General features: G+C 62.2%; 38 protein-coding genes. 25 read left to right on the top strand and 13 right to left on the bottom strand.

All coding sequences use genetic code 11. From position 1 onward, the window contains the following. Positions 1-456 precede the first annotated feature (456 nt). The 3 genes from RG836_RS00955 to RG836_RS00945 are packed head-to-tail and all read right to left on the bottom strand — an operon-like array spanning position 457 to position 5,005. Positions 457-1,851, bottom strand: coding sequence for an efflux transporter outer membrane subunit (locus tag RG836_RS00955; RefSeq protein ID WP_310842521.1), 1,395 nt, complete (start codon positions 1,849-1,851; stop codon positions 457-459). Between the two features lie 7 nt (positions 1,852-1,858). Then, on the bottom strand, positions 1,859-3,832 hold the full coding sequence (locus RG836_RS00950; RefSeq protein ID WP_310842520.1) for a MacB family efflux pump subunit: 1,974 nt from the start codon (positions 3,830-3,832) through the stop codon (positions 1,859-1,861). Further along, positions 3,833-5,005 carry an efflux RND transporter periplasmic adaptor subunit gene (locus RG836_RS00945; protein ID WP_310842519.1) on the bottom strand — a complete coding sequence of 391 codons (1,173 nt, stop codon included), beginning with the start codon at positions 5,003-5,005 and terminating at the stop codon, positions 3,833-3,835. A gap of 320 nt (positions 5,006-5,325) precedes the next feature. Here RG836_RS00945 and RG836_RS00940 point away from each other — a divergent pair, with 320 nt between their 5' ends. The 5 genes from RG836_RS00940 (at position 5,326) to RG836_RS00920 (ending at position 12,081) form a co-directional block, all read left to right on the top strand. Further along, positions 5,326-5,811, top strand: coding sequence for a sigma-70 family RNA polymerase sigma factor (locus tag RG836_RS00940; protein WP_310842518.1), 486 nt, complete (start codon positions 5,326-5,328; stop codon positions 5,809-5,811). Between the two features lie 117 nt (positions 5,812-5,928). Beyond that, positions 5,929-7,266, top strand: coding sequence for a lysine N(6)-hydroxylase/L-ornithine N(5)-oxygenase family protein (locus RG836_RS00935; protein WP_310842516.1), 1,338 nt, complete (start codon positions 5,929-5,931; stop codon positions 7,264-7,266). Between the two features lie 374 nt (positions 7,267-7,640). Then, a complete protein-coding gene (locus tag RG836_RS00930; protein ID WP_310842514.1) occupies positions 7,641-8,054 on the top strand; it encodes a response regulator in 414 nt (137 codons plus the stop codon). A gap of 158 nt (positions 8,055-8,212) precedes the next feature. Further along, complete coding sequence (locus tag RG836_RS00925; protein ID WP_310842512.1) at positions 8,213-8,839, top strand: response regulator transcription factor; 627 nt, start codon at positions 8,213-8,215, stop codon at positions 8,837-8,839. An 11-nt stretch (positions 8,840-8,850) separates the two neighbouring features. Continuing rightward, positions 8,851-12,081 carry a transporter substrate-binding domain-containing protein gene (locus RG836_RS00920; protein WP_310842510.1) on the top strand — a complete coding sequence of 1,077 codons (3,231 nt, stop codon included), beginning with the start codon at positions 8,851-8,853 and terminating at the stop codon, positions 12,079-12,081. Positions 12,082-12,102: 21 nt separating this feature from the next. Here the strand turns inward: RG836_RS00920 and RG836_RS00915 are convergent, their stop codons facing one another. Further along, positions 12,103-12,639, bottom strand: a complete 537-nt coding sequence (locus tag RG836_RS00915) for a PaaI family thioesterase (protein ID WP_310842508.1) — start codon at positions 12,637-12,639, stop codon at positions 12,103-12,105. Between the two features lie 191 nt (positions 12,640-12,830). On the opposite strand from RG836_RS00915, the gene RG836_RS00910 reads away from it, so the two are divergent. Together RG836_RS00910 and RG836_RS00905 are read left to right on the top strand one after the other, a co-directional pair. Continuing rightward, positions 12,831-13,697: a pirin family protein gene (locus tag RG836_RS00910; protein WP_310842506.1), complete on the top strand. Its 867-nt coding sequence runs from the start codon at positions 12,831-12,833 to the stop codon at positions 13,695-13,697. A 204-nt stretch (positions 13,698-13,901) separates the two neighbouring features. Further along, on the top strand, positions 13,902-15,344 hold the full coding sequence (locus RG836_RS00905) for a mechanosensitive ion channel family protein (protein WP_310842504.1): 1,443 nt from the start codon (positions 13,902-13,904) through the stop codon (positions 15,342-15,344). 17 nt (positions 15,345-15,361) lie between these two features. Here RG836_RS00905 and RG836_RS00900 read toward each other — a convergent pair whose 3' ends face one another. Both RG836_RS00900 and RG836_RS00895 read right to left on the bottom strand, forming a co-directional pair. Then, on the bottom strand, positions 15,362-16,321 hold the full coding sequence (locus tag RG836_RS00900) for a FecR family protein (protein ID WP_310842502.1): 960 nt from the start codon (positions 16,319-16,321) through the stop codon (positions 15,362-15,364). Beyond that, positions 16,321-16,827: a sigma-70 family RNA polymerase sigma factor gene (locus RG836_RS00895; protein WP_310842501.1), complete on the bottom strand. Its 507-nt coding sequence runs from the start codon at positions 16,825-16,827 to the stop codon at positions 16,321-16,323. The genes RG836_RS00900 and RG836_RS00895 overlap by 1 nt, the downstream gene beginning before the upstream one ends. 235 nt (positions 16,828-17,062) lie before the next feature. Between RG836_RS00895 and RG836_RS00890 the strand changes: the two genes are divergently transcribed. Then, positions 17,063-17,503, top strand: coding sequence for a carboxymuconolactone decarboxylase family protein (locus RG836_RS00890; protein WP_310842499.1), 441 nt, complete (start codon positions 17,063-17,065; stop codon positions 17,501-17,503). On the opposite strand, the gene RG836_RS00885 is transcribed toward RG836_RS00890, so the two are convergent. Both RG836_RS00885 and RG836_RS00880 read right to left on the bottom strand, forming a co-directional pair. Beyond that, positions 17,504-19,096, bottom strand: coding sequence for a DHA2 family efflux MFS transporter permease subunit (locus tag RG836_RS00885; protein ID WP_310842496.1), 1,593 nt, complete (start codon positions 19,094-19,096; stop codon positions 17,504-17,506). Next, entirely contained in the window at positions 19,096-20,220 is a 1,125-nt protein-coding gene (locus RG836_RS00880) for an HlyD family secretion protein (protein ID WP_310842495.1), read from the bottom strand. Before RG836_RS00880 ends, RG836_RS00885 begins: the two co-directional genes overlap by 1 nt. Before the next feature lie 352 nt (positions 20,221-20,572). Here RG836_RS00880 and RG836_RS00875 point away from each other — a divergent pair, with 352 nt between their 5' ends. The 11 genes from RG836_RS00875 (at position 20,573) to RG836_RS00825 (ending at position 31,815) form a co-directional block, all read left to right on the top strand. Continuing rightward, positions 20,573-20,923 carry a hypothetical protein gene (locus RG836_RS00875; protein WP_310842494.1) on the top strand — a complete coding sequence of 117 codons (351 nt, stop codon included), beginning with the start codon at positions 20,573-20,575 and terminating at the stop codon, positions 20,921-20,923. A gap of 152 nt (positions 20,924-21,075) precedes the next feature. Beyond that, positions 21,076-21,666 carry a TetR/AcrR family transcriptional regulator gene (locus tag RG836_RS00870; RefSeq protein WP_310842493.1) on the top strand — a complete coding sequence of 197 codons (591 nt, stop codon included), beginning with the start codon at positions 21,076-21,078 and terminating at the stop codon, positions 21,664-21,666. A gap of 90 nt (positions 21,667-21,756) precedes the next feature. Beyond that, complete coding sequence (locus RG836_RS00865; protein WP_310842491.1) at positions 21,757-22,476, top strand: cysteine hydrolase family protein; 720 nt, start codon at positions 21,757-21,759, stop codon at positions 22,474-22,476. A 64-nt stretch (positions 22,477-22,540) separates the two neighbouring features. Continuing rightward, a complete protein-coding gene (locus RG836_RS00860) occupies positions 22,541-22,768 on the top strand; it encodes a DUF2798 domain-containing protein (RefSeq protein ID WP_310842489.1) in 228 nt (75 codons plus the stop codon). A 195-nt stretch (positions 22,769-22,963) separates the two neighbouring features. Beyond that, positions 22,964-23,383 carry a PAS domain-containing protein gene (locus RG836_RS00855; protein ID WP_310842488.1) on the top strand — a complete coding sequence of 140 codons (420 nt, stop codon included), beginning with the start codon at positions 22,964-22,966 and terminating at the stop codon, positions 23,381-23,383. Positions 23,384-23,389: 6 nt separating this feature from the next. After that, a complete protein-coding gene (locus tag RG836_RS00850) occupies positions 23,390-24,940 on the top strand; it encodes a diflavin oxidoreductase (RefSeq protein WP_310842487.1) in 1,551 nt (516 codons plus the stop codon). Positions 24,941-25,111: 171 nt separating this feature from the next. Then, positions 25,112-25,474 carry a hypothetical protein gene (locus tag RG836_RS00845; RefSeq protein WP_310842485.1) on the top strand — a complete coding sequence of 121 codons (363 nt, stop codon included), beginning with the start codon at positions 25,112-25,114 and terminating at the stop codon, positions 25,472-25,474. A gap of 137 nt (positions 25,475-25,611) precedes the next feature. After that, the gene (treS, locus tag RG836_RS00840; RefSeq protein WP_310842483.1) at positions 25,612-27,672 is read left to right on the top strand and encodes a maltose alpha-D-glucosyltransferase; all 2,061 of its coding nucleotides are present in this window, start codon (positions 25,612-25,614) and stop codon (positions 27,670-27,672) included. 102 nt (positions 27,673-27,774) lie between these two features. After that, complete coding sequence (locus RG836_RS00835) at positions 27,775-28,275, top strand: sigma-70 family RNA polymerase sigma factor (protein WP_310842481.1); 501 nt, start codon at positions 27,775-27,777, stop codon at positions 28,273-28,275. Between the two features lie 44 nt (positions 28,276-28,319). Further along, the gene (locus RG836_RS00830; protein WP_310842479.1) at positions 28,320-29,285 is read left to right on the top strand and encodes a FecR family protein; all 966 of its coding nucleotides are present in this window, start codon (positions 28,320-28,322) and stop codon (positions 29,283-29,285) included. Positions 29,286-29,382: 97 nt separating this feature from the next. Further along, positions 29,383-31,815, top strand: coding sequence for a TonB-dependent siderophore receptor (locus RG836_RS00825; RefSeq protein WP_310842477.1), 2,433 nt, complete (start codon positions 29,383-29,385; stop codon positions 31,813-31,815). A 137-nt stretch (positions 31,816-31,952) separates the two neighbouring features. Here the strand turns inward: RG836_RS00825 and RG836_RS00820 are convergent, their stop codons facing one another. After that, on the bottom strand, positions 31,953-33,104 hold the full coding sequence (locus tag RG836_RS00820) for an MFS transporter (protein WP_310842475.1): 1,152 nt from the start codon (positions 33,102-33,104) through the stop codon (positions 31,953-31,955). A 190-nt stretch (positions 33,105-33,294) separates the two neighbouring features. Between RG836_RS00820 and RG836_RS00815 the strand changes: the two genes are divergently transcribed. Next, entirely contained in the window at positions 33,295-34,284 is a 990-nt protein-coding gene (locus RG836_RS00815) for a diaminopimelate epimerase (protein WP_310842473.1), read from the top strand. A gap of 263 nt (positions 34,285-34,547) precedes the next feature. On the opposite strand, the gene codA is transcribed toward RG836_RS00815, so the two are convergent. The 4 genes from codA to RG836_RS00795 all read right to left on the bottom strand — a co-directional run bounded on the left by codA (position 34,548) and on the right by RG836_RS00795 (position 38,941). After that, positions 34,548-35,792 carry a cytosine deaminase gene (gene codA / locus RG836_RS00810; RefSeq protein WP_310842471.1) on the bottom strand — a complete coding sequence of 415 codons (1,245 nt, stop codon included), beginning with the start codon at positions 35,790-35,792 and terminating at the stop codon, positions 34,548-34,550. 13 nt (positions 35,793-35,805) lie between these two features. Further along, positions 35,806-37,077: a cytosine permease gene (gene codB / locus RG836_RS00805; protein WP_310842469.1), complete on the bottom strand. Its 1,272-nt coding sequence runs from the start codon at positions 37,075-37,077 to the stop codon at positions 35,806-35,808. A 341-nt stretch (positions 37,078-37,418) separates the two neighbouring features. Continuing rightward, positions 37,419-37,775: a 6-carboxytetrahydropterin synthase QueD gene (gene queD, locus RG836_RS00800; RefSeq protein ID WP_310842467.1), complete on the bottom strand. Its 357-nt coding sequence runs from the start codon at positions 37,773-37,775 to the stop codon at positions 37,419-37,421. Between the two features lie 86 nt (positions 37,776-37,861). Further along, positions 37,862-38,941 (bottom strand): patatin-like phospholipase family protein, encoded by a 1,080-nt coding sequence (locus RG836_RS00795; RefSeq protein ID WP_310842465.1) that lies wholly within the window; start codon positions 38,939-38,941, stop codon positions 37,862-37,864. 117 nt (positions 38,942-39,058) lie between these two features. Between RG836_RS00795 and RG836_RS00790 the strand changes: the two genes are divergently transcribed. The 5 genes from RG836_RS00790 to RG836_RS00770 all read left to right on the top strand — a co-directional run bounded on the left by RG836_RS00790 (position 39,059) and on the right by RG836_RS00770 (position 43,163). After that, the gene (locus RG836_RS00790; RefSeq protein ID WP_310842463.1) at positions 39,059-39,367 is read left to right on the top strand and encodes a PepSY domain-containing protein; all 309 of its coding nucleotides are present in this window, start codon (positions 39,059-39,061) and stop codon (positions 39,365-39,367) included. Then, positions 39,367-39,678, top strand: a complete 312-nt coding sequence (locus tag RG836_RS00785) for a PepSY domain-containing protein (RefSeq protein ID WP_310842461.1) — start codon at positions 39,367-39,369, stop codon at positions 39,676-39,678. Before RG836_RS00790 ends, RG836_RS00785 begins: the two co-directional genes overlap by 1 nt. Positions 39,679-39,681: 3 nt before the next feature. Continuing rightward, positions 39,682-40,350 carry a response regulator transcription factor gene (locus tag RG836_RS00780; protein ID WP_310842459.1) on the top strand — a complete coding sequence of 223 codons (669 nt, stop codon included), beginning with the start codon at positions 39,682-39,684 and terminating at the stop codon, positions 40,348-40,350. Further along, positions 40,347-41,660, top strand: a complete 1,314-nt coding sequence (locus RG836_RS00775; protein WP_310842457.1) for a sensor histidine kinase — start codon at positions 40,347-40,349, stop codon at positions 41,658-41,660. The genes RG836_RS00780 and RG836_RS00775 overlap by 4 nt, the downstream gene beginning before the upstream one ends. A gap of 183 nt (positions 41,661-41,843) precedes the next feature. After that, positions 41,844-43,163 (top strand): Na+/H+ antiporter family protein, encoded by a 1,320-nt coding sequence (locus RG836_RS00770; protein WP_310842523.1) that lies wholly within the window; start codon positions 41,844-41,846, stop codon positions 43,161-43,163. Positions 43,164-43,366: the final 203 nt, after the last annotated feature.

Below are 43,366 nucleotides of genomic sequence, written 5' to 3'. Positions count from 1 at the left end.
CGGCCCCTCGCCGTGGCTCGGGGTACCTTCGCTCCGGCATTCATCCGGGGGCATCGCCCTCCGGTTGGCTTCGCTGCACCTACATGCGATGAGTTCGACTGCGTCGAACGGCGCTGCGCGCCAATCCCCGGATGCATGCCTCCACTCAGCCTCCCGACGGGGCGGGTGGATCAAAATCAAAAGCGCGGCGAGCTGACACACGGCCTGGTGGTGTACGCAGTTTCTGTGTACCTACCCAAACCCTGTGGGAGCTGGCTTGCCAGCGATAGCGTCGGCACATCCAGCCTATGTGTGTCAGACACACCGCCATCGCGGGCAAGTCGAATCGTCGCACCGCAGCTCCCACAGGTTTTTTGTGATGCCCAGATTCAGTGGCCAGCGCAGGTTCACTGTGGGAGCGAGCCTGCTCGCGATAGCGTCGGCACAGCCAACCGGTGCAGGTCAGACAGTCGGCTTTCACAACGCCTGCCACCCACCCCCCAACGCTTTGTACAGCGCCACGCTGGCTTGCACCCGCGCGAGCCGCAGTTGCACGTTGAGGTCTTGGGCGGCGTACAGGGTGCGTTGGGTTTCCAGTACGGTGAGCAGGTCTTCGGCGCCGGCCTGGTAGCGGCTTTGGGCGATGTTGAAGGCGGTTTGCGCGTGGCTCAGTTCTTCGCTTTGCCACTGTCGCTGTGCGTCGAGGCCGCGGATGCTGTTGAGGGCTTTTTCGACGTCGGCGAAGCCGTTGATGATTGCCCCGCGATAAGCCTCCAGCAGTTCTTCCTGGCGGGCTGTGGCTTTGTCTCGTTCGGCGCTTAAGCGACCGTTGTTGAACACCGGCGCGAGCAGGCCGGCGGTGAGGTTGTAGAAAGGGCTGCGCAGCAGGTCGGCGGCGCGGTCGGCGCCGGAGCCGAGTTCCGCGCTGAGAGTCACCTTCGGCAGCATCGCCGCCCGCGCCACGGTTACGTCCGCTTGTGCGGCGGCCAGTTGCGCTTCGGCGCGGGCGATGTCCGGTCGGCGGCTGAGCAACTCGCTCGGCAGGCCGACGTTGATCAGCGGCCATTGCAAGTGATCGAAAGCTTCCTGCCCCAGATTCAACTGCTGCACCGGTCGGCCGAGTAACGCCGCCAGGCTGATCTGTGCGTCCTCGGCCTGTTGCTGAACCAAGGGCAATTGCCGCTGCTGCGCCGCTACCAGGCTTTTCTGCTGGGCCAGTTCCAGCGCCGTGGCCGAGCCGGAATCAAACCGCGTCTGTACCAGCCGCAACACCCGTTGTGCGTTGGCCAGGTTCAGCTCGGCGATGCGCCGTTGCTCGCGCAACGACAAGGCCTGGGCGTAGGTGCTGGCGACGCTGCTGAGCAAGGTCAGTTCGACCGTGGCGCGGTCCGATTCGCTGGCCTGCAAGGCAAACTGCGCGCTGTCCCGAGACGCGCGCTGGCCGCCCCAGAAATCGATTTCATACGTGGCGCTAAGGTTGGCGTCAAAGTAGTCCAGAGCTTTGTTGCTGCTGTCGGTGTCGAGCTGGCTGTAGCCATTGCCGCGCAGCAGTTTCTCGCGGTTGGCGTTCAGCCCAGCGGTAACTTGCGGCAGGCGCGAGCCGCCGGCGATCACTGTGCTGGCCTGGGCCTGGCGCACGCGAGCGACGGCGGCGGCCAGGTCGTAACTGCCGAGCCGGGCCTGTTCAACCAACTGATCGAGTTGCGGGCTGCCGAAGTGTGTCCACCACTGGCGATTGCTCACGGCCTCCCGGTCGCTCGACGCCGATTGCCATGCGGCAGGCGCAATGATGCCGGCGTCCGGGCGTAACGGCGGGCTGGCGCAGGCGCCCAGCGCCAGGCAGAGGGTCAACACACTCAGTTGCGCTTTCATCGGGGAATCATTCACTGGTAAGGGCCGTGACCGGGTCGAGCCGGGCAGCTTTGCGGGCGGGCATGAAGCCGAAGACAACGCCGGTCACCAAGGCACAGCCAAAGGCACCGAGCACCGCCAGCATGGAAAACGCCACCGCCACTTCGCTGAGGATCAGCACCCCGCCGACCAGCAGTGCCAGGGCAATCCCCGCGAGGCCGCCGACCACCGAGAGCATCACCGCTTCGGTCAGGAACTGGCGCAGGATGTCGCGCTGGCGAGCGCCGGTGGCCATGCGGATGCCGATCTCGCGGGTGCGTTCGCGCACGGTCATCAGCATGATGTTCATCACCCCGATGCCACCCACCAGCAGCGAGATCGCGGCGATCGAACCGAGCATCAGCGACAGGGTGTTTTGCGTGTGCGCTTCGGCCTGAATCATTGCGGCGTTGTTGGTCAGTTCGAAATCTTTCTTGCCGTTGTGCAGGCGCAGCATCAGTTGCTCAATGGCCTGCTCCGTCTCCTTGACCTTGCGCGCGTCAGCGGCGGCGATGGCGACGTATTCCGGGTTGTGCGTGCCAAACAACCGCACGCTGGCGGCGGAGTAGGGGATGGCGATGCGGTCGTCGCTGTCGGAATCGCCGGAGCTGGCGCCTTTTTCCGCGAGCACGCCGACCACCTGGAACGGCACGTTTTCGATCAGGATGTACTGGCCGATCGGGTTGGCGACGTCCTTGAGCAACTTGGTCCGCACCTTGTGGCCGATCACCGCGACGGCCGCCGCGTTGCGCTCATCGGCCAGGGTGAAATAGCTGCCTTGCACCACCGGCCAGTTGAAGATCGCCGGGAAGTTGGTGTCGTTGCCGCCGACGTAGCTCAAGTGGTCGAGGTTGCCGAAACGCACCCCGGCTTCCTGGCCGTTGACCGGCATGATCCGCGTGACTTGCGGCAGGCTGCCGACCGCCGCCACGTCATCGAGGCTAATGATGCCCAGTGGCGTGCGCGGGTTCGGCGCCCAGCCGCTGAGGTAAATGATGTTGGAGCCGAACGCGCCCATCTGCGCCATGACCTGGCGCTTGCTGCCTTCACCGACCGCCAGCATCACCACCACCGACGCTACGCCAATGATGATGCCGAGCAAGGTCAGCGCGGTGCGGAAACGGTTGATCCACATCACTCGCCACGCCGCTTGCACAGCGTCCACCAGTTCGCCTTTCCAGGCGCCGGTGGCTTCGGCGCCTTCGCTCAGGCGCTTGCGCAGGTCCACCGCTTGCAGGGCGCCGGGGTTGGCGGTGGTCTGGGCATCGGGGTTGTCCAGGGCGCTGTCGCTGATGATCGCGCCGTCGCGGATTTCGATGATGCGTTTGGCCCGCGCGGCGACTTCGCGGTCGTGGGTGATGAGAATCACCACATGGCCCTGGCTCGCCAGTTCGTCGAGCAGGGTCATGACCTCGGCGCCGCTGTGGCTGTCGAGGGCGCCGGTGGGTTCGTCGGCGAGGATGATGTGGCCGCCGTTCATCAACGCTCGGGCGATCGACACCCGTTGCTGCTGGCCGCCGGAGAGCTGGTGCGGGCGGTTGCCGGTGCGCGTGGCAAGGCCGAGGCGTTCGAGCAGGGCGGCGGCGCGGGTGTGGCGTTCGCTGGCCGGGGTGCCGGCGTAGATCGCTGGCATCTCGACGTTTTCCTGGGCCGAGCCGGACGGAATCAAGTGATAACCCTGGAACACAAAGCCAAAGGCTTCGCGGCGCAACCAGGCCAGTTCATCGCTGTCGAGGCCGGCGACGTTTTCCCCGGCGAAACAGTACTCGCCGGAGGTGGGCCGGTCGAGGCAACCGAGGATGTTCATCAGCGTCGATTTGCCGGAGCCAGACGCGCCGACAATCGCCACGAATTCACCGGCATGGATCGCCAGGTTGATGCCGCGCAATACGTGCACTTGCGGGGCATCGCCGCCGCCGTAGACTTTGCGGATGTCCCGCAGGTCAATCAAAGGCGTCTGCATTCAGCCGCCACTCCCGTCGGCCGGGCCGATCAGCAGGTGATCGCCTTCCTGCAAGCCGTCGAGGATTTGTACGCGCAGGCGATCGCTGATGCCGGTGCGCACGTTGCGCTGTTCAATGCGACCGTTTGGCGCCACCACTTGGGCGGTCTGGTCGTTCAGGCGCGCGCCGGGTTGCAGCGCGGCGAGCGGTGCGGTGAGCACGTTCTTCGCGTGTTCGGCGACGAAAAATACCTGGGTAGTCATCTCCGCCATCAGCGCGTTATCGGCGTTGTCGACGTCGAGCAACACGGTGTACAGCACCACCCGCGCACTGCCGCTTTTGCTCGAACTGGCCGGGCTGCCGCCGCCCTGGCTGGTCTGGTCGAGGGGCTTGGGCGGTACCGGCAAAATCTGCCGCACGGTGCTGCTCCAGCGGCGGTTGCCGCCGGCAAGGGTGGTGAAGTAAGCGGTCATGCCCGGTTTGACGTGGCCGATATCGGCTTCCGAGACTTCCGCCCACACGGTCATCGGCGACAGCTTGGCGATGCGCAGAATCAGCGGCGTTTGCTGTTGCGCGTTGAGGGTCTGGCCTTCCCGGGCGTCGAGTGCGACCACGGTGCCCGCCATCGGCGCGTAGATGCGGGTGTAGCCGAGTTCGGCCTGATCGCTGCGCAAACTGGCTTCGGCCTGGCGGATCTGCGCCTGGAACATTTCGATCCGCGCCTGGGTCGCCCGTTGTTCGGCCTGGGCGGTTTGCACGTCTTCTTCGCGGGTCGCACCGCCAGCGGCGAGGTGTTGCTGGCGCTGATATTTCTGCCGTGCCAGGTCGTGCTGAGCCTTTTGTTCTTGCAATTGCGCCTTGAGGTTTTCGATGGAAAACCGCCCGGCGTCGAGTTTCGCCTGCTGCGTGGACGGATCGATTTCCACCAGCAGCTGACCTTCCTTGACCACATCGCCGACTTCCGCGTGAATCTTCTGGATCTGCCCCGAGGCCTGGGCGCCGACGTCGACGTAGCGCCGTGGCTGCAAGGTGCCGAGGGCGGTGACGCTGTTTTCGATGTCGCCACGGGTCACGGCCACGGTGGCGAACTGGTTGCGGCCGGGCGGAATGATTTGCCAAGTGGCCACGGCGATCACCGGGATCAGGCACAGCGCGACGAGCAGGGCGCGGCGGGTGGTGCGGGGACGTTTCATGCGGGGTTCCGGCCTGTGGAAGTCGGCCCGTTGTCCAATCGCCGGGCAAAACGCGCCGACGGTCGAAGCCTGTCAGCAAGGCGACAGACACGGGGAGCTGCTCTGTATACGTGCAAACCCCCGGGGAATTTACCCGTCGACACATAGGGTTACAGCTGCAGCCGGCGACTATTTGTCGGGCAATGACAAGCAACGCTTTAAATCTATATGAGAATTACTATAAATTACGCGCCTGAAACGCCACTATCGTGCCACTGCCAGTTGAGTGCGCCATGAGGTTGGCTCAAGGATAGAAATCGCACCTCGTGCGGCCGGGAGTCATGTTGGAAAACTACTATCGCGAGCTGGTGTGTTTCCTCAACGCCAAGCTGGGCAACCGCCAGGTGGCCGAAGATGTGGTACATGACGCGTATCTGCGGGTGCTGGAGCGTTCCAGCGACACGCCGATCGAGCAACCCCGTGCCTTTCTCTACCGCACCGCGCTGAATTTGGTGATCGATGATCACCGACGCAACAATCTGCGCCAGCTCGAATCCCTCGACGTGCTCGATAACGAAGAGCGCTACTTCTCCCCTTCGCCACACCAATCCCTCGATCACAGCCAGCGGCTGGAACTGGTGCAGCGGGCCTTGGCGGAACTGCCACGGTTGTGCCGCGACAGTTTTCTGCTGCGCAAGATCGACGGTTTGTCCCACGTTCAAATCGCCGGGCAACTGGGGATTTCCCGCGCCCTGGTGGAAAAACACATCGTCAACGCAATGAAGCATTGCCGCTTGCGCATGCGCCAGTGGGACGCTCGTTGTTAAATTTTGTTTCACTGTCCTCGTTCCTACTCAACAGACGATCTGCTGCCCCGCACTCGGGCGGTCGGGTTACCCAGGCTATTCGTGCCCTGTTGAGGGCTTATCCAGAGGACACTGGAAATGACACAGGCAATTGCATCGCCCATCGTTCACGACCTGATCGGCATCGGGTTCGGCCCTTCGAATCTGGCGCTGGCCATCGCTTTGCAAGAGCGTGGACAGCAGCAGGGCGAGCTGGATGTGCTGTTTCTCGACAAGCAGGCCGACTACCGCTGGCACGGCAACACCCTGGTTGCCCAGAGCGAGTTGCAGATTTCCTTCCTCAAGGATCTGGTGACCCTGCGTAACCCCACCAGCCCATACTCGTTCGTCAACTACCTCAAGCAGCACGGGCGCTTGGTCGATTTCATCAACCTCGGCACCTTTTACCCGTGCCGGATGGAATACAACGACTACCTGCGCTGGGTCGCCGCGCAGTTCACCGAGCAGAGCCGTTATGGCGAAGAAGTGCTGACCATTGAGCCGGTGCTGCACAACCAACAGGTGGAGGCGCTGCGGGTGATTTCCCGCGACGCTCAAGGCCAGCAACACGTGCGGGTGTCCCGTTCAGTGGTGGTCAGCGCTGGCGGCACGCCGCGCATTCCTGAAGCGTTCAAGGCGCTGAAGGACGACAGCCGGGTGTTCCACCATTCGCAGTACCTGGCGCGCATGGCGCAGCAGCCGTGCGTCAATAACCAGCCCATGAGTATTGCCATCATCGGCGGCGGGCAGAGTGCGGCTGAAGCCTTCATCGACCTGAACGACAGCTTCCCGTCCGTGCAAGTGGACATGATCCTGCGCGGCTCGGCGCTGAAACCGGCGGATGACAGCCCGTTCGTCAACGAAGTGTTTTCCCCGGAATTCACCGACCTGGTGTTCCAGCAGGACAGCGGTGAGCGTGAGCGCCTGGTCAACGAGTACCACAACACCAACTATTCGGTGGTCGATATCGACCTGATCGAGCGCATCTACGGGATCTTCTACCGGCAGAAAGTATCGGGCATCGCCCGCCACGCGTTCCGCACCCTGACCACCATCGAAAAGGCGACCGCCACTGAGCGCGGCATCGAACTGACAGTGCGTGACAACGCCAGTGGTGAAGTGACCAGCCGCCACTACGACGCGGTGGTGTTGGCCACCGGTTACGAGCGGCAGATGCACCGCACCTTGCTCGAACCGCTGGCGCAGTACCTGGGGGACTTCGAGGTCGACCGCAACTACAAATTGATCACCGACGAACGCTGCAAGGCCGGCCTTTACATGCAGGGCTTCTGTCAGGCCAGCCACGGTTTGAGCGACACGCTGTTGTCGATCCTGCCGATCCGCGCCGATGAAATCGCTGGCTCCTTGTACGAGCATGGCAAACACCGCGGGCACAGCCGATCGATGCTGGATTTGTTGTTGGCGGCGGCCAGCTGATTGTTTGGTGATTGAGCCGTTGTCTTCGCGAGCAGGCTCGCTCCCACAGGGTTGTGCCGTGTACGCGGCTCGTTGTGAGAGCGAGCCTGCTCGCGAAGAAGCCAACCAAGACAACGCAGCTGTCAAACCTGAGCCTGCCATCCGATTATTCCCACGCTCCACGTAGGAAAGTCTCGCCGGACGCCTCACCCGAGCGTCGCGCACTCCATCTCCGGCAAACCCCCGCCCATCCGCTGCACCTGTGTAGGCTCCGTTTAACCTTTTGTTTTCGGATTAGTCCTACAGAAAAATCCAGGCGCCTCCCTTAGGCTCGCCCCCTCTTTGCGTCGAGCGGGTGCCACACCTGCCGACTTCTCTTAGTCCGGGTGCCTACTGTGTCGAACAAAGCGCTGCGAATCTTGATCGCTGACGAGCAACACTTTCACCGCATGTACATTGAGCGGCTGTTCAATCAGCTCGATTATTTCCGCGTCGCCCCCGTGACCACGCTTGCGGAGATGCTGACTCTGATCGAGTACGCCAGCGAATCCTTCGACCTGGTGGTGATCAACGCGGCGATGGCCGGCGATGCCTTTGACCTGCAAGGTTTTTTCCGCGCCCATGGGCACGTGCGCCATGCCTTGGTGTATGGCGCCGCGCAGGCGGGTTTGAGCGCGGCGCAACCGGGGCTGGGCAGTTTGCAGAGCAGTTCGCTGAGCCTGCCGGACCTGAGCCTGATACGCCCGTTGATGGCGCGCATCGACCCGCTGCTCAAGGCGCCAACGCTGCATCAACGCTGCGTAGGTTGACCGCCGCTCCACCTACCGTTCGTCGCTACTGTCAGATCTGACAGGTAGATGCCCGCCACCGTTCATGCAAGAGTCTCAGCGCAGCCTGTGTGTCGATGCGGTGCGGTCGGCCTGCCGGAGTGCGGGCTCTGTCGGCGATTTTTTCACTGGGAGTTGTCATGAAGAAAGTGCTGATTGTTGACGATCATCCGGTCATCCGCGCCGCCGTCAAAATCATCCTCAAACAGGAGAACGTCAACGTCATTTATGAGGCCTCCAACGGCGTCGACGCGGTGCAGATTGTGCGTGAACACCTGCCGGACCTGGTGATCCTCGACCTGGTGATGCCGGGTCTTGATGGCCTGGATGTGCTGGCGCGAATCAAGGCTGCGCATGTCAACGTCCGCACGTTGGTGTTCACCTCGCAGGACCCGAGTTTCTACCTCAACCGCTGCATGCGCGCCGGGGCGCTGGCGTATGTGGCCAAGGTCAACCATTTGCAGGAACTGCAAAAAGCCATTCACGCGGTGATGTCCGGCTACACCTATTACCCGCGGCTGCCTGCCAGCTCGGTCAGCCTCGATTCGCTGCAACGCAATGAACGGCAGATGATCGACAAACTGTCCGACCGCGAACTGACGATTTTCCTGTGCCTGGCCCAGGGCATGAGCAACAAGGAAATCGCCGCGACCATGATGCTCAGCCACAAAACCGTGAGCACTTACAAAACCCGTTTGATCGAAAAACTCAACGTGCCGTCGGCGGTGTGCTTGAGGGAACTCGCCAAACGCAATCACCTGATCTGAGTGCCACGGCCATGCGCGCGTTGTGTGTGGCGATGCTGGTCGTGTGCTTACTGACGTCGTTGCCGGTGTTGGGCGAGGGCGCGCCACGGGTGCTGAACCTGTTGGGCCGTTCGAGCGTCGAGGGTTATCGGGTCGAGTTGAGCGTGGCGGATGAGCGGTGGCTGCGGGACAAAGGCACCTTGCGCCTGGGGGCTTCGGCGCCGGATTATCCGCCGTTCGAACTGACCCTCAATGACTTCGATTTTGAAGGCATCACCGCCGACTACGCCGACTTGCTCGGGCAGTTGCTCAAGGTCAAGGTCGAGGTGCTGCGCTATGGGTCGCGGGATGCGGTGATTGGCGCGTTGAAGGCCGGGCAGATCGACCTGCTGGGTACCGCCAATGGCTATGAAGTCGCCGACCGCCAATTGCGCGTTTCCCGCGGTTATGCCGACGACACCCCGGCGCTGGTGACGCGCATCGGCGAAACCGGCAAACCGCCGGCCGACCTCGCGGGCCTCAACGTGGCGACGCTCAATCACTATCTGGTGCCGGCGGATATCGAGGCGTTTTACCCAAAGGCCCGTTTGCAGCTGTACCCCTCGACCCTGAGCGCCATCGGCGCGGTGGCGTTCGGCCGCGCCGATGTGTATATCGGCGATGCCATCAGCGCCAGCTACCTGATTAATCATAACCACCTGAACAACGTGCAACTGGTGGATTTCGCTCGTCTGGAAGCCACGCCGTTCGGCTTTGCGACTCGTGCCGACAACACTCGATTGCAACGTATCGTCGATGCCGCACTCAGCGCGGTGCCGGTCGAGGAACGGTCGGCGATCAGCCGGCGCTGGAGTGCCGGCAGTTCCTTCGGTGCTACCACGACCCTGCAACTCAGCCCGCGGGAACAGCGTTGGGTGCAGGCGCATCCGCGGGTCAAGGTCGGGGTGATCGGCAGCTTTGCGCCGCTGTCGTTTTATGACGGCAGCGGCCAGTTCAGCGGACTGAGTGCGCAAGTGCTCAACCGCATCAGCCTGCGTACCGGCCTGCAGTTCGAGATGCTGCGCGAGGATTCCCTGAGCCGACAGATCGAGCAGATCAACCGTGCCGAGATCGACCTGCTGACGGTGATCACCCCTAGCAGCGAGCGCCAGGCCGACCTGCGTTTCACCCGGCCGTACCTGATCAATCCGTTCGTGATGATCAGTCGCGCCAAGCCTGGCAGCCCGCAGGTGTTGAGTGAAATGGCGGGCAAGCGCTTCGCGTTGATTCGCGGCAATGTCCAGGCGGCCTTCATCCGTGCCCAGGCGCCAGGGGTGAGCTTCGTCGCCGTCGATAACCCGGCCCAGGCGCTGGCCGCTGTGGCCAATGGACAAGCGGACGCGGCGCTGAGCACGCTGATCGTTGCCCGCTACCTGATCGCACGCCAGTACTCGCAGCAGTTGAGCATCACCAGCACCATCGGCCCGGAACCGGCGCAGATCGGCTTCGCCACCCAGCGTGATGCACTGGAGCTGCACTCGATTCTCAACAAGGCATTGCTCAGTTTCAGCCCAGAAGAACTGGACGCCTTGAGCAGCACCTGGCGCAGTGAAGCCCCGGTGGACAACAGCTATTGGCATCGCTACCGCACCACGATTTTCCAGGGGTTTGCCGGTGCCGCGCTGCTGCTGTTGCTGGCGCTGGGCTGGATCGCCTACCAGCGCAAGTTGATCCGCCGGCGCCAGCAATTGCTCGATCAGGTGCGCCAGGCCAAAGCAGCGGCGGAGCAGGCCAATCGCGCCAAAAGCACCTTCCTGGCAACCATGAGCCACGAGATTCGCACGCCGATGAATGCCTTTATCGGCATGCTGGAGCTGGCAATGAAACGCGCCGACAGCGGCGTCACGGATCGCTTCTCCATCGAAGTCGCGGCCCATGCCGCGCAGCAGTTGCTGGCGCTCATCGGCGACATTCTCGACATCGCGCGGATCGAGTCCGGGCACTTGGCGCTGGCGCCGGAACGGGCCAATGTGCGCACGCTGGTGCTCTCGGTGTGCAAGGTGTTCGAGGGCCTGGCACGGCAGAAACACTTGCAGTGGCACGTCGAGCTGGACCCGCGCAGTGATTGCGACGTGCTGATCGACCCGACGCGGTTCAAGCAAGTGCTGTCGAACCTGCTGAGCAATGCCATCAAATTCACCCCCCACGGCCGCGTCAGCCTGACCCTGCGCATCGAGCCACAAAGTGCTGTTGGCCGGTTCACGATGAACCTGGTGATTGCCGACACCGGCATCGGCATCAGCCAGGCTGATCAGCAGCGCCTGTTCAGCCCGTTCATTCAGGCTGGACAGCCGTCCCATGGTGGTTCGGGGCTGGGCCTGGTGATCAGCCGCAGCCTGTGCGAAATGATGGGCGGTTATTTGACGCTGCACAGTGAGCCGGGGCAGGGCACGCGGATCGAGGTGCGCCTGGACTTGCCATTGCTGATGCCGCTGGAGGCCGACGCCGAGCCGCCGGCGAAGGCACCGGGGCCGTCGCTGCCGCTGAACATTCTGGTGGTCGACGATTATCCGGCCAATCGGCTGCTGCTGTCACAGCAACTCAACTACCTCGGCCACCATGTACTGGAAGCCGAGGACGGCGAGCACGGCCTGGCGCTGTGGCGCGAGCATGAGTTCGATGTGGTGGTGACCGACTGCAACATGCCGGGCATGAGCGGCTATGAACTGACCATGGCGATCCGTGAAGAAGAGACCCGCCAAGGCCTGCCGCGGATGCTGATCCTCGGCTTCACCGCCAACGCTCAGCCGCAGGAACGCGAGCATTGTTTGAGCGTGGGAATGGACGATTGCCTGTTCAAACCCATCGGCCTGCACGACTTGAGCCAGCGCCTGGCCGGGCAATTGCCGGATCACGGAGCGGCGGTGGACGAGGTGGCAGAGAGCGCCAGCACGGCCATCGACCTCAGCAATTTGCGGCAATTGGCAGGGAGCGATGTAGCCCTGATCGAGCATTTGCTGGCAGACCTGGCGAGCAGTAATCAGGAGGACCTGGAGCGCTTGCACGTGTTGCAGGCCAGAGGAGATCGCGCTGGGTTGCGGGCGCTGGCGCATCGCATCAAGGGCGGCGCGCGCATCGTGCGGGCGCAACGGCTGGTGCAGGCCTGCGAGCAGGTAGAACAGGCCTGTCACGCTGACGACCCTGATTGCCTGCATCCGGCGGTGGCGGATCTGCGCGCGGCGATGCTCGATCTGAGTCGGGAACTCGCTGGCCGGCCTGACTGAGGCACGCGGTTTTATAACATCCTAGCGCGGCTCGAAAATCATGCAGGTTGTCGAACCGGTGGCGTACAGGCGACCGTCGACATCGTAGATTCGCCCTTCGGCCAGCGCCGTGGAGCGCCCCAGGTGCACGATTTTGCCCTCGGCGCGCACCGGGCCGCTGGCACTGTTGAGGGCGCGGACGTAGCTGATGCGCAGATCCAGCGTGGTGTAGCCCTGGCCTTTTTTCAGTTGCGTGTGGATCGCGCAACCCATGCACGAGTCCAGCAACGTCGCCGCGTAGCCACCGTGCACGCTGCCCAGCGGGTTGTAGTGACGGGCGTCCGGCGTGCCCTGGAACAGGAACAGACCGGGCGACCATTCCAGCGGGATAAAGTCCATCAAGGTGCCAATGGGCGGCGAGGGCAGTTCGCCCCTGCCAATGCCATCGAAGAACTCCTGCGGCGTGAGGTCGCGGACTTGCGCCATCGACAGGCTGCCAGGGCCGGCGAGGCGGGCGCGCATCGCTTGCTCCTCGGCGATCCAGCGGGCCAGCGTTATTTCGCGGTCAGGGTTTGGCATACAGGCACCTCGCAGTGGAGAGAAAATTATCAGCGTAATCCTGATCGATATTATGTCCGAAATAAAAACTCCGCCAGCCGATGATTCATCGTTCTAACAGTAGAACGATCAGGCTGATTTTTGCGGGCTAGCGTTCGATTGGTTTCAGTTTTAAGCTCTATCCATGGCTTAACCACTATTGGAGCGTCCGCATGAAAAACATCATCGGTATTTACCCGAGCCCGCGCGGCCATTGGGTCGGCGACGGCTTCCCGGTTCGCACACTGTTTTCCTACGATGAACTTGGCCAGCACATCAGCCCGTTCCTGTTGCTGGACCATGCCGGCCCGGCGCAATTCACCCCGACCACCGAGCGTCGTGGCGTCGGCCAGCACCCGCACCGTGGGTTTGAAACCGTGACCATCGTCTACGACGGTGAGGTGGAACACCGCGATTCCAGCGGCGGTGGCGGCGTCATCGGCCCGGGCGATGTGCAATGGATGACGGCGGCGGCGGGGATCATTCACGAAGAGTTTCACTCCGAAGCGTTCGCGCAACGGGGCGGTGCCATGGAGATGGTGCAGTTGTGGGTCAATCTGCCGGCCAAGGACAAAATGGCCCCGGCCGCTTACCAGAACATTCTCGACGGCGACATTCCTAGCATTGCCCTGCCGGGCGACGCCGGTCGGTTGCGCCTGATTGCCGGCTCGTTCAACGGCCAGCAAGGTCCGGCCCGGACCTTCACACCGATCGATCTGTGGGACTTGCGCCTGCGCGCCGGCCAACCGGTCACGCTCGACTTGCACGAGGGGCGCAACACGGCGCTGGTGGTGTTGCGCGGTTCGGTGCGGATCAACGGCGATGCCACCGCTGGCGTTGGTCAATTGGTGCTGCTGGAGCGTGAAGGCGATCAACTGACGCTGCAAGCCGAAGACGACGCTATGGTGCTGTTGCTCAGCGGCGAGCCGATCGACGAGCCCATCGTCGGCCACGGCCCGTTCGTGATGAATAGCGAGCAGGAAATTCACCAGGCGTTTGCCGATTTTCAGTCGGGGCGGTTTGGGCGGATGAACCAGTAACGGCTCTGGTGGGAGCGGGTTTGTTTGCGAAAGCGCGGTGTCAGTCATAGTAATGGTTGCTGACCGTTCGCTATCGCTGGCAAGCCAGCTCCCACAGGCTTTCCGAGTGTTTTCAAGATTGTGCGCATTCCCTTAAATCAAACCCTCCTACACTGAGCCAATCTGTGCGATCTTCGCGCCATTGGCCTTTGCTGGAGTTGCTTGATGCTGCCTGTGCTGACCGACCATCCGCTGCTAAGCGCCATGGTGCTGATCCTGATCGACATGGTGCTGTGGCGTTTGCTCAGTGCCAGCGGCAACCGTTGGAAACTGGCGGCGCGGGTGGGGATTTTCGGCTTGTACAGCGTGTTGCTGTTCAACGAAGGCCTTAACCCGATGCAGGCCGCGCCGTTCCCCGACAACGTGCCGTTGCACCTGGCAGCCACGGCGTTGCAGATCGGTTGGTGGCTGTTCGCCGCGCGGACCCTGACGGTGCTGATCGGCACGGTGATGATGCAGCGGGTCGGGCACACCGGGCGCTTGCTTCAGGACTTGCTCGGTGCGGTGATTTTCCTGATCGCCATTATTGCTGCCATGGCCTACGTCCTCGACCTGCCGGTCAAGGGCGTGCTCGCCACTTCTGGCGCGGTGGCAATCATCGTCGGCCTGGCGCTGCAAAGCACCCTCAGCGATGTGTTCTCGGGCATCGTTCTCAACACCACCAAGCCGTACCAGATCGATGACTGGATCGCCATCGACGGCACCGAAGGCCGGGTGATCGACATCGACTGGCGCGCCACGCGCATGCAAACCTCACAAGGCGCCATGGCGGTGATCCCCAACTCGCTGGCGGCCAAGGCCAAGATCATCAACTTCAGCCGCCCGAGCGACATGTTCGGCGTGTCCATCAGTCTGCAAGTCAGCCCTCACGCCCGGCCCAATGTGGTCATCGAAGCGCTGGAACGGGCGATGCAGGGCTGCCGTTTTCTGTTGAGCAAGCCGGGGCCGTCGGTGGCGGTGAAAAGCGCCAGCAGTGCAGGCGTGGAATACGAAATCAAAGGGTTCGTAGCGTCGATGGACCAGAAGCGTGCGGTGTGCAACTCACTGTACGACCTGGCTTACCGGCATTTGCAGGCGTCCGGCATCCGCTTACTGTCGAACGTCGAAACTGAACCGCCAGCCGCTGTGTCACGACCTCGGGCCTTGCTGGAAAGCTCGACGATTTTCTCCACGCTGCGCCAGGAAGAAAAGGAAACCTTCAGCCAGAACATGACCCTGCAAACCTTCCGAGCGGGCGAGATGATCCTGCCGGGCGGCGAGGTCAGCGACCATCTGTTCATCATCGAATCCGGCGTGGTCTCGGTGGCCCTCAGCCGCAGCGGGACCAAGTTCGAGGCTGGACGCATGGGGCCGGGCGAGGTGATCGGCGAGGCGGGGATTCTGTCGGACAGTTCGGTGCCGGCGGACTTCAGCGCCAAGACTTTCTGCACCCTGTACCGCATCGAGAAGTCCTACCTTAAACCGTGCCTGGATGCCCGGCACGACATCAACGATGCGATGAAGGCGCTGCTGGATTTCCGCATGCACTCGGCCGAAGCCTTCACGCGGGAAACCCCGAAGGTCGCGCAGAAACGGGGCTTTTTGGACTGGTTACGGCACCGGGCCTGAGGCCACGGCCATTGCGATCAGGCGCGGGGTTCCACCGACAGCCAGTAGCGCGTCAGGCTGCTGATGTTCAGCGGCAGGGTATCGCTGAGCAGGCGCAGGCTGGCGTCGGTGTCGCGCAGGGAAAATGAGCCCGAAACGCGGATCGCCGCGACGTCGGCATGGCAGCGCAAGACCCCCGGCCGGTAACGCCCCAACTCACCGAGCAATTCGTCCAGGCGCATGTTGTTGGCCAGCAGCATGCCCTTGTCCCAGGCCAGCGCAGCGGTGTCGAAACGTTCCAGTGCTTCGAAGCGATTGAGCTTGAAGCTCTGGCGCTCGCCGGCCGAAAGCATGGCGCTGTGCTGCAACAGTTGCGGGGTGATTTGCACCCGCCCTTCGAGCACCGAGACCTGGCTGCGCGAACCGTTGATGCGCACGCAAAACCGTGTGCCCAATGCGCGCGCGGTGCCTTGCGGGGTTTCGACGATAAAGGGGCGGGCGGCGGGATCCTGGGCGGTGCTGATCAGCACCTCGCCATTGAGCAACGTGACCCGCCGTTCGCTGGGGCTGAAAGCGATGTCCACCGCGCTGTCGGTGTTGAGCAGCAGTTGGCTGCCGTCGGGCAATGGCAGGTGTTTCTGCTCGCCGACGGCGGTGCGCTGGTCGGCGGTCCATTGCTGCCACGGCACATGCTGCGAGGCGATGCCTAACGGCCCGGCCATCAACAGCAAGCCAAGGCGAGTGAGGGTCTGGCGGCGGCTCAGGCCATCCTTGCGTGACGCACGCTTGAGGGTTTGCACGGCAAGGTTCGCGGGCACGTTGCGGAAGTCGCCGAGGATCGCTTCGGCGCGTTGCCAGGCCTGGGCGTGCTCGGCGCTGCGGGTGCGCCATTGCGCAATCGCCTGATGATCGGCCGGCGTCGCGCTGCCGGAATGCAGTTGCACCAGCCAGTCAGCGGCTTCGCCGAGAATCTGTGGGTTGATCATCGATGGGTTCATCAGGCGACACTCAGGCAAGCGATGAACGCAGCGCGCATGTGCCGTTTCACAGTGATCAGCGAGACGTTCAGGCGCGTGGCGATCTGCGCGTAGGTCAAGCCTTCGATCTGCGACAGCAGGAAGGTGTCGCGGGTCGCGGCGGGCAGCTCGCGCAACAACGCTTCGATGCGCCACAGGGTTTCGAGAATCAGCAGGCGGGTTTCCGGCGACGGCACTTCCGCCGCCGGCAGGTGCGCGATGGTTTCCAGGTAGGCGCGCTCAAGGTCCTGGCGCCGCCAGCGGTCGATCACCAGGCCTTTGGCGATGTGCGTCAGCAGTGCGCGGGGTTCGCTGCCCAGCGGCCGCACCACCTGGCGGGTGAGCAGGCGCAGGAAGGTGTCGTGGGCCAGGTCCGCCGCATCGCAGCGGTTGCCGAGCTTGCGATGCAGCCAACCCTGCAGCCAACCGTGGTGTTCGCTGTACAGGGCGTGGATTTGCTGATTCAGAGGCTGATCGAGTGACGACATGGGAGACAGATACTCGTGTCCGGCATCCTGGCCTGAGTGCAATTAAGAATTGATCGCATTCTAGTGGCCAGTACCGAGCGCTGGCAATTCTCATTTGCACTTTATTTCGCCCGCCACGCGTGTTGGGCGCTGTCGGCGATGGAAGGTGGTCTCCTCGACTTCGGGATTATTGGCTATTTGTGCAAAACCCCGGCCGGACTAACGTAGCGGCATCCCCACTTGCCCTGGAGCAACCATGCAACCTCGTATCGATTTCTACACCGCATCGCCGGATGCCTTCAAAGCCATGCTGGCCCTGGAAAACGCGGTCACTAAGCTGCCGCTGGAAAGGTCCCTGATTGAATTGGTCAAGCTGCGCTCTTCGGTGATCAACGGCTGCGCGTTCTGCATCGACATGCACACTGCCGACGCGATGAAGGACGGCGAAACCCCGCGCCGTTTGTTCGCTGTGAGTGCCTGGCGTGAAGCGCCGTTCTTCAGCGACCGCGAGCGCGCCGCCCTGGCCTGGACCGACGCCATGACCCTGATCAGCGAAACCCACGCGCCGGACGACGTCTTTGAAGAAGTCAGCACACAATTCAGCGCCAAGGAATTGGTGGACCTGACCGTGGCGATCAACGCCATCAACGGCTGGAATCGCCTGGCGATTGGCTTTCGCAAAATGCCTGAGGCGTGATCAGTGCGCATCGGCTGACGGCGCGGCCGGCGGTTGCACCTTGCGCATCAAGGGCACCATCGCCGTGGCAACGATGAAACAGACCATGATCATCAGGAACGCATCGCCGTAAGTTTGCGTCTGCGCTTCGCGGTAGGTCAGCGACCACAGCTGATGCAGGCTGGCGGTGACCCCGGCGTCACCGCTCTGGCCAAGGCTGGCGAAGTTGTTGCCGACCTGGGACAACCATTGATTGAGCGCCTCGTTGCTGCTGTTGAGGTGCTCGGCCAAGCGGGTGAAGTGCAGGTTGGTGCGGTCGTTGAGGATGGTCGCGCAGGCGGCGATGCCAATCGCGCCGCCCAGGTTGCGCATCAGGTTGAACAACCCCGACGCATGCTTGAGCCGCGCTGGCGCCAGGCCGCCAAGGGTCAGGGTCACCGTCGGTGGCACTGCCAATTGCTGGGCAATCCCGCGCAGGGCTTGCGGCAGCATCAATTCCTTGCCGCCCCAGTCATGGGTGATCGGGCTGAAATCCCACATCGACAACGCGAACAACCCCAGGCCGGTCATCATGATCCAGCGCAAATCCATGCGGTTGGCCATAAAGGCATACAGCGGAATCGCCATCAATTGGAACACCCCGGTGGAGAACACCGCCAGGCCAATGTCCAGCGCGCCGTAGCCGCGCACCCGGCCGAGGAACAGCGGCGTCAGGTAAATGGTGGCGAACAGGCCGATCCCGGTGATGAACGAAAAGAAGCAGCCGAGGGCGAAGTTGCGGTCCTTCAAGGCGCGCAGATCAACGATCGGATTGGCCGAATACAACGTCCGGCCGATGAATGCCAGGCCGGCCAGCCCGGAAATCCATGCCGTGGTGAGGATGGTGCTGTCGCTGAACCAGTTCCAGCGCGGGCCCTCTTCGAGGGTGTATTCCAGGCAGCCGAGAAACAGCGCCATGAACACCATGCTCAGATAGTCCGCGCCTTTGAGCAGCGACAGCTCCGGTTGGTCGATTTTTACCAGCATCGGCACCGCCACCGCGACAAAAATACCGGGCACCAAGTTGATGTAGAACAACCAGTGCCAGGACGAAATGTCTGTAATCCAGCCGCCGATCACCGGGCCCAACGTCGGCGCCAGCGACGCCACGGCGCCGATGGTCGCGGCGGCGATCACCCGTTGCTTGCCGCTGAAAAACACGAACGCGGTGGTGAACACCAGGGGGATCATCGAACCGCCGAGAAAACCTTGCAGCGCGCGGAAAGTAATCATGCTCTGGATGTTCCAGGCCATGCCACACAGCAGGCTGGTCAAGGTAAAACCCACGGCCGACGCGCAAAACAGCCAACGTGTCGAGAACACCCGCGACAGCCAGCCGGACAACGGGATCACGATGATTTCGGCGATCAGGTAACTGGTCTGCACCCATGCGGTTTCGTCGGTGCCGGCGGACAGTCCGCCGCCGATATCGCGCAGCGAAGCGGAGACGATCTGGATGTCCAGCAGGGCGATGAACATGCCGATGCACATTGAGGCGAAGGCGAAGACCTTGGCGCCGGTGGTCATGCTCGCCGCGCTGAATGGCTGGGCGCTGGCGGTGAGGGTGGCGCTCATTACCGCTGGGCCTGGGTGACGGCGACGTCACTCGATTCGGCGGCGGTCAGGGTGTCCACTTCAGCGGTCACCGACAGTCCGGGGCGCAGGTGCCCGAGTACGCCATCGGCCGGGTCGAGGCGAATGCGCACCGGCACCCGCTGCACGATCTTTGTGAAGTTGCCAGTGGCGTTCTCCGGCGGCAGCACGCTGAACTGTGAACCGGTGGCCGGCGCGAGGCTGTCGACCCGGCCGTGGAACACCTGACCGGACAACACGTCGGCCTTAACGATCACTCGTTGCCCGGCGGTCATCCGCGCCAGTTGGTCTTCCTTGAAGTTGGCGTCGACCCACAGGCCGCTGGCCGGCACCACCGACAGCAATTGCGAACCGGCCTGGGCATAGGCGCCGACTCGCGCGCGGCGGTTGCCGATCATGCCGTCCACCGGGGCGCGCAATTCGGTGTAGCCGAGGTTCAGTTGCGCCAGATCACGTTCGGCCCGGGCCTGCATCAGCGCGGCGCGGGCCTGTTGTTTCTGGGTGTCGATCACATTCAGTTGGCGTTGTGCGGCAAGCAGTTCCGCCTGCGCCCGCGCGCCTTGGGCTTGCGCGGTTTTGAAAGTGGCGTCGGCGCGCTGGGCGCTTTCCACTGACACCGCGTTGCTGCTGACCAGGCGTTTGTAGCGGGCATTGTCGTCCCGCGAACGGGCGGTTTCCGCGCCGGTGGCGTCAATGCCGGCGCGGGCCTGGCCGATCACCGCGTGCTGCAGTTGTTCGGTGGCATCCAAGTTAGCCAGCAGCGCCTCCTCAGCGGCCACCGCGCCCTCGGCCTTGGCCAGATTGGCGCGGTAGTCGCGAGCATCGAGGCGAATCAACACGTCACCGGCCTTGACCCGCTGGTTGTCGGTGACCAGCACTTCTTCTATGTAACCGGCCACTTTCGGCCCGATCACCGTCACGTCGCCACCGATGTAGGCGTCGTCGGTTTCCTCAATAAAACGCCCGATGCTCCACCAGTGCGCTGCGTACATCCCCAAGCCAATCAGCACGACGAGCGTCACTCCGCCCAGCAGCAGACGCTTGAGCAGCGGCGGGCGAGCGGGGCGCACGGCGAGGTCGGATTCAACGGCGGGCATGCTGGTCATGGCGGTTACCTGAGGGAAGCGGTAGTTATTACGGGCGTAATATGACGTATGTCATATTTTGTCGCAATTGCTTTTTCAGGTCAGTGGTCAGTTGTTTATTTGAGCGAGGCGGCGGGCGTGGTGCCGGTCATTTTCTTGAAGGATGCCCTTGATCGACGAAGGGGGTGGCGATAAGTCGGCGCAGAATACTACTAGGTCATATTGACTTTATTAGTGTCCTTAAGACCTTTTCAGATATGGGTCTTTATGACTCTGTGAGCTTTTAAGTTTTTGAATTTCATATATTTATTTATTGGCACGGTTTGTGGAGTGTAACGATGAACGTCACGCTAAATCGCCAAAGGATCGTGTCATGTATCGTTCAATCGTTCTCAGCTTCACCTTATGTGCGTTGCTGTCTCCGCTGTGTCAGGCCGACCAAGTAATACGCGAAGTCCCCGACACCACTGCCGGCAAAGGCTACGGCGCGTTGACCGGGATGATGGTCGGCGCAGCGGGCGGGCCAATTGGCGCGCTGATCGGTGCGGGTGCCGGGTTCTTCGCCGGTAGTTCGGTGCAGGAGGCCAGCGGCAAGACTGACACCGCTTATGAAGTGCGAGACGCGCACGGCGACATCAGCACTGTGCGTTCGCCCAATGCGCGTTTTGAAGTCGGTCAGCAGGTCAGCCGCAAGGGCGCGCGTCTGGTGGCCTCGGAGGAATAAACCGCCACAACCATTTCATGTGATCACCCCGACTCCTTACTTTGGGCCCGCTTGCGGGTCCTTTTTTTGCGCACGTTTTCAAATGAACAGTTGACCAATAATAGATGACCGGTTAGTTTGTTAAAACTTTCTCACTGATGGATGCTCCCCACATGGCTCGCCCGGTCAACCTCGAAGTCAGATCCCGTTTACTGTCGATCGGTCGTCAGGTCGTCCATGACCGTGGCTTCAACGGCTGTGGCGTGCAGGACATTACCGCTGCGGCGGAGATTCCCAAGGGCTCGTTCTACAACTACTTCGCCAGCAAGGAAGATTTCGCCGCCGAGATCCTCGAGGAGTACTGGACCTCGATCGAAAGCCGTCACGGGCCGATTTTCTACGACGCGCGGGTCAAGCCACTGGAGCGTATCAGCCAGTTCTTTCAGGCCCTGGTGCAAGAGCACGGCGAGCATGAATACAGCCTGGGCTGCCTGATTGGCAATCTGTCGCTGGAAATGTCCAACGGCAGCGAGCAGACCCGCAAACGTCTGGCCGACGTGCTGGCGCGCTGGGAAGGCTTGCTCGCCAGCTGCCTGCGCGAAGCGCAACAACGCCGAGAGCTGGCTGAGGAACGCGACGCCGAAGAACTGGCTTGCGTGATCGTCGAAGGCTGGGAAGGCGCGGTGATGCGCGGCAAGGTCTTGCAGGACGGCGCACCGTTGCAGCGTTTCGTTTCCATCGTTTTGCCACGGTTATTGGAGTGAGTTTTTTTTGTTCCTTTAATAAGCCGACTGGTCATTTATATTGTTAACCAACCTCCGTTTCCCCACGCAAAACCTCACAGGTAAATCGCCATGAGCAACCTCTACGCAGACCCCGCTGAACCCGCACTGCCGGCCACTGGTTTTCAACTCGACCTGGCAAAAGCCGCGTTGGTGGTCATCGATCCACAGAACGATTTCCTCAGCCCTACCGGCGCCAGTTGGGCGGTGTTCGGCGAGAGCATCGTCGAGAACAACACGGTCGAGAATCTGGAAAAACTGTTCAAAGCCGCCAAGGATCTGGAGCTCCCAGTCGCCGTGTCGCCGCACTATTACTACCCGCACGACCACGACTGGCATTTCGGCGGGCCGCTGGAAAAAGTCATGCACAGCATCTGCATGTTCGATCGCAAAGGACCGAACACCCTGGAAGATTTCGAAGGCTCCGGCGCCGATTTCCTGGAGATCTACAAGCCTTACATTCTCGACGGCAAAACCATCATCGCCTCGCCGCACAAGGTCTACGGTCCGGAAACCAACGACCTGGCCCTGCAACTGCGCAAGAAGGGCGTGTCGCAGATCATCCTGGCCGGCATGGCCGCCAACCTGTGCGTCGAATCGCACTTGCGCGAATTGCTCGAGCAGGGCTTTGAAATCGTTGTGGTGCGTGACGCCACCGCCGGCCCGCGTCTGCCGGATGGCGACGGCTACCTCGCAGCGATCATCAACTACCGCTTCCTTGCCCACGGTTTGTGGACCACGGAAGAAACCGTCGCTCGGCTGCAACAGGCGCGCGCTGCGCTGAAGGCTTGATCCGATAAGAGCGGCCGGGCATCGCGCCTGGCCGCTCGACGAGCGCTTTCCTGAGAGGCTCACCATGAAAATCCCGGCACGTTATGAGCACTTTGTCTTTGGTGTCGTGCAGTCCGGCTTGACCTGCTCGGTCGCGGCCGCCATCGCTACCCATCCCCATACTTTCGACAGCGCATTTGCGAGCCGCTGGCTCAGCGCGTGGGCGCTGTCCTGGACGCTGATGTTGCCGGTGGTGATTCTCGCGGCGCCAGTGATTCGGCGGCTGGTTAAGCGTCTGCTGACAGAGTCCTAATGACTACAATAAAAGTCCTTATGACTATTTATAGATTGTGTCTATATGACTCTTAAAGTTATTAACTTACTGATAAATAAGAATAAAAAATAAGGCATGGAAGTTGAATTGTTCATTGCAGATAACAGGCATTCACCGCGGTGAATCAGCCCCAACGCTTTTTAGACATTTCCACAACCTTAAAGAGGCAAATCCATGCAAGCCATCAACGCCAAAGTTTTGAGTGCCCTGGACAACGTCATGGTGATTTCCACCACTGACCTCCAAGGCAACATCACCTACGTCAACGACCTGTTTTGCAAACTCACCGGTTACAGCCGTGAAGAATTGCTCGGCCAGCCCCATAGCCTGGTGCGGCACGCCTCGGTGCCGAAAGCGGTTTACAAAAACCTGTGGGACACCATCAAAAAGGGCGAGATCTGGAGCGGCGTGATTCCCAACGTCGGCAAGGGCGGTGGCCTGTACGTGGTCGATACCACCGTGCAGCCGCTGTTCGATGAGCAGGGCAACATAGTCGAGTACATCAGCATCCGCCGGGTGATCAATGACCTGATGAGCGACTTCGAAGCCTTGGAATTCTGCAAAGAGCAATTCGACGAACACTACGACAGGTAAGCCGCCATGGCAGAGTTAATCGAACGCATCGTGATCGGTTATGGCTCTGAGTCCGGCAATGCAAAAGGGCTGACGCAGCGTCTGTTGCGTCTGCCACTGTTGCAGTCGTATGAAGTGGCCGTGCAGGACCTGAACAACCTCGACCTCACCACGCTGACCGCCCGTGATCGCCTGCTGATCCTTAGCAGTTCCTTCGGCGACGGCGAGCCACCGGCCAACGCCGAACGCTTTCTCGACCATCTCAACCAGCAAGTGGACCTAAGCCACGTGCGCTACGCCATCTTCGGTCTCGGCGATACGGCTTACCCGACCTTTTGTGGTTTCACCAAAGCGCTGGACGCCGCGTTACTGGCGCGCCGGGCGCAACCGGTGATCAATCGGGTGGACGCCGACACGGATTTCGAGGGCTTCTTCGACACCTGGAGCGCGACCCTCGGCGCGGTGCTCAACGGCGACCATCGCGCCGGCCAGACGTTGCATCTGCAAGTCACTGCCTACGGCGAAAACGCCGCGTGGCCGGCGCGGGTGATTTCTCGCACGCGGCTTAATGGTGGCGCGCCGTTCGCCCACCAGATCAGGCTCGACATCGAGGGCAGCGGCATCAAATACCGCGCCGGCGATAACCTGTATGTGCTGGCGGACAACGATCCACAGCTGCTGGCGCAGATCGGCGAGTGGTTCAACCGCGACGACGCTCAGGCGCTGTTGGCCACCAAGGAACTGCGGCAGCTCGGCAAATCGCTGCTGCGCGATTTGGCCAAGACCAGCCAGCATGAAACCCTTAAGGGCTTGCTGAAAATCAGCAGCCGCAAAGAGCTTGAAGCCTACCTCTACGGCAAGGATGTGCTGGATGTGCTCAAGGATTTCTGCGCACCAAGTCAATTGAGTCTGGAGGAGCTGGCCGAATGGCTGCCGACATGCCTGCCGCGCGCCTATTCGATTGCTTCCCACGACAACCCGAACTACGTCGACCTGTGCATTCGTGAAGTGGCCTACACCCTCGACGAGCGTCCACGCCTGGGCACCGCCACCGGTTATCTGGCCGGCAGCCAGCCGCAAGTGCGCGTGTTTGCGCGGAGCAATCCGCGTTTCCACCTGCCGCGCCAGGTCGATCATCCGCTGCTGTTGATCGGCACCGGCACCGGTATCGCACCGCTGATCGCCTTGCTCGAGCAAGTGCAGCAACAGGGCCGCACCGCGCCGACCTGCCTGGTGTTCGGCGACCGCCGTCGCGCCTCGGACTTTCTCTATCAAGCGCGGCTGGAGGCCTGGCAGCAGCAAGGCGTGCTCGACCAGGTGCTGACCGCGTTCTCCCGCGACAGCGACCGTCGTTACTACGTGCAGGACGCCATGCTCGAACACGGCGCTTACCTCTGGCAGATGCTTAGCCAAGGCGCGCACCTGTACCTGTGCGGTAACAAAAACAACCTGGAACGAGCGATCGAACAGGCGCTGGTGAGCATCGCCATGACCTTCGGCCAGCTTAGTGAAACAGCGGCCATGGAATATGTCGCCGACCTGAGCGTCTCAGATCGCTTGCATAAAGAACTGTATTGACCGTGTTGCGTTTGGACGGGGCGTGAGCCGCATCTCACGCGCCCGTTTTTTTCTTCATTGCCGCGCATTGCTGGTGTCGATAGTCACCATCACGCCAATGAAGTTCTCAAAAAAACCTCGCGGCCTAACACTAGCGTCATTCCCGCTTAGAACCCTTTGGAGTACACAGACATGAAACGCCAAATCATCCTCAGCATCGCTTTCTCGCTCTTCGCCGTTAATGCGTTTGCCGCCACTTCCCGCACCATGATCGCTGAAGGCGGTTCGGATCGCCTGATCGAAAGCCGCGTTGCCGCTGACGGTTCCGACCACCTGAAAGCCAACAGCATCGCCGCCGATGGCTCGGATCGCCTGAAAGGCAACCAAGTCGCCGCCGATGGTTCGGATCGTCTGAAAGGCAACCAAGTCGCCGAAGGTGGTTCTGATCGTCTGCAACAGAACCGCGTTTCGCTGAACCCGGCCAATGCCGCCATCAACGGTGTGCTGGTCGCTGACAACCGCGCTGAATTCGGTTCGAAATACCAGCGTTACTGATCCACGCAGTTACCGCTCCACCCCAAAAGCCCGGCGCATCCGGGCTTTTTGCTGTGTGAAGATCGTTCGGCCTGGGAACGATCGGTCATCCGTCGACCTCAGATGCACACAGCCCCTCGCCTCAGGTAACCCCGTTTATGACCACGCCGGACCCGCAATACGTGCAATGGCTGGAGCAGCAATCGATGCTCGCCGCCGCCCGCGAACGCGCCAGGCTCTACTCGGGCCAGGGCCGCCTCTGGCAGAAACCCTTCGCCCACACCCGTCCGCGCGATGCTTCAGCGCTGGCGTCGGTGTGGTTTACCGCGTACCCGGCGTCGATCGTCACCACCGAAGGTGGCACGGTGTTGCAGGCCCTGGGTGATGAAACTCTGTGGCATGCCATGTCGGAAATCGGCATCCAGGGCATTCACAACGGGCCGCTGAAAACTTCCGGCGGACTGCAGGGACGCACCCACACGCCGACTATCGACGGCAATTTCGACCGCATCAGTTTCGGCATCGACCCGGAATTGGGCACCGAGGCCGAACTGCAAAGCCTCAGCCGCATCGCCGCCGCGCACAATGCGGTGATCGTCGACGACGTGATCCCGTCGCACACCGGCAAAGGCGCGGACTGGCGCCTGGCGGAAATGGCCTACGGCGATTACCCCGGCCTTTACCACATGGTGGAAATCCGCGAAGAAGACTGGCCGCTGCTGCCGGAGATCCCGCCGGGCCGCGACGCGCACAACCTCAGCCCGATGCAGGTTGATGCCCTGCGCGACAAGCACTACATCGTCGGCCAGTTGCAACGGGTGATTTTCTTCGAGCCCGGCATCAAGGAAACCGACTGGAGCGCCACCCCGGTGGTGGTCGGCGTCGACGGCAAGGCGCGCCGCTGGGTGTATTTGCATTACTTCAAGGAAGGCCAGCCGTCGCTGAACTGGCTGGACCCGAGTTTCGCCGCGCAACAGATGATCATCGGCGACGCGCTGCATGCCATCGATGTGATGGGCGCGAAGATCCTGCGCCTCGACGCCAACGGCTTCCTCGGCGTGGAGCGCAAGCTCGACGGCACCGCGTGGTCGGAAAGCCATCCGCTGTCGATCACCGGCAACCAGTTGCTCGCCGGGGCGATCCGCAAGGCTGGCGGTTTTAGTTTCCAGGAACTGAACCTGACCATCGACGACATCGCCTCCATGTCCCACGGCGGCGCCGACCTGTCCTACGACTTCATCACGCGCCCGGCCTACCAGCATGCGTTGCTGATGGGCGATGCCGAGTTCCTGCGGCTGATGCTGCGCCAGGTCCACGCCTATGGCATTGACCCGGCGTCGTTGATCCACGCGTTGCAGAATCACGATGAGCTGACTCTGGAACTGGTGCACTTCTGGACGCTGCACGCCCACGACACCTTTCTGTATCAGGGCCAGACCTTCCCCGGCAACATCCTGCGCGAGCACATCCGCGAGCAAATGTATGAACGCCTGTCTGGCGAGCACGCGCCGTACAACCTCAAGTTCGTGACCAACGGCGTGTCGTGCACCACCGCGAGCATCATTACCGCCGCGCTGGGTATCCGCGACCTGGACGCGATCACCGACGCTGACATCAAGCAAATCCGCCAGGTGCATTTGCTGCTGGCGATGTACAACGCCATGCAGCCGGGGGTGTTTGCCTTGTCGGGCTGGGATTTGGTCGGTGCCTTGCCGCTGCCAGCGGAGCAAGTGGCACACCTGATGCTCGACGGCGACACCCGCTGGATCCATCGCGGCGCTTACGATCTGGTCGACCTCAACCCTGACGCCGAACTGTCTGCCGGGCTGATGCCGCGTTCGAAATCTCTGTACGGCAGCCTGCCAACGCAGTTAGCCGACCCGGAATCCTTCGCTTCGCAACTGAAGAAACTCCTCGCCGTGCGCCGCGCCTACGACATCGCCGCGAGCAAGCAGATTCTGATTCCCGACGTTGAGCATCCGGGCTTGTTGATCATGGTTCACGAGTTGCCGGCCGGTAAAGGCACGCAAATCACCGCGCTGAACTTCAGCGCCGAACCGATCACCGAAACCTTGCACCTGCCCGACATCGCACCGGGGCCGGTGGTGGACATCATCAACGAACGGGTGGAGGGCGACCTGACGGCTGAAGGCGAATTCACTATCAACCTCGATGCTTACGAGGGTCTGGCATTACGGGTGGTGAGTAATCCGATCTAGATTGGCCGTGTACAAACGCGGCTGGTCGGCCCGACTAGGAATGAATTGCCGGGCTTAATAGGAAGCATTACTATTCACGCCCCGTTTCCACAGCGCACTGCCATGACGCCCAAGCTGCCCCGCAGACATGGTTTTTTCGAGCATTACGAAGAGTTGGTCGGCACCTGGACCCGACGCCTGCGCAACCGTTCGCAGGCCGAGGATCTGGCCCACGACACCTTCGTGCGGGTGCTCGAATCCGATTCGGCGGCGGTGCAGCAGCCGCGGGCGTATTTACACCAGACAGCGCGCAACATCGCGGTCGACGGCTATCGGCGCGAGGATCGGCGGGGCGCCATGGAGATGGAGGCGATCAATCCAGGTGAGTCATCGTCCGGCGACCCGGAGCATTACATGCACGCGATCCAGTTGGCTGACTCCATCGAACGGGCGCTCAAGGAACTGCCGGTCAACTGCCGCAAGGTGTTTGTCTGGCAGAAGATCGAAGGCCTGACCCAGGCGGAAATCGCCGAACGCCTGGGACTGTCCAAGAACATGGTGGAAAAGTATATGATCCGCACCTTGCGGCATCTGCGCGACCGCCTCGACGGATTGCACCCGTGAGCGGTCTCTCTACTTCATTCCCCAGCCCAACAGGACTTTCCATGATGGATCACGGGCAAGCATCGGTTCGCGATGAAGCGGCGCGCTGGTTCGTGCGCCTGCAGGAACCGGCGGTGGACGTCGAAGAACAGCGCCGCTTTGAAGCCTGGTTGTGCGCGGACCCGCAACACCGTGAAGAATTCGAAGTGCTGCAGGGGCTGTGGAGCGCCACCGATCTGTTGCCCGAGGCGCGCCTGTATGCGCTGTGCGAAACCCCGCCGACCCGCGCCAAACGCCGCTCGCTATTACGTTACGCGGTGGCCGCCAGTGTGCTGGCCGTGGCGCTTGGTGTGGGCTTATTCAGCGGTTTGAATCACACATCGAATTACAGCGCTCAGTTCGCCACCGCCCTCGGCGAGCGTCGGCACGTGGCGTTGCCCGACGGCTCGGTGATCGACCTCAACAGCCGCACCCGCCTGCAAGTGAACTACGAAAAAGGCCAGCGCAGCATCGAGCTTAGCGAAGGCGAGGCGATGTTCAGCGTCGAACACGACAGCGCGCGACCCTTTGTGGTCACCACCGATGTCGGCAAGGTCACGGTCACTGGCACGCGCTTCGACGTGCGCCGCGACGCCACGCAAACCCGCGTCGCGGTGGAGCAGGGCACGGTCAAGGTCCAGGGGCGTGAAGCGCCGGGTGATCAATTCGTCAGCCTGACCGCTGGCCAGGGCACTCGGGTCGATGCCCAGGGCAACGTCGCGGCGGCGTACCCGATCAATGCCGACGAATTGACCGCCTGGCGTAGCGGCAAACTGGTGTTCAACAACGCCAGCCTCACGGACGTTGCCGAAGAAGTGTCACGTTATCGCGCTAAACCGCTGCGGGTCGACACCGCTGCTGTGGGTCATCTGCGTTTGACCAGCGTGTTCAAGTCCGACGACACCGACGCTCTACTGCGGGCCTTGCCGAGCATTCTGCCGGTGGCTGTGCGCACCCTCGATGACGGCAGTCAGGAAATAATTTCACGGTAGATTCAGGTTTTTTTCGAGTTCTTCGTCTTCTTGTGCAACTGCAACTGGTTTGCATTAACAGCCGCACATACTTGCGATCAACAGGACACCGTTCGACGTGAAGAACTCCTCTGCCAAAAACAACAAAACCACCACCGGACGCTGGCTGCCGCTGGCCCTCGCTATTGCGGTCAGCGCAGCGCTACCCCAGGCGTTTGCTGCCGAAGCTATTCACATCCAGGCCCAGCCCTTGGGCGCGGCGCTCAGCCAACTCGGCCAGCAAACCTCGTTGCAGGTGTTTTTCAGCCCGGAGCTGGTGGCCGGCATGCAGGCGCCTGCCGTCGATGGCAACCTGTCCCCTGAAGACGCTTTGCGTCAATTGCTGCAGGGCAGCGGCTTGCAGTACCAGATCGATCAAGGCTCGGTGACTTTGCTGCCGGCACCAAGCGCGGCGGCGGACGGCCCGCTGGAGTTGGGCGTAACCGACATCAAGGTGGTCGGCAACTGGCTCGGCGATGCCGACGAAGAAAAAGTCCAGAACCATCCTGGCGCACGGACCGTGATCCGCCGCGAGGCCATGGTCGAGCAGGGCGCCATGAACGTCGGCGATGTGCTGCGTCGCGTCCCCGGCGTGCAAGTACAGGAAGCCAACGGCACTGGCGGCAGCGATATCTCGCTGAACGTCGGCGTGCGGGGCCTGACCTCGCGTCTGTCGCCACGCTCAACGGTGTTGATCGACGGCATCCCGGCGGCGTTTGCCCCATATGGCCAGCCACAGCTGTCGATGGCGCCGATTTCTTCCGGCAACCTCGACAGCATTGACGTGGTGCGCGGCGCCGGTTCGGTGCGGTACGGACCGCAGAACGTCGGCGGGGTGATTAACTTCGTGACCCGTGCGATCCCGGAAAAAGCCACCGGCGAAATCGGCAGCACTCTGGAAACCTCGCAACACGGTGGCTGGAAACACATCGACACCGCGTTCCTCGGCGGCACGGCGGACAACGGCATCGGCATGGCGCTGCTGTATTCCGGGGTCAACGGCAACGGTTACCGCGAGCGCAACAACGGCAACGACATCGACGACGTGATCCTCAAGACCCACTGGGCGCCGACTGATGTCGACGATTTCAGCCTGAACTTCCATTACTACGACGCCAGCGCCGACATGCCCGGCGGTCTGACCCAGGCGCAGTACGACGCCGATCCGTTTCAGTCCGACCGCAACAACGACAACTTCACCGGCCGCCGCAAGGACGTGTCGTTCAAGTGGGCGCGGCAGATCGACGACCGCACCCAGGCCGAAGTCCTGACCTACTACACCGACAGTTTTCGCGGCAGCAACATTGCTGCCCGCGACCAGAAAACCCTTGGTTCTTTCCCGCGCAGCTACTACACCATCGGCATCGAGCCGCGGGTATCGCGGGTGTTCGATGTCGGCCCGTCGACCCAGGAAGTCAGCGTCGGCTACCGCTACCTGCGCGAAGCCATGCACGAACAGGCCAGCCGCCTGGCGCTGGTCAATAACGTCCCGACCGTGACCCCGACCTCCGACGGCCACGTATACCAGGACCGCACCGGCGGCACCGAAGCTAACTCGGTGTACATCGACAACAAAATCGACATTGGCAAGTGGACCATCACCCCGGGCATTCGCTTCGAGCACATCAGCACCGACTGGCATGAACGGGCGGTCCTCGACACCGCCGGCCGCCGCGTCACTGCCAAGGACCGCAGCATCGAAAGCAACGAGCCGCTGCCGGCGCTGAGCGTGATGTATCACCTGTCGGATGCGTGGAAAGTCTTCGCCAACTTCGAGACCTCGTTCGGCAGCCTGCAATACTTCCAGCTAGGCCAGGGCGGCGCGGGCAACGATACGGCCAATGGTCTTGAGCCGGAAAAAGCCAAGACCTACGAGATCGGCACGCGTTACAACGATGGCGCCTGGGGCGGTGAGTTGACCGCGTTCTACATCGACTTCGACGATGAACTGCAATACATCAGCAACGATGTAGGCTGGACCAACCTCGGCGCCACCAAGCACCAGGGTATCGAAGCGTCGGTGCACTACGACCTGGCGGCGCTCGACCCGCGCCTCGACGGCTTGACCGCCAACGCCGGTTACACCTACACCCGCGCCACCTACGAAGGGGAAATCCCCGGCTTCAAGGGCCGCGACCTGCCGTTCTACTCACGCCAGGTGGCCACCGTCGGCTTGCGCTATGACATCAACCGCTGGACCTACAACATCGACGGTTTCGCCCAATCCAAGCAGCGCTCGCCAGGCACCGGAGTGAACGCCGATGGCAGCTTCAACGGCAACTACATCACCGAGGGCAGCGCCGATGGTCAGTACGGCAACATTCCGGGCTACGTCACCTGGAACGTGCGTGGCGGCTACGACTTCGGCTCGCAGTTCTCCAACCTGAAAGTCGGCGCCGGGGTGAAAAACATCTTCGACAAGCAGTACTTCACTCGCTCCAGCGACAACAACGCCGGCATGTATGTCGGCACGCCGCGCACCTTCTTCGTGCAGGCCAGCGTCGGGTTCTGATGAAAAAAGGGGCAGGTCCGAGTCTGCGGACCTGCCCCTCTGTGGCAGCGAGCCTGCTCGCGAAGGCAGTGTGTCATGTGGCATTGATGTTGGCTGACACTCTCTCTTCGCGAGCAGGCTCGCTCACACAAGGCATTTCAGACCTTCAGCACTTTCCCGGTAATCGCCACCGCCAACAGTAAAAGCGCAATCAGCACGAAGGCGAAGCTCAAACTGCTGCCATGGGCGATAAAGCCGATCACCGCCGGCCCGGCGAGAATGCCGGCGTAGCCCAGGGTGGTGATGGCTGGCACGGCGATGCTTTCCGGCATCACCCTTTGTTTGCCGACTGCGGTGTACAACACCGGCACAATATTCGAGCAACCCGCACCCAGCAGCGCATAACCCAGCAGCGCCGCTTCCCAGGCTGGCACCAGCACGGTCAGGAGCAGTCCGGCCGCTGCCAGGGTCCCGCCGAACACAATCACCCGCGTAGCACCGAGTCGCCGGACGATGCCATCGCCGGTCAACCGGCCCACGGTCATGGTCAGGGCGAACGCCGCGTAGCCAAGACCGGCGTAGGCGGTTTCCAGGCCACGTTCGGACACCAGGAATACCGCGCTCCAATCCAGCGCCGCGCCCTCGGCGAGGAACACCACGAAACACAGGCTACCGATCAGCAGCACCACGCCATGGGGCACCGCGAACGCTGGTCCGGAGCGTTCACTGCCATACGCCAACAGGTGCGGCGCGGCTTTGGCCAGGGCGGCGAGCAATATCACGATCACCACCAGCATCGCGCCCAGTGGCGACAGACCCAGGCCCAGCAGCGCGCTGACCCCGGCCGCGCCGACGATCCCGCCGAGGCTGAACAACCCGTGGAAACCCGACATCATGGTTTTGCCGCTGGCGCGCTCGACGATCACCGCTTGCAGGTTGACGGTCGAATCCACCGTGCCCAGGCCGGCGCCGAACAGGAACAGCGTTGCCATCAACAGCGGCACCGACGACACCGTCGCCAGCAACGGCAGGGCCAGGCAGATCAGCACGGTGCCGCCGCTCAGTACTCGCCGGCAGCCAAAACGCGACGCCAGTACGCCGGCCATTGGCATCGCCAGAATCGAACCGACCCCCAGGCACAACAGCAGCAGGCCGAGGGTCGCTTCATCGAGGCCGGCGCGGTCCTTGGCGTAGGGCACCAAGGGCGCCCAGGCCGCGATGCCGAAACCGGCAATGAAAAACGCGATACGGGTGGACATCTGTTCCAGGCGGCCGGGCACAAAGGTCGCGGAGGTGTTCAGGGCAGTCATGAAAAATCCTTGGTAAAAATTGTCGCGTCCTCCACTGACCGTTCCCGACTATCGAGGTTCGGCACTGGCGCACAGCATGCAGGCCGACATCGTTGCACACGAGTGGCCGATGCGCACCTTCGGGCAGTATTTCATCAGCGCTCGATGACGTTTAAGGTAGCGGTTTTCCGCCGATTTCTGGAGCGCTGGCATGACGCCGTTTTACGATGCCCGAGGCAACATCTATGGGGTGATGACGCCAGACGCCTTGCGTGCGCAGGGGCTGGAATTGCCTGCGACCGCCGCAGCGGCAGTGCAGGCGCGGGACGGTTGGGCGCTCGCGGCGATCGAAGCCTGTTGTGCCTGGGCGCCGGGTGCGCGGCTGCCGGGCAGCAAGGCTCATCGTTGCGATGGCTTGCTGGTGGGGCCGTTCCAGTCCGCGCCGCCGTATGACCTGTTGATCGTCAATACCGATGGCACCCTGGCCGAGCGCAGTGGCAATGGCCTGACGATTTTTTCCCGGTACCTGAGTGATCAGCAATTGATGCCGGACGCAGGGTGTGAGCTGCGGGTGCATCACGACAAAACCGATACCCCTTCGCCGGGGCACACCACGGTGGCACCGGCGGTGGTCGAGGGCGTGCAGGGTTTTTGGCTGGATCTCGGGCAGCCGGGTTTCGGGCCGGCGGCGGTCAGTGCCCTAGGGGTCGAAAAGCGCGTGTTGAACCAGTGTGAGGTGAGTCACGTGCAGCCCTTGGCGCGGCTTAATCCAGCGTGGCAACGCAGTCAGTTCGTGCGGGTGGGCAATCCGCATTGCGTGACCCTGGTTGACGGTGTGGACGCATTGCCGAGCAATCCGCAAATGGCCGAGTCGCCCCTGGCTGAAGGCTTGACCGCAATTGCTTTCGCCATGCCCACCGGCACCGGCCAACCGTGCCCAGCGGGGATCAACTTGCAATGGGCCTGTCGCGCGGCGGACGGCAGCATCACCGCCCGGGTGTTCGAGCGCGGCGAGGGGCCGACTGCATCGTCAGGCACCAGCGCCAGCGCCGTGGCCTGCGCGGCGTGGCGGGTCGGTTGGGCAACAAGCGGCACGGTGCAAGTGGTCATGCCCGGCGGCACCGCCCCGGTTTTGCTGGAAGAGCAGGGCGGGGAACTCAGTCGCGTCAGTTTGTTTGGCAGGGCTCAGTTGATGTCGTGAAAAACGCCAGGCCGCTATCGCTGGCAAGCCAGCTCCCACAGGGAATGTCGCTGGACTCACATTCCGTGAACGCCACCAAATCCTGTGGGAGCGAGCCTGCTCGCGAAGTGGCCGGCCCATTCAATATTGAGCTGGCTGACACGACGCTTTTGCGAGCAGGCTCACTCCCACACTGGATCTTCGGTGGGCAGGATTATGTGAACACCACGCAACCCTGTGGGAGCTGGCTTGCCAGCGATGGCGGCCTCCCAGTTACCGAAGATTCAAAGCTGATTCGGCCACTCCACCACGGGCATCTGCCGCTTCATCAACACTTCGCCACCGCGCACGGAGTACAGCGGCAAGCCTTGGCTGCGGATGACTTCGTAATCGCTGTCGGCCGAGAGGATCAGCAGGTTGGCCGGGCGACCCGGCTCCAGGCCGTAGCGCTCGCCCAAGGCCATGGCTTTGGCGCTGTTGTCGGTGACCAGGTCGAGGGCGCTCTGCAGGTTGCGGTAACCGAGCATGTGGCAGATGTGCAGCCCGGCCTCGAGCACCCGCAGGATGTTGCCGTTGCCCAGGGGATACCACGGATCGACGATCGAATCCTGGCCGAAGCACACGTTCATCCCGGCTTCCAGCAACTCATTCACCCGAGTCACGCCCCGACGTTTCGGGAAGTTATCGAAACGTCCCTGCAAGTGAATGCTCTCGGTCGGGCACGAGACGAAACTGATGCCCGAATGCCCGAGCAAGCGGAACAGTTTGGCGCAGTAGGCGTTGTCGTAGGAACCCATGGCCGTGGTGTGACTGGCCGTCACGCGTGAACCCATGTCACGGCTGCGCGCCTCTTCGGCCAGCACTTCAAGAAAGCGCGAATGCGGGTCATCGGTTTCGTCGCAGTGCACGTCCACCAGGCAACCGGTGCGCTCGGCCAGGTCCATCAGGAACTTCACCGAACTCACGCCCTGGTCGCGGGTGTACTCGAAATGCGGAATGCCGCCGACCACATCGGCGCCCATGCGAATCGCTTCTTCAATCAATTCGCGGCCATTGCGGTAGGACTCGATGCCTTCCTGGGGGAAAGCGACGATCTGCAAGTCGATCAAGTGGCGACTTTCCTCCCGCACTTCGAGCATGGCTTTCAGCGCAGTGAGGTCAGGGTCGGTGACGTCGACGTGAGTGCGCACGTGCTGAATGCCATGAGCGGCGAGGGTCTGGATAGTTTTCTTGGCGCGGGTCTTGGTGTCTTCCTGAGTGATGGTCGCCTTACGCTCGCCCCAGCACTCGATGCCTTCGAACAGCGTGCCGCTCATGTTCCAGCGCGGCTCGCCGGCTGTGAGGGTGGCGTCGAGGTGAATGTGCGGCTCGACGAAGGGCGGCACCACCAGGTTGCCGCCGGCGTCCAGGTCATTCGGGCCCAGGGTCGGCGCCTCGGTCTGGCGGGCGATGCTGCCGATCAGACCATTTTCCAGGTGCAATTCATGCAGGCCATCACGGTTGCGCAGGCGGGCGTTGATGATGTGCATCAGGCGAATCCTTTTATAAATCTTGGAGTGGCGCGGCGGCGGTGCGGGCCCCCGACAGGCCAGTCAGGAGCACATACGTTAGCGCGGCAGCGGCGATGCCGACCAGTGGCGCGACCCACGGCGAGCTGAACGCGGCGACGGTGCCCACCGCGTAAGCGCCCAGGCCTGGCCAGTTGAAGGCCGGCAGGCGGGCGTCGGCCAGTCGAGGATATTGACCGCGATAGCGGAAAAAAAAGTCCGCCATGATCACGCCACCGATCGGCGGGATCACCGTGCCCAGCAAAATGAGGTAAGGCACTAGCATGTCGTACATGCCCAGCAGCGCCAGGGCGGTGCCGATCACCGCGCCGGCCAGGGTCACGGTTTTGCGGCGCCCGGTGCGCAACAGGTTGCAGCCAGCGACGGCGAAGTTGTAGATGGTGTTGTCCTGGGTGCTCCAGATATTGAGCAGCAACATCGCCATCGCCGCCATGGCGAAGCCTTGCAACAGCAGCACTTCCACCACGTCCGGCTGCTGGTAGACGATCGCCCCGTAGGCACCGATCAGCACCATCAGGCCGTTGCCGATAAAAAAGCCGATCAGGCTCGCCAACACCGCGACCTTGGCCGAACGCGAGAAGCGCGTCCAATTGGTCGCTTGCGTTGCGCCACTGACGAAGGTGCCAAACACCAGGGTAATGGCGGTCGACCAGTCGAGGCTGCCCGTCGGCACCACCGCCAACAGGCCATCGAGGCCGCCGGCCTTAGTGGTGGTGACCCACATCGACAGGATCAGCAGCAACATCATCGCCGGCACCGCGATGTACGAGAGGATTTCCAGCCCGCGATAACCGACATACGCCGTGGCGCAGAACACCAGGCCAAACAGCACCATCAACCCCAGCACCGTGCCTTCGCTGAAATTGAAATACTTGCCCAGCACCACCGCCGCCGTGGCGGTGCCCCAGGCGTACCAGCCGATCTGGGTGAAGCCGAGGATCAAGTCGCTGAGCTTGCTGCCCACTTCGCCGAAGCAGAACCGCCCCATTAAGACCGAGTTCAAACCGCTCTTGAAGGCGATGAAGCCAAGCGCCGCCGCATAGATCCCCAGCAGCAGGTTGCCGACGATGATCACCGCCATCATCTCGGCAAAACTGAACGCCACCCCCAGCTTGCCGCCGGCAAACATAGTCGCGGTGAAAAAGGTAAAACCGAGCAGCACCATGGCCGTCGAGGCCAGGCCCTTGCGCGCGTGCATCGGCACTTCGCTTAACGGGTAATCGTTGCCAGGATCATTCTGCGTCATGGGGGCTCCTTGCTGAGAGGGTGGCTGAGAAAAGGGAAGACGCGAGAATTGTTGCAGCGGTCGTGCCAAGGGACGGGGCGCGGGATTATGGACGGACGCCCCGAGAGAAGTGAGCGAAAGCAGTGCAATGGCGGGTGCACAGTGCCCTTATGTGGGAGCCAAAGGTATAGGCATAAAAAAACCACCGATGAAGGTGGTTTCTCGATTCAACTGACCAGACGCAATCCCTGTGGGAGCGAGCCCGCTCGCGAAAGCGCTGTGTCAGAGACAATGATCTGGCTGACACGGCCGCTTCGCGAGCAGGCTCGCTCCCACTTTAATTTCAACAGTCTTAGAGACTGTCACTCCCCGCGGTATATGCAGCCACTGGTGCAGGTCTCGTGAATGCGGATCGCGCTCAGTTCCGGCAGCAACGGCTTCATCTCGGTCCAGATCCACTTGGCCAGCACTTCACTGGTGGGGTTTTCCAGGCCGGGGATGTCGTTGAGGTAGTTGTGGTCGAGGCGCTCGTAGAGCGGCTTGAAGATGGCTTTGATTTCCGAGAAATCGCGGATCCAGCCAGTGTGCGGGTCGAGGTCGCCGCTGAGGTGGATCGCCACTTTGAACGAGTGACCGTGCAAGCGCCCGCATTTGTGGCCGTCGGGCACGTGAGGCAAGCGGTGGGCGGATTCGAAGGTAAATTCTTTGAAGATTTCCACAGTGTTTTTTCAGCTCTGTCAGGTGGCGATCGCCGCGGCGATGTGGGCAGGCGGCGAGTTTACCAGAGCGCCGGGCAAAACACTGACTAAAGGGTCAGCAAGTGCTGGCCCAGGCGACCGTTGGCGGCCAGTTCGAGGAACTCGTCCCCCAGCCGCTGGCTCGCTTCCATCGCCGTCCGCCAGTATTTCTGGCGGCTTGGCGCATCGCCCATGAAGCGTTTGAAGTCGTTGCGGTCCGGTAATTTGCCGTAGGGCAAACGGCTCAGGTAGTCCTTGGAGGGTGCCACCAGCAACACGTTGCGCAAGCGCTGGGCACAGGCGCGGCGCCACGGCAAACCCTTGTCGAACCAGCCAGGAATCACCCGGTCGGTGAAGTGCGGGTAGAGCACGATGTCATCGCCGCTGTAGGGCAGGTCGAGGTGGTAATCGAGCAGCCCGCCATCGCGGAAGGTCCCGGCGCCGGCACCGGGCAAGTCGCGCACGCCTTCCATCACCATCGGGATCGAGCCCGAGGCCAGCAGCGCCTGGCGCAGGTTGGCGGCGTCCAGCGCGATGAAACGCGACGGGAAATCCGTCAGTGCGTCCACTGGCGGAGCCAGGCGCGGGTCGTGGATGATCAGTCGTTCAAAGTGCCGCGACAGCCGCGCCCGCCCGCGCAGGTTGTCGGCGATCACCGAGGACAACCCCAGGCCGAGCCGGCCGCGATGGTCTTCAGCAAGCAAACCGTGGCTTTTCACCACCATGATGTTCAAGCGGTAATCGGCATTGGCCAGGATCGCCCCGTCTCGGCCATCCAGCAGATCGTCGAGCATGCGCTGCGAGCTCTGGCTGATCTGCGCCATGGTCACGCCTTTGTTGAAGTTCTGCTCGGTGTACAAATGCCCGAGGCGACGGAGGCCTTCGGCGGCGTCCGGCAGGCAGGCGCTGGCGAAGCGCCAGGAGCCCACCGAGGCGCCGATCAGTGAGCGTGGGCGTGGCGCCGCCGGCAGCCATTCGCCGAACAGCGCCAGGTCCAGGCCTTGAATCCCCAAGGCTTTCGGGCCGCCAGCGGCACCGGGCAGGGTCCCGACGTCGGCCGCGTTCAAGCCGTTTTCACGGATTCGCGCCAATGCGTGCGGGCCGGCCTTGAGGGTCAGGGCGGGGAATTTGATGTGGATGGCGGTCATGGTGCTCTCTTACGGCGACAAGCGGCGGATTATGTAGATGATGGCCATTCAGTTTCAATTAAGTTGCGACGGCTAAGGTAGCAAGCCCGCAACCTGACGAAAGATAACGGAGTCCCGATGAAGTTCCTGACTGCCCTGATCACCGCATCGGCCATCGCCACGGGCACAAGCCTGGCCCAGGCCCGCGATCTGGGGCCGGATGAAGCCCTGCGCTTGCGTGACGCTGGTACCATTCAGTCTTTCGAGCAACTGAACGCCACCGCGTTGGCCAAGCACCCCGGCTCCAGCATCCGCGAAACCGAACTGGAAGAAGAGTACGGCAAGTACATCTACCAAGTGGAATTGCGTGACCCGCAAGGCCTCGACTGGGATCTGGAATTGGACGCCGTGAACGGGCAGTTACTCAAGGATCATCAGGATAGGTAATGAATACACATCTACGTGCGTGCAGTCGTGCCGCGCTGGTACTGTTGGCCTTCTGCTCAATGGTAGTGGCACGCGACCTCGATCAGGATGAAGCTCTGCAGTTGCGTCAACGGGGCGAAATCATGCCGTTGGAGCAATTGCTGCAGCAGGCGCTCGACCGGTATCCGGGGGCCAAATTGCTCGAAGCCGAGCTCGAAGAAAAGCACGACATCTACATTTATGAGGTCGAGCTGCTCACCGCTGAAGGCGTGGTGCGCGAACTCGATCTGGAAGCCGCCACCGGCCTGTTACTCAAAGACAAGGAAGACTGAGCCATGCGCCTGTTGCTGGTGGAAGACCACGTGCCCCTGGCCGATGAATTGATGGCCGGGCTTAACCGCCAAGGCTACGCCGTGGACTGGCTGGCCGACGGCCGCGACGCGGTGTACCAGGGCGCCAGCGAACCCTACGACCTGATCGTGCTTGACCTCGGTTTGCCGGGGCTGCCGGGGCTGGAGGTGTTGGCGCAATGGCGCGCCGGCGGCCTGGCGACGCCGGTGCTGATCCTTACCGCCCGCGATTCCTGGGCCGAGCGCATCGAAGGCCTCAAGGCCGGCGCCGATGATTACCTGAGCAAACCCTTCCACCCGGAAGAGTTGCACCTGCGCATCCAGGCCCTGCTGCGGCGTTCCCACGGCAAGGCCAACCAGCCGACGCTCCAAGCTGCCGGGCTGCACCTTGACGAGAGCCGCCAGTGCGTGACCCGTGACGGCGCCGAGATCCAGCTCACGGCTGCGGAGTTTCGCCTGCTGCGTTATTTCATGCTGCACCCCGAGCAAATCCTCTCGAAAAGTCATCTGGCCGAACACCTCTACGACGGCGAAACCGAGCGCGATTCCAATGTGCTTGAAGTCCACGTCAACCACCTGCGGCGCAAACTCGGGCGCAGTGTGATCGAAACCCGTCGCGGCCAAGGTTACCTGTTCGGCGGAGCCGCGCCGTGAGGTCGATCCAGCGGCGCTTGAGCCTGGGTCTGATCAGCGTGATGGTGGTGGTCGGCCTGGTGCTGGCGCCCACCAGCCTGTGGTTGTTCGAAGTGGGGTTGCAGCGCTACCTCGAAGCCGGTTTGCGCAATGACAGCGAAAGCCTGTTACTGGCGCTGGTGCGCGGCCCGCAAGGTTTACAACTGGACGAAAAGCACCTGTCGCCGGCCTACCAGCGGCCGTTTTCCGGGCATTACTTCCGTATCGATTTCGCCGACAGTCATTGGCGCTCGCGCTCGTTGTGGGATCAGGAACTGCCGAAGCTCGACGCGCCGGGCCTGCACAGCAATCTGCAACTGGGGCCGGAAGGCCAGCAACTGTTGGTGTTGCGCAGCGACTACCGGCGCATGGGCCAGGCGATTTCCATCAGCGTCGCCCAGGACTACACCCCGGTGCGCGAGAGTTTCCAGCGCATGCAGCAAATCGGTTTGGGCCTGGGGCTCGCCGGGTTGCTGCTGATTCTGCTGTTACAGCGGGTCACCGTGCGCAACGCCTTGCGCCCGCTGGACAAGGCCCGCGAGCAAATCGCCCAGTTGCAGCAGGGCCAGCGTTCGCAACTGGATGATCAGGTGCCGGCCGAGCTGGAGCCGCTGGTGGCGCAGATCAACCATTTGCTGGCGCACACCGAAGACAGCCTCAAGCGCTCGCGCAATGCCTTGGGCAACCTCGGCCATGCGTTGAAAACGCCACTGGCGGTGTTGTTGAGCCTGGCCTCCAGCGAAAAACTCGACAGCCAGCCGGAGCTGCGCAAGATCCTCCTGGCGCAACTGGAACAGGTGCAGCAACGGCTTAACCGCGAACTCAATCGCGCACGGCTGTCGGGCGATGCGCTGCCCGGCGCGCTGTTCGACTGCGACGCCGAACTGCCCGGGCTGCTCGCGACGCTGAACATGATCCACGGCGAACACCTCAACCTCAGCTACCGTGCACCCGCCGGCCTGCAATTGCCGTGGGACCGTGAAGACCTGCTGGAACTGCTCGGCAACCTGCTGGACAACGCCTGCAAATGGGCCGACGCCGAGGTGCGTCTGAGCGTGGTCGAGTCGGCGCACGGCTTTGCGCTGCACGTCGAGGATGACGGACCGGGGATACCGGAAGCGCAGCGCGATCAAGTGTTCAGCCGCGGCACACGCCTGGATGAACAGACTGATGGCCATGGCCTGGGCTTGGGCATCGTGCGCGACATCGTCGAAGCCTGGGGCGGCGTGTTGCGCCTGAGCGAGAGCGAATGGGGCGGGTTGCGGGTGGTGATCGAGTTGCCCAAGCGCTAAGTCCTCACACCCTCACGGCTTTTTCTTACAGCTTGAAGCTTGCAGCTTTGCCCCTGCTCCGGCACAGTGCGCGCCCTCCAATAAAAACCAATCCTTCAACCCGCTGACAGTCCCCGCAGACCGTCGGCCGGGTCGCTTCCGCATGTCGGAATTTTTTCCTGTCTGTGTTCTGAGGTAACGATGATTAATGCAGTAATTGCAGCGGTGGGCGTGATGCTGGCGCTGAGTCTGTGCCGTGTGCATGTGGTAATCGCGCTGATCGTGGGCGCGCTGGTTGGCGGGTTGACCGGTGGCCTGGGTATCGACGCGACGTTGAAGGCGTTCAACAGTGGGCTGGGCGGCGGCGCGACGGTGGCGTTGTCCTACGCCTTGCTCGGCGCTTTCGCGGTGGCGATTGCCAAGTCTGGCTTGGCCCACGCACTGGCGGACAAGGCGCTGGCCATGGTTGACCGCCAGGACTCGGCCAGCGCTGGTCAGGTCAAATGGTTGCTGATCGGCCTGCTGTGGGTGGTGGCGATTGCTTCGCAGAACATCCTGCCGATCCACATCGCGTTTATCCCTTTGCTGGTGCCGCCGCTGCTCTATGTGCTGACCAAACTGCAACTGGATCGACGGCTAATCGCCTGCGTCATGACCTTCGGCCTGATCACCCCGTACATGGTGTTCCCGGTGGGCTTCGGCAATATCTTCCTTAACCAGATCCTGCTGGCCAACGTCAGCAAGGCCGGGGTCGATATCAGCCAGGTCAACGTGATGCATGCGATGGCGATCCCGGCGGCGGGCATGGTCTTCGGTTTGCTGCTGGCGGTGCTGGTCAGCTACCGCAAGAAACGCGTGTACGACCTGGCGAAAATCGAGCAGGTGGAGCAGGTCAGCGTCGCCTACAACCCCATGACCCTGGCGATCGCCGGTGTGGCGATTGCCGCGGCGTTCATCATCCAGTTGCTGCTCGACTCGATGATCATCGGCGCTTTGTGCGGTTTCCTGATCTTCTCGGTCTCGGGCATCGTTCGCTGGCGCGAGACCGATGACCTGTTCACCGAAGGTATGAAGATGATGGCGATGATCGGCTTCATCATGATCGCCGCGTCCGGCTTCGCCGAAGTGCTTAAGGCCACAGGGCAGGTACGCTCATTGGTGGAAAGCGCCGCGGCGTGGATTAACCACAGCCAGGCAATCGGCGCGTTGTTGATGTTGTTGGTGGGACTGCTAGTGACCATCGGCATCGGCTCGTCGTTTTCTACGGTGCCGATCCTGGCGGCGATTTTCGTGCCGCTGTGCGTGCAGTTAGGGTTCAGCCCGATGGCGATTGTCTGCATCGTCGGCACGGCGGGAGCCCTCGGCGATACCGGCTCGCCGGCGTCGGATTCGACCTTGGGACCGACCTCCGGGTTGAATGTGGATGGGCAGCATCACCATATCTGGGACACCGTGGTCCCGACCTTTCTGCATTACAACTTGCCGTTGCTGGCGTTTGGGTGGGTGGCGGCGATGACGCTTTGAGCCCCTTTTTTCGTGGGAGCGAGCCTGCTCGCGAATTTCTCGAAAACACATAGACCCCTCTGGAAGCTTGGCTTGCCAGCGATGACTATGTTTTAGGCGCTAGATTTTTTGCTGGTGTACATATCCATATCTTTTTTGATGGCTACAACCGGTTCCGCTCTTACAGCGGGTTACTTGGAAAAGCGCCAAGTAACCAAGCGCTT

This window comes from Pseudomonas rhizozeae (assembly GCF_031583775.1).
GTDB lineage: Bacteria > Pseudomonadota > Gammaproteobacteria > Pseudomonadales > Pseudomonadaceae > Aquipseudomonas.
This window is presented reverse-complemented; position numbering and strand designations above follow the sequence as displayed.

Bases quoted from the DNA above. Each gene is read 5' to 3' on its own strand.
- RG836_RS00955 (WP_310842521.1), bottom strand. From the start codon at position 1,851: ATGAAAGCGCAACTGAGTGTGTTGACCCTCTGCCTGGCGCTGGGCGCC.
- RG836_RS00950 (WP_310842520.1), bottom strand. From the start codon at position 3,832: ATGCAGACGCCTTTGATTGACCTGCGGGACATCCGCAAAGTCTACGGC.
- RG836_RS00945 (WP_310842519.1), bottom strand. From the start codon at position 5,005: ATGAAACGTCCCCGCACCACCCGCCGCGCCCTGCTCGTCGCGCTGTGC.
- RG836_RS00940 (WP_310842518.1), top strand. From the start codon at position 5,326: ATGTTGGAAAACTACTATCGCGAGCTGGTGTGTTTCCTCAACGCCAAG.
- RG836_RS00935 (WP_310842516.1), top strand. From the start codon at position 5,929: ATGACACAGGCAATTGCATCGCCCATCGTTCACGACCTGATCGGCATC.
- RG836_RS00925 (WP_310842512.1), top strand. From the start codon at position 8,213: ATGAAGAAAGTGCTGATTGTTGACGATCATCCGGTCATCCGCGCCGCC.
- RG836_RS00920 (WP_310842510.1), top strand. From the start codon at position 8,851: ATGCGCGCGTTGTGTGTGGCGATGCTGGTCGTGTGCTTACTGACGTCG.
- RG836_RS00915 (WP_310842508.1), bottom strand. From the start codon at position 12,639: ATGCCAAACCCTGACCGCGAAATAACGCTGGCCCGCTGGATCGCCGAG.
- RG836_RS00910 (WP_310842506.1), top strand. From the start codon at position 12,831: ATGAAAAACATCATCGGTATTTACCCGAGCCCGCGCGGCCATTGGGTC.
- RG836_RS00905 (WP_310842504.1), top strand. From the start codon at position 13,902: ATGCTGCCTGTGCTGACCGACCATCCGCTGCTAAGCGCCATGGTGCTG.
- RG836_RS00900 (WP_310842502.1), bottom strand. From the start codon at position 16,321: ATGAACCCATCGATGATCAACCCACAGATTCTCGGCGAAGCCGCTGAC.
- RG836_RS00895 (WP_310842501.1), bottom strand. From the start codon at position 16,827: ATGTCGTCACTCGATCAGCCTCTGAATCAGCAAATCCACGCCCTGTAC.
- RG836_RS00890 (WP_310842499.1), top strand. From the start codon at position 17,063: ATGCAACCTCGTATCGATTTCTACACCGCATCGCCGGATGCCTTCAAA.
- RG836_RS00885 (WP_310842496.1), bottom strand. From the start codon at position 19,096: ATGAGCGCCACCCTCACCGCCAGCGCCCAGCCATTCAGCGCGGCGAGC.
- RG836_RS00880 (WP_310842495.1), bottom strand. From the start codon at position 20,220: ATGACCAGCATGCCCGCCGTTGAATCCGACCTCGCCGTGCGCCCCGCT.
- RG836_RS00875 (WP_310842494.1), top strand. From the start codon at position 20,573: ATGTATCGTTCAATCGTTCTCAGCTTCACCTTATGTGCGTTGCTGTCT.
- RG836_RS00870 (WP_310842493.1), top strand. From the start codon at position 21,076: ATGGCTCGCCCGGTCAACCTCGAAGTCAGATCCCGTTTACTGTCGATC.
- RG836_RS00865 (WP_310842491.1), top strand. From the start codon at position 21,757: ATGAGCAACCTCTACGCAGACCCCGCTGAACCCGCACTGCCGGCCACT.
- RG836_RS00860 (WP_310842489.1), top strand. From the start codon at position 22,541: ATGAAAATCCCGGCACGTTATGAGCACTTTGTCTTTGGTGTCGTGCAG.
- RG836_RS00855 (WP_310842488.1), top strand. From the start codon at position 22,964: ATGCAAGCCATCAACGCCAAAGTTTTGAGTGCCCTGGACAACGTCATG.
- RG836_RS00850 (WP_310842487.1), top strand. From the start codon at position 23,390: ATGGCAGAGTTAATCGAACGCATCGTGATCGGTTATGGCTCTGAGTCC.
- RG836_RS00845 (WP_310842485.1), top strand. From the start codon at position 25,112: ATGAAACGCCAAATCATCCTCAGCATCGCTTTCTCGCTCTTCGCCGTT.
- treS (WP_310842483.1), top strand. From the start codon at position 25,612: ATGACCACGCCGGACCCGCAATACGTGCAATGGCTGGAGCAGCAATCG.
- RG836_RS00835 (WP_310842481.1), top strand. From the start codon at position 27,775: ATGACGCCCAAGCTGCCCCGCAGACATGGTTTTTTCGAGCATTACGAA.
- RG836_RS00830 (WP_310842479.1), top strand. From the start codon at position 28,320: ATGGATCACGGGCAAGCATCGGTTCGCGATGAAGCGGCGCGCTGGTTC.
- RG836_RS00820 (WP_310842475.1), bottom strand. From the start codon at position 33,104: ATGACTGCCCTGAACACCTCCGCGACCTTTGTGCCCGGCCGCCTGGAA.
- RG836_RS00815 (WP_310842473.1), top strand. From the start codon at position 33,295: ATGACGCCGTTTTACGATGCCCGAGGCAACATCTATGGGGTGATGACG.
- codA (WP_310842471.1), bottom strand. From the start codon at position 35,792: ATGCACATCATCAACGCCCGCCTGCGCAACCGTGATGGCCTGCATGAA.
- codB (WP_310842469.1), bottom strand. From the start codon at position 37,077: ATGACGCAGAATGATCCTGGCAACGATTACCCGTTAAGCGAAGTGCCG.
- RG836_RS00795 (WP_310842465.1), bottom strand. From the start codon at position 38,941: ATGACCGCCATCCACATCAAATTCCCCGCCCTGACCCTCAAGGCCGGC.
- RG836_RS00790 (WP_310842463.1), top strand. From the start codon at position 39,059: ATGAAGTTCCTGACTGCCCTGATCACCGCATCGGCCATCGCCACGGGC.
- RG836_RS00785 (WP_310842461.1), top strand. From the start codon at position 39,367: ATGAATACACATCTACGTGCGTGCAGTCGTGCCGCGCTGGTACTGTTG.
- RG836_RS00780 (WP_310842459.1), top strand. From the start codon at position 39,682: ATGCGCCTGTTGCTGGTGGAAGACCACGTGCCCCTGGCCGATGAATTG.